Here is a 56,159-nt window from a genome sequence, read left to right as displayed (position 1 = left end):
GGTACATCGCCGTCAGGTGGTTTACCGTCTCGTCGTACTCGGACGGGTGCGCCGCAACGTGGTGGGCGAACTGGGTGAAGATCCCGTAGGTGGCTTCGGCGATGACGGGGGCGGGCGCGGCGGGACGCGCGCGGCCCTGGACGGCCAGCCGTTCGATGTACCGGGACGTGCGGTGCATGGGCCGTTCGCGTATCTCGCGCCAGATCGCGTGGATCCCGGGGTCCGCGAGGGCCTGGTGCTCGATCACCGTCATCAGTTCGAGGTTGTCGGTGCAGGCCCGCAGGAAGGCCGCACTGGACTCGCGGGCCAGCTCGTACGGGTCGTCCGCGTTCACGCCGGGGAGCTCGTGGGCCGCGAGGAAGGCGTCCCGGACGCGCAGGGCGACGGCCTCGAACACGTCGGCCTTGGACGCGAAGTAGATGTAGAACGCGGCCCGGGACACCTCCGCCTCTTGGGTGATGTCGGCGATCGTGGTGCGGGCGTAGCCGATCCGGCCGAACACCCGGGCGGCGCAGCCGAGGAGCAGGGAACGGGTCTCGCTCTCCCTGCCTTCGCGGACGGTACGGGCCGCCCAGGGTGTCTTGGCCATATATCGATCCAGGGTATTGCGGGTTCCCGTCAGGGGCGGGCGCCGAACGACGGACGTCCGGTCAGTTCGGGCAGCAGCCGGTACGCGTCGCGGACCCAGTCGCACAGCAGGGCGCGGCTGTCGCGGGGGTCGATGAGGTCCTGGACGCCGAAGCGCTCGGCCGTCCGGAACGGCGAAGTGATCGCGGCGAGCTGCGCGCGGAGCCGTTCGAGCTCCCGCTCCGGATCGTCGGCCTTCTCCAGGTGCGCGCGGAACGCCGCCTCGATCCCGCCCTGCACCGGCAGCGAACCCCAGTCGCCCGACGGCCACGCCCAGCTCCGCCCGGGCCGGTGCCGGTTCACGATCCCGGCCCCGCCCACGCCGTACACCCGCCGCAGGATCAGCTCGGCCTGCGGAACCCTCGCCTGGTACACGGCGGCGATGGCGCGCGCGCCGTGCCGGATCGTCGCGCGCCGTTCGGCGGCCGACCCGATCGTCATCCCGGCCTGGTCGGTGAGGCTGACGATCGGCAGGTGGAACGTCTCGCACAGGTCCACCAGGCGGGTGACGGCCTGCGCGCCCTCGACCGACATCGTCGCGCCCTTGAACGGGTCCGACGCGATCACCCCGACCGGGCGTCCGTCCAGGCGCGCCAGCGCGGTGACCGTCGCGCCCCCGTACTCGGCGTACCGGAACACCGAGCCCGCGTCGAACACGGCGTCCAGGATCGGGTCGATCCGGTACGGCGCGCGCGGGTCGCGCGGGACGGCCGTCAGCAGGTCGTCGGTGCGGCGGTCGGCCGGATCGGTGGCGGGGGAGACGGGCGGAAGCTCGAAGACGCTGCCCGGCAGGTACGACAGGAACCGCCGGACGACGTCGAACGCGGCCTCCTCGGTGGGGACGAAGCGCTCGATCGCGCCGTTGCCCCGGTGGATCCCGGCGCCGCCGAGCTCCTCCTTCGTGAGGTCCTCGCCGGTGCCGCCGCGCACGACGGGCGGCCCGGCCGTGAAGAGCTGCCCGATTCCTTCCACCATGACCGACAGGTGGGACATGACGAGCCGGGCCGCGCCGAGCCCCACGGTCGGCCCGAGGCACGCGGCGACCACCGGGACCAGCGACATGTTGTCCACCACCGCGTCCCACGCCGGATTCACCGGCAGGTACGTGAACCCCGCCTCCGTCGCCATCTTGACGCTGCCGCCGCCGCTCGCGCCGTCCAGCAGCCGGACGACCGGCAGCCGCATCTCCCGCGCGTACTCCTCGGAATACACCTGTTTGGCGTGGATCGCCGCATCCCCGGACCCGCCCCGGACCGTGAAGTCGTCCGCCCCCAGCACGACCTTGCGGCCGTCGATCCGGGCCGTCCCGGCCACGAAGTTCGCGGGCAGCAGCGAGGCGAGCCGCCCGTCCGCGCCGTGCTCGGCGAACCCGGTCAGCGCCCCGATCTCGGCGAAGCTCCCGGGGTCGGCGAGCAGGCCGATGCGCTCCCGCACGGTCAGCCGGCCCGACGCGTGCTGCCGCGCCACCTTCTCCGGCCCGCCCATCCGGTGCGCGAGCTCCCGGCGGCGGTGGATCTCCTCCACCTCGGCCGCCCAGCCGTCGTCCGCGGGCGCGTGCTCCTCCGCCGCGCCCGCCACGTCCGCCGGCTCGACGAAGAACAGCGGTGCGCCCTCGTCGACCAGCTCCCCGGCCACCGCGACGACCTTCCGGACGATCCCGCCCGAACCCGCCCGGACGACATGCTCCATCTTCATGGCCTCCAGGACCATGAGCCGGGCGCCCGGCGCCACCCGATCGCCCTCGCCGACCTCCAGGCCGACGACCGTGCCCTGCATGGGCGCGACGATCGCGTCCGTCCCGTCCGGAACCGCCATGGACGGTTCCACGGCCTTTTCGCCGTCGGTCCGTTCGCCGTTGTCGAAGTAAAGGCGCCGGTGGTCGCCCTCAAGAAGCTCGGCCAGATGGTCGGCCACGAACGTCGTGGTCCAGTTCCCCTCTGCGACGTCCGGATGCCGCAGCAGGCTCTGCAGTAGCGGGATGCTGGTCGAGACCCCGTCCACATAGAACTCGCCCAACGCCCCGTAAGCCCGAGCCAGAGCGTCCCCGAACGTGCTCCCACGCGTGATGACCTTCGCGATGAGCGAGTCGTACCGCGGGCTCGTCCGGTAGCCGGGGTAGCCGTACGTGTCGACCCGCACCCCCGGCCCCGTCGGCGGGACGAACGCGCGCAGCGTCCCCGCACTCGGACGCGGCGACCCGTCGGCGTCGAGCGTCTCCAGGTTGACGCGGAGCTGCACGGCGAAGCCGTCCGGCTCGGGCGTCCGGTCGAGGCCGGCGTCCCGCAGGGACGCGCCGTCCGCGAGCCTGATCTGCGCCCGCACCAGATCGACGCCCGTGACCTCCTCCGTCACCGTGTGCTCCACCTGAAGGCGCGGGTTCGCCTCGATGAACCAGAACCCGTCCCCCTGCACGAGGAACTCGAACGTGCCGAGCCCCTCGTAGCGGACGTGCTCCGCCATGCGGACGGCCGCGTCGAGCAGCCGTTCCCGCAGGTCCGCGTCCAGCCCGGGGCTCGGGGCGACCTCCACGAGCTTCTGGTGCCGGCGCTGCACACTGCAGTCCCGGTCCCACAGATGCCGGACCGCCCCGGAGCCGTCCCCCGCCACCTGCACCTCGACGTGCCGCGCCGCCGCGAGCAGCCGCTCCACGTACAGGTCGCCGCTTCCGAACGCCTGCCGCGCCTCCGAACGGCACCGCTCGTACGACTCGTCCAGTTCGTCCGGGCGCATGACCGCCCGCATCCCGCGACCGCCGCCGCCCGCGAGGGCCTTGAGCATCACGGGACCGTGCTCCGCCGCGAACGCCCGCGCCTCCGCGAGCGTCGTCGCGGCTTCCGTCCCCGGAACCACCGGCACGCCGAGCTCCACCGCGAGCGCCCGCGCCCGCGCCTTGTCGCCGAACAGCTCCAGCAGCTCCGGGCGCGGGCCGATGAACGTCAGCCCGTCCTCCGCGCACCGGCGGGCGAACCCCGCGTTCTCGCTCAGGAACCCGTAGCCCGGATGGACGGCGTCGCACCCGGTCGCGCGCGCCGCCTCGACGAGCCGTTCGGCGTCCAGGTAGGCGGCGACGCCCTCACCGGGAAGCTCGTGCGCCGCATCGGCGATCCGCGTGTGCAGGGATCCCGCGTCGTCCCGCGCGTGCACGGCCACGGCCCGCACCCCGAGCCGCGCGGCGGCGCGGGCGATCCGGACGGCGATCTCTCCCCGGTTGGCCACCAAGATGCCCTGCATACCGCCCTCACCTGCACGTTGACACTGACGTCAACGCCATCATCCGACCCCCGCCTCGCATTTGGCAAGTGTGCACCGACACACGATGAAGCCCCCACCGCTATACAAACCACCCACTCGGCGCCTCCGACCTGCACCCCGACGACGGGATCCGAACGGCCGACGCCCCGAACGCGGTCAGCACTCGCCCCCGCCCGGGAAATGCCTTCCACGCCAAGACCCACCCGCATCACACGGGGCGGCAAGCAGGCATCTGAACGCCCCGCCCCCCGGGGCCCGGCGTGCGGCGACCGCAAAGTCGCACGAGCATGGGCGGCGCTCGTCGCCGGGGGCGGGACGGGTGCGCCGCGGAAGGCGGGCGCGACCGTGTCGCTGGCGCTGGGGCTGGTCAGGCGGCGGTTGCGCGGAGGTGGGCGAGGACGGCGAGGACGCGGCGGTTCGTGTCCTCGGTGAGGGGCAGGTCGAGCTTGCCGAGGATGCTGCCGACGTGCTTGCCGATGGTCACCTCCGCCACGACGAGGCGGCGGGCGATCGCCGCGTTCGAGTGCCCCTCGGCCATGAGCGCGAGGACCTCCCGTTCGCGTGCCGACAACCGGGCGAGGGGGTCCTCGCTGCGGCGCAGCAGTTGCCGGACGACCGACGGGTCGACGACCGTGCCGCCGTCCACGACACGCCGCAGCGCGGCCGCGAAGTCCTGGACGTCCACCACGCGGTCCTTCAGCAGGTAGCCGGTCCGGGCGCCGTCGTGCGAGTCGAGCAGCTCACCGGCGTAGCTCACCTCCACGTACTGGCTGAGCGCGACGACGGCGAGCCGGGGCCGGGACGCGCGCAGCTTCACGGCGGCGCGCAGGCCCTCGTCGCTGAAGCCCGGCGGCATGCGGATGTCGGTGACGACCAGGTCGGGTTCGTGCGCGGCCACCGCGTCGAGCAGGGCGTCGGCGTCGCCGACCGCGGCCACGACCTCGAAGCCGAACTTGGCCAGTAGCCCCGCGAGGCCCTCCCTCAGCAGGACGCCGTCCTCGGCGAGGACCACCCGGATAATCGGCTGCAAGGCATCTCCACGCGCAAGACGGTCGGCCCTCCGGCCGGACTGGACAGCAGCATTCTCCCGTCGACGACCGCCACCCGGTCGGCCAGACCGGTGAGGCCGGTCCCGAGGGCGGGGTCGGCGCCGCCGCACCCGTCGTCCTCGACCTCCAGGACGAGCATGCCGTCCCGCGACCGGACGCTCACCGAGGCGCGCGTCGCGCGGCTGTGCTTGGCCACGTTGGCCAGCGCCTCGGCGGCCACGAAGTAGGCGGTGCCCTCCTCGTGCGGCGCGAGCCGTCCGGGCAGGTCGGCCCGGACCGTCACCGGCACCGCGGAGCGGTCGGCGAGCTCCCGCAGGGCCGCGGGAAGGCCGCGGTCCGTCAGGACCCGGGGGTGGATGCCGCGGATGAGCTCCCGGAGCTCGTCCATCAGCAGCTTGGCCTGCTCGTGCGCCTCCGCGACGCTCCGCCCGGCGTCGGAGTCGGGCGCGAGGTCGACGCGGGCCAGGCCGAGTTGGAGCGTCAGGCCGAGGAGCCGTTGCTGCGCGCCGTCGTGCAGGTCGCGTTCGATGCGGCGGCGCTCGGACTCGAACGCGTCCACCAGACGGGCGCGCGACCGCGCCACCTCCACGAGCTCGGCCCGCAGCCGCTCGTCGCGGTCGCGCCCGAGCAGCGCGCGCGCCACCGCGCCGTGCGCGCCCGCGAGCATGGCCGCCAGGTACGGGAGGGCCGCGAGGAGGACGGCGCCGAGCAGCGCGTACGGAATCGCGTCGGCGGGCGTGGCGACCTCGGCCACGCCCAGCGCGACCGGCTGCCCGGCCCCGCGGGCCAGCAGCGGGCTGAGCACCAGGCCCGCGACGACCAGGGCGAACACCAGGAACGCCCCGTACAGGACGGGCACCACGGTCACCAGCAGGACCGCGTAGCCCATCTCCCGCCAGACCGCCGCGTCGCCGTACCGGACGGGCGACGGCCACGGCCAGGCGTCCGCGCCCGGCGCGCCCGGCGCACGCGCCGCGCGCGCCGGGACGACGGGACGGGAGTCGACCAGTCGGAGACGGCGGCGCTCCACCTCGGCGAGCGGCAGCGCCACCAGCGGGCCGATCCCCGCGACGAGCAGGATGCCGAACGCGCCCAGCAGCAGCCGGGCGCCCGCGCCGTGCCGCGACGAGAGCGCCTCCGCCAACGGCAGCGCGAACAGCCCGAAGGGCACGGCCGCCGCGAGCACGGGGACCGGCGTCGTGAGCAGGTACCCCGCGCAGCGCCACGGCCATCGCGTGACCAGGAACCGGCGTCTCGTCGCCGACTCCAGCGCGGTACGGGGCTCGGCGGCGGTCATGGCACCCAAGCTAGCCAGCCGCCGCCCGACCTGGAGGTATGGCTATCCATACCTTCAAGTTGGTGGCTGGACATGATCCGGCGTCCGCGCCCCCGGTGGTTCCTTGGATTGCGGAAGCGAGGGGGATGACGATGTCGATCACACCGATGGCCGGGGTCCCGGCGTCCGAACTGCGCGCGGTGGTCCGCGACCACGGAGGCGGCAGCGCGCGAATCCGCGTTCTCGACGGGGTCAGCATGGCGTTCCCCGTCGGCTCCTGGACGGCCGTCATGGGGCCGTCCGGTTCCGGGAAGTCGACGCTGCTGCACTGCGCCGCCGGGCTCGACCGGGTGGACGGCGGGCACGTGTACCTCGCCGGGCAGGACATCACCTGGGCGCCCGACCACGTGCTCACCAACCTGCGCCGCCGCACCATGGGGTTCATCTTCCAGCACTTCAACCTGATCGGGTCGCTGACCGCGGAGCAGAACGTGGCGCTCCCGCTGAAACTCGCGGGCCTCGGGGCCTCCCGGGCGGACGTCCGCGCGGTGCTCGCCTCGGTCGGCCTCGGCGACCGGCTGAGACACCGACCCCGCGAACTGTCCGGCGGCCAGCAGCAGCGGGTGGCGATCGCCCGCGCCATGGTCACCCGGCCCGCCGTCCTGTTCGCCGACGAACCCACCGGCGCGCTCGACTCCGCGTCCGCCCGCACGGTCCTCGCCCTGCTCCGCCGGATGGTCGACCAGGAGGGGCAGTCGATCGCGATGGTCACGCACGACCCGGCGGCCGCCGCGCACGCCGACGCGGTCGTGTTCCTGTCCGACGGGCGGCTCGTCGACCGGCTCGACCGCCCGACCGCCCGCGACGTCGCCGAACGGCTGGCCCTGCTGGAGGCGGCACCATGCTGAGCGTCTCCCTGCACACCTTCCGCGAGCACCGCCGGCTGTTCGCCGGGGCGGTCACCGCCGTCGCGCTCGGGGTGGCGCTCGTCCAGGCGTCCCTCCTCGTGATGATCTCCGTCGACCGCGCGCCGCTCCCGCCCGGCCTCACCGGCCGCGCCCGGGAGGAGCTCCGCGAGGACTACGCCGGAGCCGCCACAGTCCTCGGCATGACCGTCATGCTGGCGACCTTCCTGACGGTCTTCATCGTCAGCTCCACCTTCGCCTTCACCGTGGCGCAGCGCCGGCGCGAACTCGCCCTGCTGCGCCTCCTCGGCGGAGGCCGCGCCGGGCTGGTCGCGCTGCTGCTCGGCGAGGCGCTGCTGCTCGGCGCGGTCGGCACCGCCCTCGGAATCCTCGCCGGCATCCCGGCGATGTGGCTGCAGGCCCTGCTGATGATCCGCCTCGGCTTCCTGCCGGACGGGTTCGCGCCCGGCTGGGACGCCGGCGTCCTCGTCGTGTCGCCCTGCATCGGCATCGGGGTGTCGCTCGCCGGGGTGCTCGCCGCCGCCCGCCGCGCCGCCAAGGTCCGTCCGCTCGACGCCATGCGCGACGTCGGCGCCGCCGCCCGGGTGATGACCCCGGCGCGCTGGCTCTCCGGCGTCTCGTGCCTCGCCTTCACCGTCTGGATGGTGACCCTCGCCCAGTCCGCCGACCTGCTCGGCGCCCTCATCCTCGGCATCGGCATCTGCGTCATGGGCTCGGTGGCGCTCAGCGCGCTCAGCCCCCTCGTGGTGCCGCTCGCCGGCCGCGTCCTCGGCCTCGTCCTGCGCCGCACCGTCCTCGGTGAACTCGCCCAGGCCGAACTCCGCGACGGCGTGCGCCGCAGCGCCTCCACCGCCGCCCCGCTCATCGTGCTCGTCGCCCTCCTCGTCGGACTCACCGGCACCATGGGCTCGCTCGCGCTCATGGCGGGCGAGGAGCAGCGCCGCCTGGTCAACGGCGACCTGGTGGTCACCTCCACGGGAGCCGCCGCCGAACGCATCGCGTCCGTGCCCGGCGTCGCCGTCGCTTCCACCGAACTGTCCGTCGACATCAGCGTCCGGGTCCGCCACAACCTGGAGGGCCGACCGTCCCGCCGCACCCACTACGCCGGGGTCATCGCCGTTGACGCCGCCTCCTACCGCCGCACCCACCACCTGCGGCCCCACGCGGGCTCGCTGCGCCGCCTCCACGGCCGCGCCATCGCCATCGGCCCCGGCCTCGCCGCCGAAGGAATCCGCGTCGGCTCCACCGCCACGGCCGCGATCGACGGCCGCAAGATCCCCGTGAAGGTCGTCGCCGCGCTGGCCCCCACCCTGGAGAACTACTCCGAACGCTTCCTGATCCCCAGAGACCTCATCCCTCCGGAGGCCCGCGCCGCCGCCCCGGCCCGGACGGTCGTCCGGACGGCGCCCGGCATCGCCCCGGCCGCGGTCGCGGGGGCCATCCGCAAGGCGGGCATCGGCAAGGTCGAGACCGTCGCCCAGTGGGCCGACGGCAGAGCCGCGGCCCAGCAGCGCATGAACATCGGCATCCTCGCCGTCCTCATGGGCATGGCGGGCGGCTACGCCGCCGTCGCGGTCGTCAACGCCGTCGTCATCGCCGGAAGCGAGCGCCGCGCCGGGTTCGCCGCGGCCCGCGTCACCGGACTGACCCGCGCCCAGGTCGTCCGCGCCGCCCTGATCGAGTCCTGGGCCGTCACCGCGATCGGTCTCGCCCTCGGCTGCGTGGTGGCGGCGGGAGCACTGTCCGGGATGCTCGCCGCGTCCCTGCGCGCGGTCGACCGCCCCTTGGTCGCCGTCCCCTGGACCCTCCTCGCCGTCATCACTTTCGCGTCCTTCGCCGTCACGAGCCTCGCCTCCGTCTGCGCCACCCGCTCCGCCACCGAACCCCGCCCGATCACCCAACTGGGAGCCCACGAATGAACGCCGAACCGTCAGGCGGACGCCTGCCCCCGCCGGAGCGCACGGGCAGCGCGCTGCGGGCTCGAGCTTCGGTAACCCGCAGCGTCGCGTCAGCGATCCCGTCCGCCCCTACCGGCGCCGGATCATTCGGCGAGCCGACGACGCACCAGCCGTGCCTCGTGGGGGGCCTCCTCGGGCCACGCGGCGGCCACGTTCCGCAGCAGCTCGCGATGCTCCCCGATCAGGTCCTCGTCGGAAAGCCGCTCCGCTCCCGCGACCTGGACCGGCACGGCCTCGCAGCCGACCGCCCGCAGCAGCGCCTCGACCGTCCGGAACCCGGACGCGTCGAACAGCGCCTCGACCGCCTCGACCCGGTCGTCCATCGGCACCGCGGGGTCGAGGAAGGTCCGCTCGACCGCGGCGATGAGCCGCTCGTCCGGCTCGTCCCACTCCCCGAGGCAGGCGGCCACCGCCCGGAACACGCCCGCCCGGACCAGCGGCGGGACGTCCCGCCGTGCGAGCAGGTCGGCCAGCAGCCCCGCGTCCTCGGGATCGGCGATGCGGCCGAGCGCGTCCAGCGCGCTCGCCTGGCAGGCCCCCTTCTCGGTGCCCGGAACCGACGAGGGCGGCTGCGACAGCACATGCCGCGCGAGGGCCCGCACGTCCGCGTGGTAGGGCTCGGTGCTCAGACCGAACCGGGTGAGACCCTCGTCGTGGGAGAAATGGTCGAGCGCGATGCCCACCGCCGCCACCCGCCCGCTGTGCAGCAGAGCCCGGAACGCGGCCCGGTGGGCCCGCTCGCTCTTCGGGCTGCGGATCTCGTCGAGCGCCCGCGCCAACCTCGGGCTCCCCGGGTCCGCCCCGTCCCAGTACGTGCTGTGGGGCCCGGGATCCAGCGCGTACCGAAGGAAACGGGCATCGTCGTCCTCGGCGACGATGCGCTCGATCAGTTCCCGGTGAGCGTAGAACCGCCGCCCGGTCGCCAGCCCGGTCGCCGCGCCCCGCCTCAACCACGGGTCTTCCTCCTCGGTCACGGCACGCACCAGCAGCGGCGTCACCTCGTCCCCGGGCGCCTCGCCCAGCGCCCGGACCGCCTCCCGCCGGTCCCGGACGTCGAGCGAAGAGTCGAACGCCGTCTCGGCGATCAGCGCGGTCAACTCCGGCTCGTCCGAGATCGACAGCACCTCCCCGGCCACCATCAGCGCGTTGGAGAGCAGCGACCCGTCGGGACGGCGGCGCAGGACGGCCAGCACGGCCGCCCCGTCCTCCGGCCGCACATCGTTCTTGAGGGCGAGCAAGGCACTGGCGTGGTCGGCTCCCGCGAAGGCGATGTCGTCCCCCGGCCGGGGCGGCCCCGCGAGCATCTCCCGGGCGACCTCCATGACCTCGTCATGGAAGCACTCGAACGGGCTCTCCTCACCGAACCGGCCGGTGGCATCGGCGCGGTCGTAGAAGTCGAGCGCGACCCCGCGAGCCACCACATCGCCGCTCCGCAGCAGGACCAGGAACGCCCGCCGGAAGTCGTCCGCGCTCTCCGCCGTTCCGAAGGCGTCGAACGCGTCCCGCGAAGCGGCGTCGTCGAAAGCGCAGTCCCAGTACCAGGAGCCGAACTCCTGGAGGAAGGTCTTCATGAACACCGCGCAGATTAGATCAGCGGGCCCCGCACCCGGCCACCCATTTCCCGCCCGGGCGAAGCCTCGTCGAACATCCCCTGCCGGCACGGCGGACCCCGTCTCCGCCCTGTCGGCCCCCCGCAACGACCCCGTCAGCATCGATGCGGCCGTGTTCGGCGTCCTCCCCGAGGGGGTGATCAAAACCTGGAGACCACGCGTTCTAGGCTTCGCTGATGACCAGCGAAGCTCTCCGTCTGACGGTTCTGGGGTCGGCGACGCCGTATCCCAGTGCGGACAACCCTTGCTCCGGCTACCTGGTGTCCGGTGGGGGCGCGCGGGTGTGGGTGGATGCGGGCAGCGGGACGCTGGGCGCGCTGCAGCGGTACGTCCGGCTGGACGAGCTCGACGCGATCTGGATCTCGCACCTGCACGCCGATCACAGCGCGGACCTCCTCACCGCCTATTACGGCCTGCTCTACGCCGACATCCGACTCGCCGCCCCGATCCCCCTGTACGGGCCGCCGGGCATCGCCGACCGGCTGGCGCACTTCCTCACCAACACCGCGACCCGCAGCCCGGTCGAGTCGGCCTTCGCCGTCGAGGAGCTCCACGACGGGCACGAGGCGCGGGTCGGCGCGCTCACGCTGACCAGCCGCGCGGTGGCGCACGGCATGCCGGCCTTCGCCCTGCGCGCCGAGGCCGCGGGCCGGTCCCTGGTGTACTCCGGGGACACCGCTCCCTGCACCGGCCTGACGCGCCTGGCCGAGGGATGCGATGTGCTGCTGTGCGAGGCCGACAGCGCCGAGCCGCCCAGCGCGGGCGAACAGGTCCACCACACGCCGGAGGACGCCGGAGACACCGCGCGTGCCGCTCAGGCCCGACGGCTGGTCATCACGCACGTCGGCCGTTCCCTCACCCCGCGGGAGGCGACGGCCCGCGCCTCGACCCGCTTCGACGGCCCCATCGACCACGCCGCACCCGGCGCCGTCTTCCCGGTCGGCTGAGCCGCCGCATCACGACACCTGCTCGAACTCGGCCACGGCCTCCGGCTCGGCGGGCGCCTACGCTCCTGGAGATGCGACTCGACCTGATCACGATCGTTGTAGACGACTACGACCCGGCCATCGCGTTCTTCACGGACGTCCTCGGGTTCGACCTGGTCGAGGATTCGCCGTCGCGGACCAACGACGGACGTCCGAAACGGTGGGTGGTCGTGCGCCCGCCGGGCGCCCAGACCGGCATCCTGCTCGCCCGCGCGGACGGCGGCCGCCAGGCCGCCGCGGTCGGGAACCAGACCGCCGGACGCGTCGGGTTCTTCCTCCGCGTGGACGACTTCGACGCCGCCTTCCGGCGCATGACCGCCGCAGGAGTCGAGTTCCTCACCGCCCCGCGCAGCGAACCCTACGGGCGGGTCGCGGTGTTCCTCGACATCGCCGGCAACCGGTGGGACCTGCTCGGCCCGGCTCGAAACGCTGCGGCTGAGGGGTAGGGGGCGGCAAGGAGTTCGCGGCTGCGCGTTGTGGGTGGGGTGGGGGATGGGGAGAATCGCCGCATGGGTCTGGGTTTGGCGCCGCACACGATCGTCCTCATGGTCGTCACCGCGCTCGCCGTGGTCGGCGGGCTGGTCTACGCGATGCGGCAGGAGGAGGCCGACCGGCGGGCGTGGCGGCGGGTGTCCGACGAGGTGGGGGAGATGGGGCTGCCGGAGATCCGGCGGCTGGTGCGGCAGGGGCTCGTGGCGCCGAGCCCGCAGTTCTGGCAGGTGCTCGAGGACGGGCTCGTCCGGCTCCGTCCGAGCGACCGGGACGAGGAAGTCCAGCGGCAGCGGTTGCTGCAGGAGGTGCGACTTCGGCTCATGCCCTGAAAGATCGGGCTGTTTGCCGAAGAAAAGAAAGGACCTCCCGGAAGGGAGGTCCTTTGTGATTTCGGAAGTTCATCAGTACGGCAGGAGGCGGCCGGACGGCGTCCTGAGGTCGGGCTGGCTCGGTTGACGTGGAGGCTTGGGGCGTTTGATGAGCTGCTGCCGTGCCATGGTGATCATCTCCCCCCGTAGGGCGGGCTTTAACCCGCCCATCGAGCCGGCGCCGCATTCACCTCGTACGACGCGGGCCGCGCGCGCGAGGTTCGGTGAGTGTATGCGACCACCTCTGCCCGTTCGACCGATTTTCCGGACGCCTTCATTGCGGAGAGTGATCGCGAAATGGCGCAGTGTGAATCGGGTGTGGCCGGACTCGGCCAGTTCAGGAGACGATGTCGCGGTTGCGGAAGCGGCGGAATGCGAGGGCGAACAGGACGGCGGCGTACGACACCGAGAGCGCGGTGCCCTTCGCCATGCCCGTCCATTCGATGTCGGGCTGGAGCGCGTCCATCCACGCGTACATCCAGTGGGTCGGCAGGAAGTCGCGGAGGGAGCCCAGGGCGGTGACGGCGTCCAGGATGTTGCTGACGATGACGAGCCCGACGGCGCCGCCGACCGCGCCGAGCGGGGAGTCGGTGGTCACCGACAGCAGGAACGCCAGGGCCGCCACGACGAGCTGGGCGACCAGGGAGTACGCGACGATGACCGCCATGCGCTGGAGCGCGGTGCCGACCGGGACGCTGCCGCCCGTGGGGAGTTCGACGTCGCCCCAGCCGAACGCGACGGTGCCCGCGACCAGCGACATCAGCGGCAGCGACAGGACGGCGACGACCGCGTACCCGAGCGCGACGATCAGCTTCTGCCGCAGGAGCCGGGCGCGCGGGACGGGCGCGGCGAGCAGGTAGCGCAGCGACGACCAGCCGGCCTCGCTCGCCACGGTGTCGCCGCAGAACAGCGCGACCGCGACGACGAGCAGGAACCCCGTCGAGACGAACAGGGCGAACAGGGCGAAGTTCAGCGCGCTCGCGGTCGCGACGTCCACCAGGCTCGGGACGCCGTCCGGACCGGGATCGCCGCCGATCTTGAACGCGGCCACCAGCACCCAGGGCAGGACGAGCAGGACCGCGAACGCGAACATCGTGCGGCGGCGGCGGAACTGCCGGACGGTCTCGACGCCGAGCGGCAGCGTCCGGTGCACCTGGTACGTCACGTGCTCTCCCCGATCAGCTCGATCCCTCCCCGATCAGCTCGATCCCTCCCCGATCAGCTCGAGGAAGGCGTCCTCGAGGCGGCGGCCCGACCCGGTGATCTCGGCGACGGGGCCCGCGGTGACGCGCCGCCCGCCCGCCATGACGACGGCGTGCGTGCACGTCTGCTCGACCTCGGCGAGCAGGTGGCTGGAGACGATCACCGTGCGGCCGGCTTCGGCGTAGCGGACGAGCACGTCGCGCATCTCGCGGATCTGCGGCGGGTCGAGACCGTTGGTGGGTTCGTCGAGGACGAGCAGGTCGGGGAGGCCGAGCATGGCCTGGGCGATCGCGAGCCGCTGCCGCATGCCCTGCGAGTACGTGCGGACGGCGCGGTCGAGGGCCGGGCCGAGCGCGGCGATCTCGAGCGCCTCGTCCATGTGCGCCTCGGCGCGGGGACGTCCGGTGGCGCGCCAGTACAGGTCGAGGTTGTCGCGGCCGGACAGGTGCGGCAGGAAGCCGGGGCCCTCGACGAACGAGCCGAGCCTGGCGAGGACGGGCGCGCCGGGGGTGACGCGCTGCCCGAAGATGCGGATCTCGCCCGCGTCCGGGTGGATCAGGCCCATCAGCATGCGGAGGGTCGTGGTCTTCCCGGCGCCGTTCGGCCCGAGCAGGCCGAGGACCTGGCCCTTCTCGACGCGGAAGGAGAGGTCGGAGACGGCGAGATGCCCGTTCTTGTACTTCTTCGTCAGCCCGGTGATCTCCAGCGGGACGTCGCCGTCGCCGGTGTCGGCGGGCGTGCGGCGCCGGACGAGGAGGCCCGCGGCGACGGCCAGGGCGGCGAGGGGCAGCGCCCAGACCCAGACGGGCGGCGGGCTGGACGCGGTGGACAGCGCCGGGACGGCCGGGACGGTGAGCGGCGACGCCGCCCGCACCGTGAAGGACGCCGCCTCGGGCGGGGTCGCGAACCCCATGTCCGTGGTCGAGACGACGAGCCGCAGCCGGTGGCCGCGGTCGAACCGGTGGTCCATCGCGGGGAGCGCGACGGTGACGTCCTCGCCGTCCGGGGCGCGGAACGGCGCGGCGAGGCGGCGGGCGGGGGCGGCGCGGCCGTCCGGGGCGACGTCGTAGAGCTTGGCGAACAGCGGGACGTCGTCGCCGCCGCTCACCCGGAGCCGGACGGACGCGGCGCCGGTGAGGTGGACGGGACGGTCCAGCGGTGCGGTGTCGAACGTCGCGGACTGGCCGGGCGGGTCGGTGAGCCCGCCGCCGCCGAGGGCGCCGAGGTCGAGCCCGCCGCCGAGCGAGCCGATGCCGGGCAGGGCGGAGATGCCCGCGGGGACGCCGCCCGCGGGGCGGTGGACGGTCTGCTCGCGGCCTTCGAGGGGGAGGGCGCGGGGCGCGCCCGACAGGCCCGGGTACTCGGGCGCGGCGGCCTCCTCGACCACGACCTCGCCGGTGGAGGAGTCGAGGCCGCCGGAGCGCGTGACCGTGAAGCTGGGGAGGCCGGGGGTGTCGGCGCCCTTGAGGCGGGCGTCGAAGAAGTCGCGGACGAGGCCCCGGACGCGTTCGGTCTCCTCGGGGCCGCCGTCGTGGCCGCCGCGGTACCAGACGACGGAGACGGGCGCGCCGTTGCGGGCGATGGCGCGGGCGTTGGCGTCGGCGTGCGCCAGCGGGAACAGCGAGTCGGACTGCCCCTGGACGAGCAGGGCGGGGACGTCGATGCGGTCGACGACGGCGGACGGGCTGGACCGCCGCAGGGTCGCGAGGGCCTCGTCGGTGGGCCGTCCGGTCTCGGCGACCTCCTCGAACATCGCGCACAGGGACGGGAGGAACCGGCCGCAGGCCGTCCCGTCCGCGCCGTTGGCGAAGAACAACCCGGCCCACAGCTTCTTGTAGACGCCGTTCGCGGGGCCCGCGCCGGACGCGTCGGGGAACAGCGCGTCGTCGAGGCCGTGCCAGGTGATCTGCGGGGCGATGGCGTCGACGCGGTCGTCGTAAGCGGCGGCGAGCAGGGAGATCGCGCCGCCGTAGGACGGTCCGGCGACGCCGAGGCGCGGGTCGCCGGGGCCGTCGAGCCGGACTTCGGGGCGGGCGGCGAGCCAGTCGACGAGCTGCCGCGCGTCCTTGACCTCGTAGTCGGGCGAGTTGAGGGCGATCTCCCCGGTGGACGCGCCGAACCCGCGCGCGGACCAGGTGAGGACGGCGTACCCGTCCTCCGCGAGGGCGCGGGCTTCGCCCGCCATGTCCTGCTTGGTGCCGCCGAAGCCGTGCGCCAGCATGATCGCGGGGACGCGGCCGGTGCGCGCGGGCGCGAAGAACGAGACGTCGAGGGTGACGCGCTGGTCGTCGCGGGGGCCGTCCAGGACGGCGACGCGCCGTTCGAGGACGCGCACGTCCGGCGCGGTGTCGGCGGTGACGCCCCAGAGCGCGCCCGTGCCGGCGAGCGCGACCGCGGCTCCGGCCGCCGTCCAGCGCGCGGCCCGTCCGGTCCCGTTCCAGCGCTCGCGGAGCCGTCCCCCCAGCTTCATGTCGGCAACCCTACGGGCGCGGGGCCGCCGGGCGCTCCGCCCGGCGGCCGATCCGTGCTGCGCCCGCCGCGGTACGCGGCCGTCCGCCCGTCCGACTCGGGGACGATCCCGGCCGGTCAGGGGGCGAGGGCGGCGGTGAACATGGCGGTGAGGCGGTCGGTGAGCTCGTCGGGGTCGGCCTCGCGGAGGTCGTTGAGGCCGAAGAGGCGCCGGACGGGCCCGCCGCCCATCAGGATCGTGGACGCGAGCAGCGCGCGCGCACGCGGGTTGGGGCCGTCCAACTGCTCGACCATCGGCTCGACGATGGCCTCCTCGAGGTAGCGCAGGAGGCTCTGCTTGACCTCGGGGTGCCCGGCGGAGCGGTCGAGCAGCCGGGACACCGACGTGATCGAGCGGTGCTCGACCTGGTGGGAGAAGTACTCGGCGAGCCGCCGGGGGAGGCCCTCGGGCCCGCCCGCGATGACGCCGCGCAGCACCGACTCCCCGGACAGCACTTCGGCGAACAGGTCGGCCTTCGAGCCGAAGTAGCGGTGGACGAGCGCGGTGTTCGCGTCCGCCTCGGCGGCGATCATGCGGATGGTGACGCCGCCGTAGCCGTGCTGGCCGAACAGGTCGCGGGCCGCGGCCAGGATGCGCCGCCGGGTGGCTTCCCGGTCGCGCTTGCGGACGGCCGGACGTGCGTCGCCGCCGACCCCGGCGGGGCCGTCGACCTGTATCGCCTCCATCACATCAGTATCCCTCGAGTTGCAAGTAAACAGGCGTCTACATAGGATACATGCTAAGCACAGATAATTGGGTTCCATGGGGGCAGAGTGGTTCGAGGGAGCGCGGCTACGGCCGAGCCTGAGCAAGAGATCCCGCAGTACACGCACCGTCAGGTCCTGAAGATTTTGTCCGGCCTGATGATGGCGATGCTGACCGCGATGATCTCCACATCGGTCATCAGCACCGCGCTGCCGACGATCGTCGGAGACCTCGGCGGCCAGGACAAGCTCGCCTGGGTGGCCAGCGCCGCGCTGCTGACGATGACCGCCTCGACGCCGCTGTGGGGCAAGCTGTCGGACGTCTTCGGCCGCAAGCTCGTCTTCCAGACGGCGCTGCTCATCTTCGTCCTCGCCTCGGTGGGCGCCGGGATGTCGCAGAACATCGGCCAGCTCATCGTCACCCGCGGCCTCCAGGGCCTCGGCGTCGGCGGCCTGTCCGCGCTGGCGCAGGTCATCCTCGGGGACGTCGTCGAGCCGCGGCAGCGCGGCCGCTACGCCGGATACATGGGGGCGGTGTTCGGCGTCGCGACGGTCGCCGGGCCGCTGCTCGGCGGGTTCATCGTCGACGCGGGCGCCCTCGGCTGGCGCTGGTGCTTCTACGTGTGCGTCCCGCTCGCGGTCGTCGCGTTCATCGTCATCCAGAAGGTCCTCAAGCTGCCGAAGACGCGCAGCGACACGAGCATCGACGTCTTCGGCGGCATCACCATCACCGGCGCCGCCGCCGCGCTGATGTTCCTGCTGTCCATGGGCGGCGACCAGTTCGCGTGGAACTCCACCTGGACGTACGTGCTGATCGGCGTCACGCTCGTCCTGACCGCCCTCGCGGTCGTCGCCGAGCGCCACGCCCGCGACCCGATCCTGCCGCCCCGGCTCTTCCGGGACCGGACGTTCGTGCTGGCGAGCATCGGCCTGCTGTGCATGGCCGTCGCCATGTTCGGCGCGATGATCTACATGCCGCAGTACCTGCAGATCGTCAAGGGGATGAGCCCCACGGCGTCCGGCCTGATGACGCTGCCGCTGGTCGTCGGCATGCTGGTCACCTCGACCGTCTCCGGCCAGCTCGTCACCCGCACCGGCCGCTACAAGATCTACCCGGTGGCCGGGATGGTGTTCGTCGCGGGCGCCCTCTACCTGCTGTCGCGCCTGCACGTCGACTCGTCCAGGACCGAGATCGGCATCGGCCTCGCGCTGCTCGGCGTCGGGCTCGGGCTGACCCTGCAGATCCTGATCCTCGCCGCGCAGAACTCCGCCGCCCGCACCGACCTGGCGTCCACCACGTCCGGCCTGTCGTTCTTCCGCAACCTGGGCGGCGCGATGGGCGTCGCCGCGTTCGGGTCGATCCTCACCAACCGGCTCGCCGACGAGATGGCCGAGGGCGCCCGCGCCGCGGGCATCGCGCTGCCCGCGGGCGGCGACGGCGGGCTCGGCTCGCCCGACCAGATCGCGGCGCTGCCCGAGCCGATCAAGCACATCGTGCTGACCGCGTTCAACAACGCCATCGAGACCGTCTTCCTCATCGGCGTCCCGGTCGCCGTCCTCGGGTTCCTCGTCGTCCTCGGGCTCAAGGAGCTGCCGCTGCGCGGCGGCCCCGCCGCGCCGGCGCAGCCCGCCGCCGGGGGCCCGCAGGGCGGCGCGGCCGCCGCGGACGCCGTCCGTCCGGTGGCCGCGGCGGGACGGCACGAGCGGCCCGCGCCCGTCCCGGCGGACGACCAGGAGCTCGTGGGCGCGGGCGCCGTCCCGTACGGGCACGCGGCGTCGGTCAACGAGATGTCGCACAACGGCTTCGGCACCCCCGGGGGCGACCCCGCGCCGCGCTCCGCGGGCGACTCCGCGAGCGACTCCGCGGGCCCCGGCGCGGCCGAACCGGCCCCGCGGGCGGTGCCGCGGGGCGAACCCGGCGGCGTCCCGGTCCGGGGCGTGGTCCGGACGTCCGACGGCGCGCCCGTCCCGTCCGCCGCGCTCACCCTGATCGGCGTGGACGGCCACCAGCTCGCGCGCGCGCTGACCCTCGCCGACGGACGGTACGCGCTCCCCACGCCCGGACCCGGCACGTACGTGCTGATCGCGGCGACCGGGGAGCACGAGCCGCAGGCCGCGACGCTCGTCGTCGGCGACCGGCCGGTCGAGTTCGACCTCCTCCTGGCGGGCAACGGGGGCCTCGCCGGGACGGTCCGCGGCGCCGACGGGCTCGCCGTGCCGAACGCGATGGTCGTCGTCACCGACGTCCGCGGCGAGGTCGTCGGCACCGGGCGGACCGGCCCCGACGGGCGGTACGCGTTCGCCGACATCGTCTCCGGGACCTACACGCTCGCCGTGAGCGCCGCCGCGCACCGCCCGGTCGCGCTGCCCGTCGAGGTCGGCGGCAGCGGGCAGACCACCCAGGACGTCGAGATGCCGCCCGGGGCCCGGGTGCGGGGGACCGTCCGGAACGAGGCGGGCGAGCCCGTCGCGGACGCCCGTGTCACGATGGTCGACGCGGCCGGCAACGTCGTCGCGATGATGATCACCGGGCCGGACGGGGAGTACGCGTTCGCCGACCTGACCGGCGGGCAGTACACCGTCATCGCGTCCGGCTACCCGCCGGTGGCCACCGCGCTGTCCCTGGCGGGCGGCGGCGGGGGCGAGCACGATCTCACGCTCGGCCACCCGGACGAGTGACCGACACGCCCGGACGAACCGGGACCAACGAGCACGAGGCTGGTCAATGGACGTGAGTCGAGGTCTGCGCGGCACCGTGCGGACGAAGGACGGCTGGGCGGTGCGGCACGCGATCGTCACCGTGACCGACCTGGCCGGGAACCAGGTGGCGCGGGAGCAGACCGGGGAGGACGGCGTGCTCGCCGCCGGCCCGCTGCCCGCCGGCACCTACACGGTGATCGTGACGGCGATGGGCTTCCAGCCCGCCGCCGCCACCCTCATCGTGACCCGGTCGGGCACCGCCGACATCGGCCGGATCGCGCTCGCCCGCGCCGGCGGCACCGAGCTGCCGCCGCCCGGCCCGTGGACGATCGACCCCGCGCACTCGAGCGTCGGCGCCGTCGCGCAGCACCTCGGGCTGTCGAGCGTCCGCGGCCGGTTCGGCGTCTTCGAGGGCCGCGTCGACGTCGCCGAACCCGTCGAGGCGTCCCGCGTGACCGCCCGCATCGACGCGTCGTCCATCGACACCGGCAACAAGCTCCGCGACGACCACCTGCGCTCCGCCGACTTCCTCCACGTCGACGAGCACCCGGTCATCGACTACGCCGGCGAGCGCGTCACCGCCGCGGGCGCCGACCGCTGGACCGTCCACGGGCACCTCACCCTCAACGGGCGCACCCGGCCGGTCGACCTCGACCTCGCCTACCTCGGGACGGGCGCCGACCCGTGGGGCGGCGTCCGCGCCGCGTTCCGCGCGACCGCCGAACTCCGCCGCCGCGACTTCGGCATCCGCTACAACGAGCTGCTGGAGGCCGGCATCGCGATGGTCGGCGAGAGCCTCCGCGTCGAGCTGGAGATCCAGGCCGTCCAGGGCACCGAACTCCCGCAGACCTAGCGGCCCCGCAGGTCCCGCACGAGCCGCACCGCCGACGCGCGGTCCTGCGCGCCCGTCACGATGATGTTGCCGTCGGTGATCTCCATGTCGACCCGCGGCAGGGTGACGATCTCGTCGCGGACCACGAACGCCAGGTCGCGCCCCACCGTCGAGCGCGTGAGGTCGGCGAACGCGTTCCGGTCGGCGGGCCGCAGCGTCAGCGCCACGTCGTACCCGCCCTGCCGCACCCGCGAGCGCTGCACGTGCAGCTCGGCCACCTCGTGGATCGCGAGCCCCTGCTCCAGCCGGTAGCAGGTGGCCCCGCTCGCCGACTGCCCGGTGATGCCGCGCGTCCCGGCCGCGCACTGCCCCGGCGTCGCCTGCGTGACCGGGTAGATGTGCAGCGGATCGGCCAGCGGCACCGGGCGCGTCCGCATCGACGCCGCGATCAGCCCGCCGGTCACGGCCACCGCCGCGATCAGCAGGCCCAGCGTCAGCACCATGACCAGCAGCGCCGACCGGTGCCGGTCGGCCGCCCGCACCTGCGGCGACTCCCGCCGCGCCGGACCGGGCCGCAGCGCCGCCCGGCTCCGCTTCGCGTCCGCCGCCGCCCGCCGCCGCTCCGCCGCGCGCGCCCGCCGCCGCCCGTCCGCGGCCCCCTTCCGGCCCGCCGGGCGCGGCGGCACCGGATGCCGCCACGGCTCCTCCGGCCCCGGCCGCCCCCAGCTCTCCTGCCCGAGCGCCTCCACCGGATCGGTCCACGCGTCCTCGCGCCACCCGCGCCCGCCGCCCACCGCCCCGTCCCCGTGCCGGGACTCTTCTGCGCGCGCGCCAAGCGGTGGGGTGTTGCCGGGGGGCGGGGGCGGGGTGGGGGCGTTGCTTGCGGGGGCGGGACGTTCGGGGGTGGAGGGGGTGTCCTCAGCGCTGGTGTCGGCGGGGGGCGGCACCGGCTGGGTGTTCCCGTCGTGGGGGGCGGGGGACGGGACGTCGCCGGGGCGCGGTGTCTCGGGGTCCTCGTCGAGGGTGTTGCCGAGGACGCGGACGTTGCGCGGCTTGGGGGTGTCCGGTTCGGCGGGGGAAGGGTCGGTGAGGGGCTGGGTGTCCTGATTGTCCGGGGTCGGGGCGTCGTCCTTCTGGCGTCGACGGTCCTTGTTACGGCGCGGCACGACCCGCATCGTCACCTCCCCGGGGACATGATCTCTCCAGTGTTCCAGGATGAGACGCCGTCCCGCACCGTGTCGCGTCCGAACCCGGCCGCTGTTCGCTGATCGCTCACCACGTGGAACGGTGCCCGTTTCGCGACGGTTCCATACGCGAAAAACCCGGCCCCGCAAGGCGTGGGGCCGGGTTCTCCGGGTGTGCGTCAGTCGATGCGCCAGGTGTCGCCGCTGCCGAGGAGGGCGGCGAGGTCACCGGCGCCCTGGGCCTCGACGGCCCCGTCGACCTGCTCGCGCATCAGCTCGTCGTAGGACGGGCGGTCGACGTCGCGGAAGATGCCGATCGGGGTGTGCTCGAACGCGGGCGAGTCGAGGCGGGACAGGGCGAACGCGTGGGACGGGTCCTGGCTGTGGGCGTCGTGGACCACGATCTCGGACGGGGCGACGTCGGCGACGTTCACGACCTCGAAGGAGCCGGTCGGGGTGCGCCGGAGGCCCTTCGAGCGGTCGGCGCCGAAGACGATCGGCTCGCCGTGCTCCAGGCGGACGGTGACGTCGTCGCGGACGTCGGCGTCCTTCAGCGGCTCGAAGGCGCCGTCGTTGAAGATGTTGCAGTTCTGGTAGATCTCCACGAGCGCGGTGCCGCGGTGCTGGGCGGCGGCGCGCAGCACCGACTGCAGGTGCTTGCGGTCGGAGTCGATGGTGCGGGCGACGAACGTGCCCTCGGCGCCGACGGCGAGCGAGATCGGGTTGAACGGCGCGTCCAGGGACCCCATCGGCGTCGACTTGGTGACCTTGCCGAGTTCGGACGTCGGGGAGTACTGGCCCTTGGTCAGCCCGTAGATCCGGTTGTTGAACAGCAGGATCTTCAGGTTGACGTTGCGGCGCAGCGCGTGGATCAGGTGGTTGCCGCCGATCGACAGCGCGTCGCCGTCGCCGGTCACGACCCAGACCGACAGGTCCGGACGCGAGGTGGCGAGGCCCGTCGCGATCGCGGGGGCGCGGCCGTGGATCGAGTGGAACCCGTAGGTGTTCATGTAGTACGGGAACCGGGACGAGCAGCCGATGCCCGACACGAACGTGATGTTCTCCTTGCGCAGCCCGAGTTCGGGCAGGAAGGACTGGACGGCCGCGAGGATCGCGTAGTCACCGCAGCCGGGGCACCACCGGACCTCCTGGTCGGTCTTGAAGTCCTTCAGCGTCTGCTTGCCGTCGGTCTTCGGGACCAGGGAGAGGGGGCTGCGGCCGTTGCCGTTGACTTCACTCACTGTCGATCACATCCTGGATGACGCCCTGCAGCTCTTCGGCCTTGAAGGGCAGGCCGCGGACCTGGTTGTAGCCGATGACGTCCACGAGGTACCGGCCGCGCAGCAGCAGCGCGAGCTGGCCCAGGTTGATCTCCGGCACGATGACCTTGTCGTAGGAGCGCAGGACCTCGGGCAGGTTCGCGGGGAACGGGTTGAGGTGCCGCAGGTGGGCCTGCGCGACGTGCTGCCCGGTGTCGCGGACGCGGCGGACGCCGGCGGAGATCGCGCCGAACGTGCCGCCCCAGCCGAGGACGAGCACGCGGGCCGCACCGGACGGGTCGTCCACCGTGAGCGGGGCGATGTCGTTCGCGATGCCGTCGACCTTGGCCTGGCGGAGCCGGACCATCTTGTCGTGGTTCGACGGGTCGTAGGAGATGTTCCCGGTCCCGTCGGCCTTCTCCAGCCCGCCGATCCGGTGCTCCAGCCCGGCGGTGCCGGGGATCGCCCACGGACGGGCGAGGGTCTCCGGGTCCCGCTTGAACGGCTGGAAGTCGGCGTCGGACGCCGCCGCGAAGTCCGGCTCGATCTTCGGCAGGCCCGCGACGTCCGGCAGCTTCCACGGCTCGGAGCCGTTCGCGAGGTAGCCGTCGGACAGCAGGATGACCGGCGTGCGGTACTTGACGGCGATACGCGCGGCCTCGATGGCGGCGTCGAAGCAGTCGGACGGCGACTGCGGCGCGATGACCGGGACGGGCGCCTCGCCGTTGCGGCCGTGCATGGCCTGGAGGAGGTCGGCCTGCTCGGTCTTGGTGGGCAGCCCGGTGGACGGTCCGGCGCGCTGGACGTCGATGACCAGCAGCGGCAGCTCGGTGGCGACGCCGAGGCCGATCGTCTCGCTCTTCAGCGCGATGCCCGGCCCGGACGTCGTGGTGACGCCGAGGGACCCGCCGAAGGACGCGCCGAGCGCGGCGCCGACGGCCGCGATCTCGTCCTCGGCCTGGAACGTTCTGACACCGAACCGCTTGTGCTTCGACAGTTCGTGCAGGATGTCGGACGCCGGGGTGATCGGGTACGAGCCGAGGTACACCGGCAGCCCGGACTGGACGCCCGCGGCGACGAGCCCGTACGCGAGCGCGACGTTGCCGGTGATGTTGCGGTACAGGCCGGACTCGTGCTCGGCCGGCTTGATCTCGTACTGGACCGAGAACGCCTCGGTGGTCTCGCCGTAGCTCCAGCCCGCCTGGAAGGCCGCGATGTTCGCCTTCATGATCTCGGGCTTCTTGGCGAACTTGCGCTCCAGGAACGCGAGCGTCCCCTCGGTCGGGCGGTGGTACAGCCACGACAGGAGCCCGAGCGCGAACATGTTCTTCGCGCGTTCGGCGTCCTTCTTGGAGATGTCGAAGTCGGCGAGGGCGGTCACCGTCATCGACGTGAGCGGCAGGGCGTGCACCCGGTACTCGGCGAGCGAGTCGTCCTCGACCGGGTTGGCCGCGTAGCCGACCTTGGCGAGGTTGCGCTTGGTGAACTCGTCGGTGTTGACCAGGACGTCCGCCCCGCGGGGGAGGTCCCCGAGGTTGGCCTTGAGGGCGGCCGGGTTCATGGCGACCAGGACGTCGGGCGCGTCGCCCGGCGTGAGGATGTCGTGGTCGGCGAAGTGCAACTGGAAGCTGGACACGCCGGGGAGGGTCCCGGCGGGGGCGCGGATCTCGGCCGGGAAGTTCGGCAACGTGGAAAGGTCGTTGCCGAACGCGGCCGTCTCCTGGGTGAAGCGGTCGCCGGTCAACTGCATGCCGTCACCGGAGTCCCCGGCGAAGCGGATGATGACGCGGTCGAGCTGCTGGACCTGTTTGGTCACAGAGGAAGACCTCCTCGACGCGCAGCACCCGACCTGGGGGAGGCACCCAGAATCGTGATGCTACTTAGGCTTGCCTTCATGGTATGTCCGGGAGGCGATGCTGGGATCGGGGGACTGCTGAGTCACCGGACACCGCGGGTACGAACTGGTCGAATCCCCCTGGTCACCGCTGACACAGGCAGCTGTGCTGGCGGCAGAGGTCGACGTGCAGCCGCCGGACGAGCCGTTTGCGGTTCGCCGAGGAGCCGTCATCTCCCATGGGCACGGAGTTCACGCCCCGAAGTGTAGACAGAGCGAAATCCGTTCGAACCCACCGGCCCCCACGCGACCCCGGCCGCGGCCGACTCCGGCCGCCCGAGGCGCCGGGCGCTCACGGTGTCCGCGACGTGACGGCCTGCGGGGCGTCCGGCGCCGGCGTGCCGGGCGAGGCGGACGATCCGGGCCGCGGCGCCGCGGCCTGCACCAGCTCCCGGCGCTCGGCGTCGATCTCGGCGAGCAGCTCCCGGACGTCGTCCGCGGCGAGCGCCTCGCCGATCACGCGGGCGCTCGCCTGGTACGGGTACGAGCCCGGGTTGTTCAGCGCGGCCTGCATCCACGTCCGCCACTGCTTGCCCGCGACCGTGCAGCTCAGCGTGACCGTCCGGGCATCCGTCACGGGCGCCGACCCGCGGCAGGTGCCGAGCGGCCGCCCTCGCGAGTCGAGCGACGCCCGCAGCGACGCGCGCGCGTCCCGCGAGACCGTCCCCTCCCAGGTCGACAGCGTCGCCGGGACCTGGACGGTGCAGCCGTTCACGTTCTGGTCGCAGTTCTTGAACGTCAGCTTGCCGGGCGTGAAGTGGAGCGTGGGGTCGGGTGCGCCGCCGAGCCGCTTCACGCGCGCGCGCAGCTCCTTGAACAGGGGCGCGGGGTCGGTGAGGGGCTGCGCCTTGAGCGCGAGCGAGGTCCGGCCGGACGTGCGCACGCCCAGCAGGCGGTGCGGTGCGGCGGCCGCGACGAGGTATTCGGCGTCCGCGGCCCGCACCACGTAGGCGGGGACGCCGCCGACCTCCTCCCGCTTCGGGTTCGCGGACGCCTCGGCGAGCATCCGCGCCACCGACTCCGGCGACAGCACCTTCGCGACGTCCACGCCGGGCAGCGTCAGCGGCGCCTTCGCCCAGGCGCCCGCGTAGTACTCGGGATGCTCGGTGCCCGCCGCGTACGCGCGCCAGAAGTCGAGCTCCGCCTTGATGTAGGTGACGCCGTCGACCGTGGCGAGCAGCGCGGTGCGGGCCCCGGCGGTGAGGGTCCCGCTGGCCGACCCCTCCGGGCTGATCTGCAGCCGCAGCTGCGCGGGGCCGCCCGCGACGGTGAGCGTGCCCGCGTAGCGGAGGCCGAGCCCGTCGGTGAGCCGCCGGCCCGCCGCGAGCGACCACGCGGGCGGCGGCGTCACGGACGGCTTCGCGATCGGGCCGGACGGTGCGTCGTCCGCGGCCGTCGCCATCGTGACGGCGCCCGCGGCCGTCGCCGCCATCGCGACCCCGGCCGCGAGCAGCAGCATCCGGTTCCGCTTCGCCATCCCGCGCTGCCGCCCCGGCACGGCCCCGGGCGCCACCGGCCCCCGGCCGTCCGGCGGCACCCGCCCGGGCCGGCCCGGCCCATCGGGCCGGCCGGCGTCGCCGAACCCGGCCGGGGCGGCGTTCGGCCATGCGGGGTCGTCCGCGAACGCGTCCGGGTGCCGCTCGTGCGCGGCCCGTCCGGCGACCGGCACGTCGCGCGGCACGCCGGCGCGGCGGCCGCGCCGCGGGGCGGCGGGCTCGTGCGGGCGCCCGGGAGGCGTGCGGGGCGCGGCGGGATCGGTGGGCTCGGAGGAAGGGACGTCCACGATGACAAGAATGCCCGACGACGCGGGTCCCCGGAGCGGGGACGGACGCGTCGCCGGGCATCCGGGCGCGGCCCGGTGCGGCGCGCGGGGCACCGCGGATGCGGTGCCCGGGCGCCCCTCACCGGCGGTGGCCTGCGCCTACTCGCTCTCGAGGCCGCTCTGCATCGCCTGGACCTCGCTCGCCGTGGCGCCGATCACCTTGTAGTCGGCGTGCTTGTAGAACGTGCCGCCGGTCTTCTCGGCCCAGCTCGTCCACGCGGAGCTCTTGACCCGGCAGCTCGCCCAGACCGGGCTCTCCGTCTTGATCGTGATCGTGGTGGTGCACTCGCCGAGGCTCTTGCCCGTCAGGCTCCCGGCCGTCAGCGAGAACTGGATCTCGATGCTGACGGGCGTCCCGGCCCCGTACGGCGGCCGGATCTGCGCCTGCACGGTGCAGCCCGAGTCGTCCTGGCAGTTGCCCTTCTTCCACTCGGCGATCGTCGGGCGCGCCGCCGCGTTGAACGAGTCCTTCAGCTCGCCCATGCTCGTGCGCATGTTGGAGACGATCGTCTCGCTCTGCGAGGAGCTCTTCGGGCTGACGTCCAGCGCCACGCGCGGGGACGTCGCCTCGTAGTGCAGCAGCTCGGGGTCGTCGGAGTCGCTGATGTAGAGCGTCGAGGAGAACGTGCTGAACTTGAGGGCCTTCGTGCCCTTCCAGCTCGTCTCGACCGGGTCGACCGTTCCGCTCGCGGCCGCGTCCAGCTTGGACGCCAGCGCCGTCGGCGACAGCTCCTCCTTGAACTTCAGGTCGAGCTCGTCGGCGTTCATCCGCCCCCACTGCTCGCCGTCCTTCAGGTAGTACGGCGTCTCGGAGCCGGAGATCTGCTGCTTCCAGAAGGCGGTGCCGGCCTTGGCGAACAGCATCCCGTCGGCCGCCAGCACGGTGACCTTGCTGTTGTTCCAGGTCACCTCGCCGTAGGCGCGGCCGCCCTTGGTGACCGACAGTTCACCGCGGACCGCGTTCGCGCCGCCGCCGAAGTCGCCCTCCAGCCCGACGGAGGTGTCGGCGCCGATGTCGTCCGCCGCGGCGCGCAGCTTCTCCTCGGGGGTCATGCCGCCGCTCGTGGCGATCACGACCGCGACCACGGCGACGATGAGCACCACCACCAGGCCGCCGCCGACCAGCAGAGCGATCAGCGGGCCGTTGCCGCGCTTCGGCGACGGCGGGGGCATCCCCGGCCCCATCGGCGCACCCGGCGGCGGGGGGAAGAAGGGGGGAGGGGTGCCCGGTCCGCCCGCCCCGCCGGGGACACCGGGACCCGGCCCGCCCGGGACGCCGGGACCGCCCGGACCCGCGGGCGGCGGCGGAGGCGGCCAGGACGAACCGCCCGGGGTTTCCCAGCCGCCCGGTGGCGGAGGAGGAGGGTTGCTCATCTGGTCACGTCCTTCCAGGTCAACTGACCCCAATGCATCACTAGTGTGCAGTAAAAGGATGACACTGCGATCCTCCAGGGGGGAGTTGGGCCGTCACACTCCCCGGGGGCCGTCCTCAGGGATACTTGGTGAGACGCAGGCCGGGAGGAACTCGTGCATAACTATTTCGACTCATATGCGCTTGTCCTGGCGCTGCTCCTGGTAGGAGGCGCCGTCGTCGGGGGCGGGCTCGCCGCCAACCGCATGCTGCGCCCGCATCGTCCCACGTCCGAGAAGCTCATGACGTACGAGTGCGGTGTCGACCCGGTCGGCGAGGGCTGGGCCCACTCGTACGTCCGGTACTACGTGTTCGCCTACCTGTACGTCGTGTTCGCCGTGGACGCCGTCTTCCTGTTCCCGTGGGCGACCGTCTTCGACGCCCCCGGCTACGGCTTCACCACCCTGGGGGAGATGTTCGTCTTCCTGGGGTTCCTCGCCACCGGCCTCGCCTACGCCGCGAAGAAGGGCGTCCTGTCCTGGGTGTGACCGCCCGCCGCGGCCTTCCGCGGGCCTGAACGGGGCGCGCCCCGGCTGTCACAATGAGGGCGTGGGCACTGTCGATCTACCGCCGCCGGGCGTGGGGCCGCTGTCGCGGGTCGCCCCGAAGCCGATCAAGTTCGTGCTCAACTGGGGGCGCCGGTACTCCCTGTGGGTGTTCAACTTCGGTCTCGCCTGCTGCGCGATCGAGTTCATCGCCACCTCGATGAGCCGGCACGACTTCATGCGCCTCGGCGTCATCCCCTTCGCGCCGGGGCCCCGGCAGGCCGACCTCATGGTCGTGTCCGGCACGGTCACCGACAAGATGGCCCCGGCCGTCCGGCGCCTGTACGAGCAGATGCCCGAGCCGAAGTACGTCATCTCGTTCGGCGCGTGCTCCAACTGCGGCGGCCCCTACTGGGACTCCTACAGCGTCACCAAGGGCGTCGACCAGATCATCCCCGTGGACGTGTACGTACCGGGGTGCCCGCCGCGTCCCGAGGCGCTGCTGCACGGCATCGTCCGCCTGCAGGAGCGGATCGCGGGGGAGACGCTGCGGGACCGGTACGACGGCGACCCGGTGACGCCCCCGCCGCCGCCGCGCCCGCTGTCCCCGACCGTCCTGCGCCGCCCCCTCCAGCCCCCGCCCGAGCCCGAGCCCGAGCCGCCCGCGCCGCCGGACGACGACGCGGCGCGCGACGCCCCCGAGTACGACGAACGGCCGCTCGGACCGTCCGACGTCGAGGCCGTGCAGGCGGCCGACGTCCTGACGCAGCCCGTCCCGTCCCTCGACGGCGCCCCGCCGGTGCCGGGACCCGCGGACGAGACGATCCCCGTGGCCCCCGTCGACGACCCGGCACCCCCGCCCCGCCCCACCGGACGGACGCCGGACGGGGACGAGACGGTCCCCGTCCTGCCCGTCGGGAACCCCGACGGGGACGAGACGCTCCCGGTGCAGGCGGTCGCGGACGACCCGCCGCGGTTCGGCCTCCCCGGGCGCCGCGCCCGCGACCTGCGCGACCACGACCCGACGATCATCCCCGGGCTGTCCGACGGCGGACCCGACGACGAGATCCCGCACGGCGACGAGATCCCGCACGGCGACGAGGTCGGGCACGACGACGAGATCGGGCGCGACCGGTGACCCCGGACGGGCCCGCCGGGCTCGAGTCCGCGTGGCGCGAGCGGTTCGGCGACGAGGTCAGCACCGAGGAGACGCACGGCGGCCTCGCCGTCGGCGTCCCGCCCGAGCTGTGGACGGACGCGCTGGTGTTCGCCCGCGACGACCTGGCCTGCGGCTTCTTCGACTGGCTGACCGGCGTCGACGAGCTGGAGGACGGCTTCGCCGTCGTCGTGCACGTGTACTCGCTCGAACGCCGCCACCACCTGCTCGTCCGCACGCGGGTCCCCCGGGACGCGCCGGTGCTGCCGACCGCGACGGCCGTGTACCGGGGCGCGGCGTGGCACGAGCGCGAGACGTTCGAGATGTTCGGCATCGCGTTCGAGGGGCACCCGCACCTCGTGCCGCTTCTCCTGCCGGACGGCTTCGAGGGGCATCCGCTGCGCAAGGACTTCGTCCTCGCGGCGCGGGTCGCGAAACCGTGGCCGGGCGCGAAGGAACCGGGCGAATCGGGGCACGGGGCGCCGAGCCGCCGCCGCGTCCGTCCGCCCGGGATCCCCGACGCGGGCCCGTGGGCGGAGGCGGCCGAACGCGCCGCCCGTCCCGCCGCACCCCCGCCGGAAAGGGACGCGGATGCTTGAGGCCGTCGTCAAGCTCGCGCTCGTCGCGGCCGCGTTCGCGGTCCTGCCGCTGCTGGTGGGGCAGGCCGAGCACAAGGTCATGGCCCACATGCAGAGCCGCCTCGGCCCCATGTACGCGGGCCGCTTCCACGGGTGGGCGCAGCTCGTCGCGGACGGCGTGAAGTTCGCGCAGAAGGAGGACGTGGTCCCGCGGGCGGCGGACGGGTGGGTGTTCAGGCTCGCGCCGGGCGTCGCGCTCGTCCCGTACCTGCTGGTCCTGCTCGTCATCCCGGTCGGGCCGGGCGGTCAGGTCGCGCTCGACCTCGGCGTCGGGGTGTTCTTCGCGCTGGCGGTGATGGGCGTCGGCGTCATCGGCGCGATCATGGCGGGCTGGGCGTCGGCGAACAAGTACGCGCTGCTCGGCGGGATGCGCGTCGCGGCGCAGCTCATGTCGTACGAGCTGCCGATGGTGTTCGCGGCGGCGTCGGTGGCGATGGCGGCGGGGACGCTGTCGCTGCAGGGCGTCGTCGAGGAGTGGCGCTGGTGGTGGCTGCCGTGGCAGGCGGTCGGCGCGGTCGTGTTCTTCGTCGCGGGCCTCGCCGAGCTGCGCCGCCCCCCGTTCGACATGCCGGTCGCCGACTCGGAGATCATCTTCGGCCCGTACACCGAGTACGGCGGCCTCCGGTTCGCGCTGTTCATCCTCGCCGAGTACGCCGGGATCGTCGTGCTCTGCGCGCTCACGGCCGTCCTGTTCCTCGGCGGGTGGAAGGGCCCGTTCCTGAACACCGAGCTGGGCTGGCTGTGGACGGCGCTGAAGGTCGCGGCGCTCGTGTTCTGCGTCATCTGGCTGCGCGTCGCCAACCCCCGGATGCGCGAGGACCAGCTGCAGAAGCTCGCCTGGGCGTGGCTCGTGCCGCTGTCCCTCGCGCAACTCGCGCTCACCGGCGTCCTGAAGGTCGCGCTCTAGGGGTACCCGCTAGAGGTACTCGTCCTCGCCGTTTTCGAGGTCGTTGAGCCCGAGGTGCAACGGGTCGAGCGGCCCGTCGCCCCACGGTTCGAGGTACGTCTCGGGGTGCCTTTCGGCTCCGTCCGCCCAGCGGACGCCCAGCCACTTCGTGGCGAGCACCGGCTCCCGCAGCGGCGGCAGGGCCGCGGCGACGGCCTCCCAGTCGAGGGCGAGTCTGTCGACCGTTACGCCGCCGAAGGACTCGGGCGCCTTCCCGGCGTCGGCGTCCGCGAGGATGCGGTCGAGTTCGGCGCGGGCGGCGGCGTCGCCGTCCAGGCTCCGCTCGTGCAGGTCGAACGCGTGCGCCAGCAGCGGCAGCGACCGCTCCGGCGAGAAGTCGTACGGCTCCAAGATCCGCGCGACGATGCCGCCGGTCTCGTCGCCCTCGGTCTCCTCGGTCTCTTCGGTCTCCTCCTCGTCGTCCTCATCGTCCTCGTCCTCGTCGTCCTCATCGTCCTCGTCCTCGTCGTCGTAGTCGTCGAGGTCGTCGGCCGACAGGGCGAGCACCCGGGCGAGCGCGGCGTCGCAGCGCTCGTCGCCCGTCCGCAGGAAGGGATGCAGGTCGACGCCCTGGACGATCTCGCCCTCCTGGACGACCCACGCGTGCAGGACGGCGCCGTACAGCATCACCAGGTAGCCGTCCGCCCCGTGGGCCCGGCGCTCGAAACTCTCGCGGAGCAGGTCGAGCGTCGGCGCGACGTGCACGTCCCCCTGCCGGGCGCCGCCGGGCGACACCGAGAACTCCAGCAGGTAGCAGCTGTGCGGCAGGCCCTCTTCTTCGTCGTACGGTTCGATGATCGGCGCGTCGGGCACGTGTCGGCCTCCGGGGAGCGGGAGCGGGTTCGGAGACCGGTTCTACCGGACGGGTCGGACGTTACGGCAGGAAGATCGTGAAGTCGGCGAGCTGGGGGAGGACGTCGGGGGGCAGGTCGGCGTCCACGACCATCTCCTCGACGGAGATGAAGGGGCCCGTCTCCGCGCGCCGCCGCACGACCCGTTCGGCCAGCTCGGGCGTCATGCCGGGCAGCGCCGCGATGATGTTGGGCGGCGCGTGGTTGACGTCGACGAGGCCGCCGTCGTCGTAGGTGCGCGGCTCGTCCGGACGTCCGATGCGCAGCTCGCGCGCGAGCGCGGGGTCGCGCGCGGCGAGCTCCCGGGCCTCCTCCCGCAGCGTCCGCCGGAACTTGGCGACCTCGACGGCGTGCTCGTTCGCGAGGTTGCGCGGCGGCTCCTTCGGGAACACCTTCGACCGCGCCGCGAACGCGTGCCCGGTGCCGCCGATCCACAGCAGCATCATCAGGAACGAGCCGATCGCGCTGAGCAGCAGGCTGTCGAACCCGAACGACGCCATCGACACCATCAGGCCGGCGCCGTAGCCGGTGGCGGCGGCGCCCATCCCCCACGAGCCCCGCTTGATCGCGGCGTACATGAACGAGAACGGCGTCCCGTACCCGAAGGTGAGCAGCGGGACGAGCGCCCAGCCGACCCCGCTCGACACGGCGGGGGCCACGACCGGGACGGGCGGCGGTGGCGGCAGCGGCGCCGCCGGCGGGTGCGGCGCCCGCCACGGCGGCGACCCGTACGGGCGGGGCGGACCGCCGTGCGGGACGCGCGGCGCCTGCGGCGGCCGGGGCGGGTGGGGCGGTCGCGGGGCGCGCGGCGGCACGTGCGGTGCGTCCCCGGGCCGGCCGGGTCCTGCTTTCTCGGGGCCGTTCGCGTGGCTCACCTGACCTCCTCGCCGCAGGCCGATCGCGGTACGGACCGGCGGTCCCACGTCTCGTACGACGAACGCGGCCGCCGTCGCGTTCCCCCGCGCCCCTCAGTGCGCAATCATGGGGCGGTGGGACGGCTACCAGGAGGCGGGCTGGCCAAGGGGCTGGCCGTCACGTTGCGGACGATGACGCGGCGTTCCATCACGCGCCAGTATCCGGAAGTGCAGCCCGATCTGCCACCGCGCAGCCGGGGTGTCATCGCACTGTTCGAGGAGAACTGCACGGTCTGCATGCTGTGCGCCCGTGAATGCCCGGACTGGTGCATCTACATCGACTCCCACAAGGAGACCCTCCCGGCCGAGGGCGGCGGGCGCGCGCGCACACGGAACGTCCTCGACCGGTTCGCCATCGACTTCGCGCTGTGCATGTACTGCGGCATCTGCGTCGAGGTGTGCCCATTCGACGCGCTGTTCTGGTCGCCGGAGTTCGAGTACGCCGAGTACGACATCGCCGAGCTGACGCACGAGAAGGAGCGGCTGCGGGAGTGGATGTGGACGGTCCCGCCGCCGCAGGCCCCCGACCCGGGCGCCGAGGACCCGAAGGAGCTGGCCGCGGCGGAGAAGGCCGCCGCCCGCGCCGCCCGCGCCTCCGGCGGGCCCCCCGGGGACGCGCGGTGACCGGCCAGGAGGTCGTCTTCGCGCTGCTCGGCGTGGTCGCCGTGGGCTCCGCGCTGCTCGTGGTGACGACGCGCCGGCTCGTCCACGCGGCGCTGTGGCTGGTCGTGTCGTTCGGCGCGCTCGCGGGCGGCTACCTGGTGCTGACGGCGGAGTTCGTCGCGTGGGTGCAGGTGCTGATCTACGCCGGCGCGATCGTCGTGCTGCTGCTGTTCGGGATCATGCTGACCCGCGCGCCGATCGGCGAGTCCGCCGACCTCGACTCCCCGAACCGGTGGGGCGCCGCCGCCGTCGCCGCCGCGACCGCCGCCGTCCTGGTCACCGTCCTCGTGATGGGCTTCGGCGACGAGCGGATGCCGCTGCGCGCGGGCGGCGGCTCGGCCGAGGAACTCGGCTCGGCGGTGTTCCGCACGTGGGTGCTGCCGTTCGAGGTGCTGTCGGTGCTGCTGCTCGCGTCGCTCGTCGGCGCGATCGTCCTGTCGCGCACGGACATCCGCCCGAAGCCCGACCGCCCGGCGAAGCCCGACCCGAAGCCCGACCCGGACGGCGCCCCGGACGGCGGGCCGGAGACCGGCCGGGAGGGGGAGCGCTGATGCACCTCGCCTACCCCACGGTCGTCGCGGCCCTCCTGTTCTCGATCGGCGTGTACGGGGTGCTGGCGCGGCGGAACGCGATCCTCGTCCTGATGTCGGTCGAGCTGATGCTGAACGCCGTGAACCTGAACCTCGTCACGTTCGACATCTGGCTCCGGGACCGGCTGCACGGCGGCCAGGTCCTCACCCTGTTCACGATCGTGATCGCGGCGGCGGAGATCGGCATCGGGCTCGCGATCGTCCTGCTCGTCTACCGGAACCGCCGCATGATCGACGTCGACCGCCTCCGCGACCTCGCCGAGGACCGGACGGACGAACGCCCGGGCCGTCCCGCGCGGGAGGACGGCGCCGTCCGGGACGGGGAGGCCGCACGGTGATCGTCCTCGCGTCCCTGACCGTCCTCCTCCCGTTCGCCGCCGCCCTCGCCGGGTTCCTGCTCGGCCCCCGCCTCACCCGCGCGCTGCGCGGCGGCACGCCCCCGCGCTCGCCCCTCCGCAACGGCCCCGCGCTGATCGCGTGCGTCCCGGCGGCGGCGTCGCTCGTCCTCGCGGCGATCGTCGCGGGCACCGTCTGGCGCGACCCCGGGCCCCGGACGGGCGGGCTCACCGTCGTCGACACCGGCACCGTTCCGATCCGGGTCGCGCTGCAGGTCGACGGGCTGTCGGCCGTCGTCGCGCTGATGGTGTGCTGCGTCGCCCTCGCCGTCCAGGTGTACTCGGTCGTCTACCTCGACGGCGACCGCCGCTACTCCTCGTACGCCGCCTTCGTGTCGCTGTTCACGTCGGCGATGCTGCTCGTCGTCCTCGCCGCCGACCTGATCGTCCTGTACGTCGGGTGGGAGGTCATGGGCGTCTGCTCGTACTTCCTGATCGGCCACCACTGGGAGGAGCGGGAGTACTCGCGGGCGGCCGTGAAGGCGTTCCTGACGACCCGGCTCGGCGACGCGGGGTTCCTCGTCGGCATCATCGTCCTGGGCGTCGGCGCCGGGTCGTTCGCGACGGCCGACGTCCTGCGGCACGCCGCCGCGCTCCCGGACACGACCGCCACCGCCGCCGCGCTGCTGCTGCTCGCGGGCGTCGTCGGCAAGAGCGCCCAGTTCCCGCTGCACACCTGGCTGCCCGACGCCATGGCGGGTCCGACGCCGGTCAGCGCGCTGATCCACGCCGCGACGATGGTCGCGGCGGGCGTCTACGTCGTCGCGCGGCTGTTCGGCGTGTTCGCGGCGGCCCCGGCGGCTTTGGCCGTCCTCGGCGTCCTCGCCGTCGTGTCGATGGTCGGCGCGGCGCTCGCGGCCCTCGCGCAGGACGACCTCAAGCGCGTCCTCGCGTACTCCACGATCAGCCAGCTCGGCGTGATGGCGGCGGGCCTCGCCGTCGGCGCGCCGACCCCCGCGGTCTTCCACCTGCTGTCGCACGGCGCGTTCAAGGCGCTGCTGTTCCTCGCCGCCGGGTGCGTCATCGTCACGACCGGCACGAACATGCTCGCCCGCTACGGCGGCCTCCGGCACGGCATGCCGATCACGTTCTGGTCGATGACGGTCGGGTTCGCCGCGCTCGCGGGCGTCCCGCCCCTGTCCGGCTGGTTCAGCAAGGACTCGGTCATCGAGGCCGCCCAGCACTCCGCCCTCCACGGCGGCGAGCTGTACAACGGCGCACGGAACGCCGATGCCCTCCGGGACGGCGGCCTGCTCCCTCTGGACCCCGGCGTCACGGGCATCCTCGTAACCGGAGGCGTCCCGGTCCCCGTCCAGACCATCCCCACCGGCGTCGCCTGGGTCGTCTACCTGGGCCTTCTCCTCACCGCCGTCCTGACCGCCGCCTACGCGACCCGGGCCTGGCTGATGACGTTCTTCGGGGAGCCGCGCGGGACGCACGACGCCCGCGAGCCCTCGACGATCATGTCGTGGACGGTCGCGGCGCTCGCCGTCCCGGCCGCGGCCCTCGGGTTCTTCGGGCTCGGCGCGGCGGAACTGCGGCCGCACCTCGGCTCCGCGCTGCTCGGGACCGTCCTGACGGCGCTCGGCGCGGGGGCCGCGTTCCTCGTCTGGAACCGCGACCCCGCACTCGATCCCGCGCGCGCGCTCGGTCGCGTCCGTCCGGTCTTCGCGCGCGCCTTCTACGTGGACGAACTGTACGCGGCGGCGATCGTGCGTCCCGTCCGCGCGCTCGCCCGCGCCGTCGTCACGGCGGACGCCCGCGGCGTCGACGCCGCCGTCGTCGCGACCGGACGGTCCGCGCGCCGGATCGCCGGGCCCCTGCGCGTCCCGCAGAACGGCAACCCGCAGACGTACCTGACGGGCCTGCTCGCGGGCGTCGTCGTCATCGCGGCCGTGGTGGTGATCTTCCAGTGATCTTCGTCGTGATGATGGCGATCCCGCTCGCCGGGGCGCTCGCGCTGCTCCTCCCGCGCGACCGGTTCCTGTCCACGGGCCTCGCCGTCCGCCGGTTCGGGGCGTTCGCGTCCGGCGCGACGCTCCTCGTCGCCGTCGCCGCGCTCAACGCGTTCGACTACGCGGACCCGTCCGCCGTCCAGCTCGGCGTCGACCGGGAATGGGCCCCCGCGATCGGCCTCCGCTTCCACCTGGGCGTCGACGGGATCTCCCTCCCGCTCGTCGCCCTCACCGCCCTGCTCACCTTCCTGTGCTTCCTGCACCTCCTCCGGCACGTCCCGGACGGCGGCGACGTGCGGCTGCTGACCGCGCTGCTGCTCGTCCTGGAGGTCGGGCTCCTCGGCACCTTCACCTCCCTCGACCTCGTCCTGTTCTTCGTGTTCTTCGAGGTCGTGCTGATCCCGATGTACGCGGTGATCATGCTGTGGGGCGGGCCCGGACGCCGCGCCGCCGCGTACAAGTTCGTCCTCTACACCCTCCTCGGCTCCGGGCTGCTCCTCGCCGGGATGCTGCTGGTCGCCGTCGACGCCGGGACGCTCGACATGACCGAGCTCGCCGCCCGGCACGGCGCCGGCCTCACCCACGGCATGCAGGTGACCGCGTTCGCGCTGATGGGCCTCGGGTTCGCCGTGAAGGCGCCGATGTGGCCGCTGCACACCTGGCTGCCCGACGCGCACACCGAGGCCCCCACCGTCGGGTCCGTCCTGCTCGCCGGGGTGCTGCTGAAGATGGGCACCTACGGGCTCGTCCGCGTCGCCGTCCCGCTCGCCCCGGACGGCGCCGCGTTCTGGGCGCCGTGGCTCGCGCTCCTCGCCGTGATCGGCATCGTCTACGGCGCCCTCGCCTGCCTCGGCCAGCGCGACCTCAAACGGATGATCGCGTACTCGTCGGTCGGGCACATGGGCTTCGTGCTGCTCGGCATCGCGACGCTGACGCCCGTCGGCGTGAACGCGGCGCTGTTCGGCAACATCGCGCACGGCCTCGTCACCGGCCTGCTGTTCTTCCTCGCCGGCGCCGTCAAGGAGCGCTGGGGGACCTACGACCTGGACGCCCTGGGCGGCGGGATGCTCGCGACCGCCCCGCGGCTCGCGTCCGTCCTGACCTTCGCGTCCGTCGCGTCCCTCGGCCTGCCCGGGCTCGCCGGGTTCTGGGGCGAGCTGATGGCCCTCATCGGCGCCTACCGGCCCGCCCCCGACCTGCCCCGCACCGCGTTCCTGATCTTCCTGGCGGTCGCCGCGCTCGGCGCCGTCCTCACCGCCGCCTACTTCCTGCGCATGCTCTCCACGATCACCCACGGCCGCCCGGACCCCGCCGCGCCGCCGCGCGCCCCCGCCGTCACCGTCCAGGAGTACGCCGCCTGGATCCCGCTGGTCGCGCTGACGCTGCTCATCGGGCTGTGGCCGAAGACCCTGCTGGACGTGACGACCGCCCCCGTGCGGGCCCTGCTCGGAGGCGGCTGATGATCCAGAGCATCGACTACGCGGCCGTCGCCCCGCCGCTGATCGTCGCGGTCGCCGCCGTCGGCCTGCTGCTCGGCGACGCGTTCGGCCTGCCCCGGCGCGCCCTCGGGGCGCTGTCCGGCGGGGCGCTCGCCGCCGCGTTCGCCGCCGTCCTCGCGCTCGGCCCCGGCGACCGCCGCGCCACCTTCTGCCTGCCGGACGGCCTCCGCGGCGACGGGCCCGCGTCCTGCTCGTACGTCGCCGACGACTTCACGCTCGCCTTCCAGGGGATCGTCCTCCTCGGCGCACTGGTCGTCGTCCTGCTGTCCGTGCAGCAGATCGCCGACGCGAAGGTCCCGGCGGGGGAGTACCACTTCCTCCTCCTCGCGGCCGTCGTCGGCTCCCTCGCCCTCGTCGCCGCCCGCGACCTGATCCTGCTGGTCGTCGCGCTCGAGACCCTCTCGCTGCCGGTGTTCGCGCTCGTCGGGCTGCGCCGCTACGACGGCACCGCCTCCGAGGCCGCCCTCAAGCTCTTCCTCGTCTCCGTCGTCTCCGCCGCGATCATGCTGTTCGGGGTCAGCCTCCTGTACGGCGCGACCGGCGCCATGCACCTCGACCGCATCGCCCCCGCCCTCGCCGGACTCCCCGCCGAACTCGACGCGGTCGCCGCCGCCGGCATCGTGCTCCTCCTCGCCGGCTTCGGGTTCAAGGTCGCGGCCGTCCCGTTCCACTTCTGGGCCCCGGACGTCTACCAGGGCGCGCCCCTCCCCGTCGCCGCGTTCCTGTCCGTCGTGTCGAAGGCCGCCGGGTTCGCCGGGCTCGCGATCGTCCTGTCCCTCGGCCTCCCCGCCTACGCGCACGTGTGGGGGCCCCTCGTCGCCGTCCTCGCCGCCGCCACCATGACGCTCGGCAACCTGGTCGCGCTCCGCCAGCGCACCGCCGTCCGGCTGCTGGCCTGGTCGTCGGTCGCGCAGTCCGGGTACATGCTGGCGCCGCTCGCCGTCGGCACCGACCACCTGCCCGAGGCCGTCGCCGCGACCACCGCCTACGTCGCGTTCTACGCCGTCATGAACCTCGGCGCGTTCGCCGTCGTCACCGGCTTCCGCCGCCGCACCGACGAACGCGCCCAGCCGATCGACACCCTGGACGACTTCCGCGGGCTCGCCCGCCGCGCCCCCGCCACCGCCGCCGCCCTCGCCTTCTTCCTCATCTGCCTCGCCGGGCTCCCCCCGGGCGTCATGGGACTGTTCGCGAAGGTCGTCGTGTTCCGCGGCGTCGTCGCCGGCGACGTCGTCTGGCTCGCCGTCGTCATGGCGGTCAACACCGTCGTCGGGCTCTACTATTACCTGCTCTGGGCCGCCCGCCTGTTCGCCGCGCCCACCGGCCCGGCCGCCGAAACCGCCCCCGGCCTGCCCGTTCGCTTCGCCGTCGCCGCGACCGCCGCGGGCGCGATCGTCCTGTCCGTCGCGCCGCAGGTCATCCTGCAGACGGTGGCCGCGGCGAGCTGACGGGAACGTTCAGCCAGGTCACCCCGTTCTCGGTGTTGGGTGGAGCAAACGGGGAGGCTTCGGAAAAGTGCAGTTCAACGGCATCAAAACCGCGGCACTCATCGCTGCGCTGTCGGCCTTGATGCTCGCCGTCGGGTGGACGATCGGCGGAGGCGCCGGCCTCGCGATCGCCCTCGTCATCGCGCTCGGCACCAACGGCGTCGCCTACTTCTTCAGCGACCGGATCGCGCTGCGGTCCATGCGCGCCCACCCCGTCGGCGAGGTCGAGGCGCCCGTCCTGTACCGGCTCGTCCGGGAACTCGCCACCTCGCAGCGGCAGCCCATGCCGCGCCTGTACATCTCCGAGACCATGCAGCCCAACGCGTTCGCCACCGGCCGCAACCCCCGCAACGCCGCCGTCTGCTGCACCCGCGGCATCCTCCGCATGCTGGACGAACGCGAACTCCGCGCCGTCCTCGGGCACGAACTCTCGCACGTCTACAACCGCGACATCCTGATCTCCTCGGTCGCCGCCGCCATCGCGACCGTGATCACCTACCTGTCGCACCTCGCGATCTTCCTGCCGCTCGGCCGCTCCGAGGACGACGACGGCCCCGGCATCCTCGGGGCCCTCCTCATGCTCGTCCTCGGGCCCGTCGCCGCCGCCGTCGTCCAGATGGCGATCAGCCGGACCCGCGAGTACGCCGCCGACGCCGCCGGGGCCCGCATCACCGGCGACCCCCTCGCCCTCGCCTCGGCCCTCCGCAAGATCGAGGCCGGCACCCGCGCGATGCCGCTGCCCCAGGACCCCGAACTCGCGACCACCAGCTCCCTCATGATCGCGAACCCGTTCCAGGGCATGGGCATCGGCAAGCTCTTCTCCACCCACCCCCCGACCGCCGACCGCATCGCCCGCCTCGAACGCATGGCCCGCTAACTCGCGCGAACAACCCCGGGGTCCGCGGCGTCATAGAAAACGAGAGCGCGCCGGCCGTCTCTGCGGGGGAGACGGGCGGCGCGCTCTCGCACGTCAGCGGTAGTTCACGAACTGCAGGGCGACATCGAGGTCCTTGCCCTTCAGCAGGGAGATGATCTGCTGCAGGTCGTCCTTCTTCTTCGAGCTGACCCGCAGCTCGTCCCCCTGGATCTGCGCCTTCACGCCCTTCGGGCCCTCATCCCGGATGATCTTGCCGATCTTCTTGGCGTCCTCCTGGGAGATGCCCTCCTTGAGCCCCACGCCGATCTTGTACACCTTCCCCGAAGGCTTCGGCTCGCCCGGATCGATCGCCTTCAGCGAGATCCCCCGCTTCACGAGCTTGTCCTTCAGCACGTCCAGCACGGCGTTCGCGCGCTCCTCGGTGTTCGCCTGGATCTCGATGGTCTCCCCGGACCACTTGACCCCCGCGTCCACGTTCCGGAAGTCGAACCTGTTGGCCACCTCCTTCGCGGCCTGGTTCAGCGCGTTGTCGACCTCCTGGCGGTCCAGCTTCGAGACCACGTCGAAACTACTGTCGGCCATCAGACGTCCCCTCACCAGCGACTAACACGTCGACGAAGCGTATCGACCTTCCGCTCAGTCCTCGGTCCACCCGTGCTTCTGCGCCACCGCCAGCAGGCTCTCGCGGATCTTCACGATCTGCCCGCCCGTCAGCTCCGGGACCTTCGCCAGCAGCACGTCCGTGATTTCGTGCCCCAGCTCCCGCGACGACAGGACGTCGCACAGCACATCGTCGTCGAACGACTCGGCCGCCCTCCTCACCGGCGGCCGCTCGGGCGCCGCGGGCTCGTCGAGCGCCCGCACGGCGAACGCCTTCGGCCCCCGCTCCCCCTGCGCGACCTCGAACTCCACCGCCGTCCCGGGCGTGAACAGGCTCTTGTCGTCCAGCAGGTCGTTGGCGTGCACGAACACGTCCTCGCCACCCCCGTCCGGCACGATGAACCCGTACCCCCGCACATTGTCGAAACTGAAGATCGTTCCTGAACGCACCACAAACCTCACCACGTCAACACAGCTTGAGCGCAGGGTAGCGGCTGCCCCCCGCGCGCCTCCCCCGCCACCGATGTCACGTCCACTCGCCCCGTCCGCTATTCTTTCCAGTGCCGTCGCCGAGCGCGACACACCACGGCGGGTTGCCCGAGTGGCCAATGGGAGCGGACTGTAAATCCGTCGGCTTAGCCTACCCAGGTTCGAATCCTGGACCCGCCACCACCAGCCTAAACGGCCCCTGACCAGCAACAACGGTCAGGGGCCGTCGGCGTCTATCGTTCGTCCAGCGGCCGGACGTGCATGCGTTCGGCCGAGCGGCTGTCGCATCGTCGTCCGGGGCGCTGCCAGAATCGGGCTGTGGCTGGAGACCCCGCTCGTTACGCCGACGGCCGGAACATGGGATGGCGGCTCGTCTGGTTCGACGACGGCGATGAGCGGCTCATCGGTACCTTTCCCGTCAGCCGGGAGCAGATCATGAGGGTCCATGACCTCCGGATCTTCGACAACGGTGACGACGAGTGGTTCGCGGCGGGGTCGTACGAGGTCGCGGCCGAACACTGGCCGCGGCTCATCGAGGTGCTGGCCTGCCCGCCTCCCGAGGTCGGCCGGTCGTACTTCATCGAGGGGCACGCCACGGACTTGTAGGCGTGCCGGTCCGACCCGCCCGCTGCCGCTCAGGGGCCCGGCTCTGGGGCGGGCGCCGCCTCGGTGTGGCGGTGCCACTCGCCGTCGGGGCCGGTGGTCCTCCAGGAGCCGTCACCGAGGGGGACGATGTCCGTGCGCGCGAAGAACTCCGGGCCGAGGGGGCGGAGCACCCGTCCGACGTGGATATCGACAAGATAGTTCTCCTGGAAGTCCTCGAGATCCTCGGGATCGCCGAACTCGTCGAGCGCGGTGACGCGCTCACCGTGAACGGAGACGATCGCGGTTCGGGCGTCAAGGAAGCCGACGATCCACCCGATGAAAAAGGTCTCGTGTCTGTCTTCGTCGTAGCCGAAGGAATCGGCCTGGACGGCGATCTCTTCCTGCCCGTCGGGGAAGGTGCGTACGCGCAGTTGCTGGAGGAGGGTGCCCGGCACGTCTTCGACTGTGAGCATGCGCCTGCCGTCGGGTGAAAGGTCGAACAGGCCGTCCCATGCGTACTCGGTGACCGAGATTCCTCCGCCCTCCAGGTGGCCGCGGTAAACCCGGGAGCCCTCCTGCCCTTCACCGACGTCGAGCAACATGTGCTCGCCGTCCGGGTGGGCGAAATGGAACGCGCCGTGACCTCCGCTGCCGAGGTCGGCCTGCCCCAACACGGCGCTGGTGGCCGCGTCGAGGGCGAACCACTGGTCGGTGTGGCCGGCTCCCCTAAGGGCCATGTCCGGCCGGTATAGCCACACCACTTCGCCGTTCTGGGAGAACGCGCAGGAAGCGCGGCCGCTCATGTAAGGCGTGGGTGCCGCCCCGAAGTCCATTCGCCACCTGGGTGTGCCGTCACGTCCGATGCAGACGAGTTCTTTGTCGGTCGTATAAACGGCATGCTCCAGGTCGGGTGAGGCCGCATGGCCGATCGGTGGTTCTTCGGTGGGAAATACCCCCGCCTCGTCGAAGCGGCCACCGTTGGGGGGCGGTATGGAAAGGTCGTAAGCGACTACGCTTCTGGCGGTACTTCTGGTTCTGATTTTCCGATTCGCGGCCATGTCGCCACAGCGTAGTGGAGCGCCTCCTTCTAAGGGCAGGAATGTCTTTCGGTGGTCTGCGGCGGACCGAACTCGATCGGGCACTGTTCGTCACGCGCAGGGGAGTGAGGGCTCACTCATTGACGGAGTGAGCCCTCACTCTGTACTGTCGCGGCCATGACGGCATCCAAGGAGAACCGGCCCGCTCGGCGGCGGGCGCCGGCCATGTCGCCGGAGCGGCGGCGCGAGATGATCATCCAGACCGCGATCCCGCTGATCACCGAGTACGGGGCGGCGGTGACGACGGCGAAGATCGCCCGTGCGGCGGGCATCGGGGAGGGCACGATCTTCCGGGTCTTCGCCGACAAGGACGAGCTGCTGCAAGCCTGCGTCGCGGAGGTGCTCTCCCCGGAGCACGCGATCCGGGAGCTGGAGGCGATCGACATGTCGCTGCCGCCGGACGAGCGGCTCGCGGAGGCGGCCGAGGCGCTGCAGGCGCACATGGACCGGCTGGGCGCGGTGTTCGGCTCGCTCGGCCACGGCGGCGGCAAGCACCCGGGGACGGTGCGCGGTGCGGGACGCGAGGAGTCGATGTCCCGTCTCCGTGCGGCGCTCGCGGAGCTGCTGGAGCCCGAGAGGGAGGCGCTCCGGCGGCCGCCGGAGCAGGTCGCGGCGCTGTTCCTCGGGCTGCTCTTCACCCAGCCGCGGACGGACGACAAGCCCGACCTGGCCCCGGGCGAGCTGGTGGACGTCTTCCTGCACGGGGCGTTCACTGGAAGTGCCGAGTGAACGTGCGGAGGAGGCGCCCGGGTGTCGTGGCCCTGGCCGTCCTGGCGCCCGTCCTGGTGTGGCTGGTCGCGGATCCGCTGCTCGGGCAGCAGTTGCGGATAGCCGACGGCGAGGAGACGCTCGACATCGGCGTCGCGCCCGTGGCAGTTGTCGCGCTGCTCGCGTCGCTCGCGGGCTGGGGGCTGCTCGCCGTCCTGGAGCGGTTCGGAGTGCGGCGGGCACGCGCCGTCTGGGTCGGAGTGGCCGGCGCCGTGCTGGTGGTGTCCTTCCTGCCGTTCGCCGGTGAAGGCATGGACGGCGGCACTCGGGTCTCGCTCGGTCTGATGCACCTGGTGGTGGCGGCGGTGCTGATTCCTGGGCTGGGCTCGCTCCGAGCCGGTGCAGCCAAGGCGGAAACGGCCGAGAGTCACTGAAAGCGTTCCGCACGCGCACGCCAACCGGAGTCGGGAGCACTTGTTCGACACCCTGCAGGAGGAAAGCGCTCGGGGTTGACCTCGAGCTTGCTTGAGGTTCTAGCGTCGGTCCCGGTCGCCCGGTCACCGGATCGGGCGCGAGGGGATGGGAGACGCCATGGACGGCGCATCGATCGGTGTGACGGTGATCGGGCTCGGCGAGATGGGGGCGGCGCTCGCGGACGCCTTTCTCGAGCGGGGCCACCCGGTCACCGTGTGGAACCGGACGCCCGGTAAGGCGGACGCCCTGGTGGCGAAGGGCGCACGGCACGTGGGGACGGTTCGGGACGCGGTTCTCGCCGGAGAGCTCGTCGTCGTGTGCGTGAAGGGCAACGGGACCGTCCTCGGGTTGCTGGACGACGCGGGCGACGCGCTCGGGGGCCGCACGCTGCTGAACGTGACGGACGGGACGTCCGCCGAGGCGACGGCGGTGGCCGAGCGGGTTCGGGGCGAAGGTGCGGAGCACCTGCACGGGCAGATCATGACGATCGCGCCCGGCGTGGGCCACGAGGACGCGGTGGTGTTCTACGGCGGGGACGAGCGGGTTCACGAGCGGCTTCGGCCGGTGCTGCGGGCTCTCGGCGGGCGCGGGACCTGGGTGTCCGCCGATCCGGGCGCGGCCGTCCTGTACGGGATGGCCGTGCACGACACGATGTGGGGCCTGCTGAACGGGTTCCTCCACGCCGCCGCTCTCCTGTCCGATGCGGGCATCGAGGCCAAGCGGTTCCTGGAGTACGCGCGCCCGTCGATGTCCGCGCTGACGTCCTTCCTGCCGTCGATCGCGGACGAGGTCGACGCGGGGGCGCACGCGGTGCCGTTCGGGGCGCTGCGCCACCACCTGCCGTCGGTCGACGATGTGGTCCGGGAGAGCCGCGCGCGCGGCATCGACGGCGAGCTGCCGGAGTACACCCGGACGCTCGTCGCGCATGCCCTCGAGCAAGGCCACGCGGACGACAGCTACTCGCGGCTGGTCGAGCACTTCAGGGGGTGAAGGGCACCCGGGGCGCGGCGCGATTCCGTGAGCGGCACGCGCGGCACGCGCGGCGGCCCATGGCGGTCACCGGGAGGCTGGGGGCATGGCGGTTACGTTGCTGCTGGCGCGGGTCGCGCCCGCGGTGCTCGGCGAGTGCGGGCGGTCGGTCGCGGCGCTGGACCGGCTCTGCTCGTTCGAGGCGATGGCGGCCTCGGAGTACCTCGATCTCGACTGGGCGGGCGGCGGCATCGTCCATGTGTGCGAGGTCCTCGGTGCCGGCGCGGTGCGGGGGCTGCTGGACGGCGGCGAGGAGGTCAACCTCGCCTACCGGGACCGCCCCGACGGCGTGGTGGAGCCGCCGAGGGCGGTGGCGGCCGAGGACGTGGCGCGCTGCGCCGCCCAGCTCGAAGGCATCGGTCCAGAGGGCCTCCCCGCGGCGCTGCCGTCCGATCCGGACGCCGCCGGGACGCTGCTCGGCGAGCCCTACGCGTCCATGGAGGGGCACCCGCTCGATTACATGGCGGCGCATTTCACGGCGCTCCGCCGCTTCTGCCGGGTCGCCGCGGAACGGCGTCTGGCTGTCGTTACCTGGTGGGACTGAGGCGGCGCGAAGCGGCTTCGGCAGACGTTGGGGGCGGTTTGTCGTCGCTTGGGGTGGGCGTGCGTAGGGTCGGGGGATGAGACGTGGGGTGATCCTCTGCGGGCCCGCGGCGGTGGGGAAGTCGACGGTCGCGGACGAGCTGTTCCGCAGGGACGAGCGGTTCGTGTGGCTGCCGGAGCGGGCGGCGGGCGGGTTCGCGCCGGGGGAGCTCGACGCGCTGCGGGCGTCCGGGCGGGTCGTGGTCGAGCTGCGCGGGGAGGCCGTGGTCGACCGGCGGGACATGGACGCGGTCGCCGATGCGGGGGACGTCCCGGTGGCGCGGCTGGTCGAGGTCGTGGACCTGCAGCGGTTGAAGTTCGCGGTGCCGTTCTTCGGGTGGACGAGCGTGCTGCTGTGGGCGCCGCGGGAGGTGTGCGGGCTGCGGGCGCAGCGGCGCGGCGACGCCGACGCGCGGGTCGTCCTCGGGGTGTGGGACGAGACGCGGCGGGAGCTGCTGGGGCTCGAGGATCCGGTGTTCAACCTCGTGGTCCACACGGACCGGGTGGATCCGGGGGAGGCGGCGCGGCGGGTGGCGGAGGCGGTCGAGGCGGGGCCGGCGCAGCCGGTGTCGGTGGTCGGCGACGTGGGTTGACCTTGACGCGACGTCAACGTTTTCAATGACCGTATGCGAATAGGAGAGATCGCGGCGCTGGTGGGGGTGTCGACCCGCACGGTGCGGCATTACCACGCGCAGGGGCTGCTGCCGGAGCCGGAGCGGCTGGCGAACGGGTACCGCGAGTACCGCATGCGGGACGCGGTGCTGCTCGCGCGGGTGCGGCGGCTGGTGGAGCTGGGGATGTCGCTGGACGAGGTCCGGGACGTGCTCGCGGACGACCGGGGCCGCGACCTGCGGGAGGTGCTGCGGGAGCTCGACGACGACCTGGCGCGGCAGGAGGCGGCGGTCCGGGCGCGGCGGGCGCGGCTGGCGCTGCTGCTGGAGGACGGGGAGCTGAACCCCGACTCGGCGGTGTCGCCCGAGGTGGCGGGCGTCCTGCGGGACGTCACGGGCGGGGGCTCGAAGTTCGCGGAGCTCGACCGGGGGATGCTCGCGCTCGTCGACACGGCGGCGGACGCGGAGGGGCGCGAGTGGCTGCTGGAGACGCTGCGTCCGCTGGCGGAGCCGGAGGCGGCGGCGCGGGTGCGGGAGCTGTACGCGCGGATGGACGAGCTGGCGGACGCCGACGTGGACGATCCGCGCATCCCGGAGGTCGCGGCCGACCTGGCGGCGTTCCTGCCGGCGGAACTGCTGCAAGCCTTCGCGGAGCATGACGACGGCCCGTACCTGGACGGGATGACGCCCGCGCAGGCGGAGGTGTTCCGGTGGGTGCGGCGATGCTGAGGGCCGCGAGGGGCGTGCTGTTCGCGATGGTCCCGCTGGAGCTCGTCCTGCTGGTGCTGGTGGTGTCGGGGGTGGCGCTGCCGCACGGGGTGACGGTGGCGGGCGAGGCGGTGGTGCTCGCGGCGCTGGTGCTGGAGGGGACGGTCGCGTTCCGCCTGTACCGGGGCGCGCGCCGGGACGGTGCGGGACGTGCGGCGGCGGCGCGGTACGCGTACCGGACGATCGTGCCCGAGCAGGTGCGGCGGATCATGGCGTTCGACAAGGACGGGCTGGTCAGCCTGGTCATGTTCGCGGCGCGGCGCCGCCACGGGGTGCCCGCGGGCGCGGTGGGCGTCTCCTACGCGAAGGGGCAGACGGCGATCCAGCTCGCGTTCCTGACGGCGATGGTGATCGAGCTGGTCGGGGTGGAGCTGCTGCTGCGGGCGGTGGACGCGCCCGAGGCCCTGCGGCTGGTCGTCCTGGTCGTGGACCTGTACTCGATCCTGATCGTGCTGGCGGTCATCGCGGCGTGCGTCACGCGGCCGCACGTGGTGACGGACGGCGAGGTGCGCGTGCGGTACGGCGCGTTCTTCGACCTGCGGATCCCCCGGGAGAAGATCGTCTCGGTGCGGACGGTCCGGAACTACAACGAGGCCGGGCTGGTGCGGGTGTCGGAGGGGCGGCTGGCGGTGGCGGTGGCGTCCCAGACGAACGTGCTGGTGGAGCTGGCGGAGCCGATCGTCGCGGTGCGTCCGCTCGGGAAGCGGGTCGAGGTCCGGAGCGTCCGGTTCTACGCGGACGATCCGGACCTCGTGGGGACGCGCGCGGTCCCGTCCCCGGCGTGACGGGTCAGCCCGCGACGGCGGCCTTCCGCGGCTCGTCCTCCGCGCGGGCGTGGTCGCGGGGGATGACGAGCGCGGCGGCGAGGCTGATCGCGGCGATCACCGTGAGGTAGCCGGTGATCGCCATGGAGGTGCCGGTGGAGGCGAACAGGGACTCGGCGACGAGCGGGGTGATGCCGCCGCCGAGCAGGGACGCGAGCTGGTAGGCGACCGACGTGCCGGAGTACCGGATGGCGACGGGGAAGAAGCTCGCGGTGAGGGTGCCCTGCGGGGCGTGGCTCATCGACAGGACGGCGCCCATCGCCACCATGAACACCGCGATCAGCACGAGGTTGCCCGTGTTGATCACCGGGAGGATCGCGGCGGCGCCGGCCAGGAGGACCACCGAGCCGCCGGTGAACACGGCCCGCATGCCGAACCGGTCGGTCCAGTGCGCCCAGAGCGGGGCGGTGAGCAGCCAGAGGGCGGAGCCGCCGATGACGCACATGAGCAGGTAGTCGCGGTCGAGGGCGACGTTGTCCTCGCCGTAGGACAGGGCGTAGACCATGAAGATGTACGCGACGGCGCTGTTGCCGATGATGACGCAGATGGTGTGGACGACCGAGCGCCAGTGGTCGCGCAGGACGAGCGCGACGGGCAGCTTCGCGGGCTTGCGGCGCTCGACGAGCCCCTCGTAGTCGGGGCTCTCCTCGATGCGGAGCCGCAGGTAGAGGCCGACGCCGACGAGGACGAGGCTGAGCAGGAACGGCACCCGCCAGCCCCACGACTGGAACGCGGCGTCGCCGAGCAGGGCCGAGGTGCCGAGGAAGACGGCGTTCGCGCACATCATCCCGGCGGGCGTCCCCATCATCGGGAACGCGCCGAACAGGCCGCGCCGTCCCTTGGGGGCGTGCTCCATGGTGAGGACGACGGCGCCGCCGAGTTCGCCGCCGAGGCCGATGCCCTGGGCGATGCGGAGGACGACGAGGAGGACGGCGGCCCAGATGCCGAGGGTGTCGTAGGTCGGGAGCAGGCCGATGAGCGCGGTCCCGATGCCCATGATCAGCAGCGAGACGACGAGCGTGTTGCGCCGTCCGATGCGGTCGCCGAAATGGCCGAAAATGACGCCGCCGAGGGGGCGGGCGAGGAATCCGACGGTCATCGTGCCGAAGGAGGCGATGGAGCCGGCGACGGGGTCCATCGTGGGGAAGAACTGCTTGCTGAAGACGAGCGCGGCGGCCGTTCCGTAGAGGAAGAAGTCGTACCACTCGATGGTGGTGCCGATGAAGGCCGCCCATGAGACGCGGCGTGCCGCTTGCCGGCGGTCGTTGTCCATCACCTGGGCCTTCCGGTCGAGTACACCTGACGAGGATGCACGTGAGCGATATCACCGGCTAATACCTAAATGCGGGTCCCGTATGTTCGCCTCGTCATATGGCCGGACGGTTATAGGGTCGCTTGCAAACGGTATAAGGCCGATTGGGATTCCTCCGGTAAAGTGGCTGCATTTCGTGCGCGAAAGCTTCCGGGAGGACGGTCCGAAAGTGCGGGACACCGGCACGGCCGCGGGCACCCGGATGCTCCCAGGAGGTAAGGGTTCGGTGGCCGCCGGGTCCCGGACGGGCGGCCGTGCGGGTAGATCTGGACCCGTGCAGGTGACCTATGCGAGCGAGGCGACGCCGGGCCGGGAGAACGAGGACTTCGTCGCGGCCGGACCCGGGTGGGTGGTGCTGCTGGACGGCGCGACGGCGCCGCCGGGCGTGGACGGCGGCTGCCGGCACGACCCGGCGTGGCTGGTGCGGCGGATCGGCGGGCGGATCGCGGCGGGCCTGGCGGCCGAGGCCGGGGAGCCGCTGCCCGACCTGGTCGCCGAGGCGATCAAGGTGACGGGGGAGGCGCACGCCGGGACGTGCGACCTCGGCGACCCCGACAGCCCGTCCGCGACGGTGTCGGTGCTGCGCCGCGGCGCGGACGCCGTCGACTGGCTCGTCCTCGCCGACTCCCCGATCGTGTTCGAGACGCCCGCCGGGACGGTCGTCTGCCGGGACGACCGGATCGACCGGCTGCCGAGCTACACCCGCGCGGCGGTGCGGGCGGCGCGCAACAGCCCCGGCGGGTTCTGGGTCGCGAGCACGAAACCGGAAGCGGCGTACGAGGCCCGCACCGGGCGGGTGCCGCTGCGGGGGCTGCGCCGGGCCGCGGTGCTGAGCGACGGCGCGTCCCGCCTGGTGGAGCGGTTCGGGCGGCTGACCTGGGCGGAGCTGCTCCGGCTCCTGGACGAGGAGGGGCCCGCCGAGCTGGTACGGCGGACGCGCGCGGTCGAGGCGGCGCGGCCCGCGGACGCCGGCGGGCGGGGCAAGCGGCACGACGACGCGACGGCGGTGCTCGTCCGCTTCTAGACGCCATCCTAGAAAAGGATTCTAGAATGGGAGGCATGGAGCCACAGGATTTCGACGACGTGCTGCAGGCCGTCCGCCGCTTCGTCCGCGACGAGGTGGTCCCCCGCGAGGAGGAGATCGAGGAGACCGACGCGATCCCCGAGTCGGTGCGGCGCACGTCCCGCGACATGGGCCTGTTCGGGTACGCGCTGCCGGAGCAGTACGGCGGGCTCGGCCTGTCGATGAGCGAGGAGGTCCGGCTCGTCTTCGAGATCGGCTACGCCAGCCCGGCGTTCCGCTCGATGTTCGGGACGAGCAACGGCATCGCCGGCCAGGTCCTCGTCCACGCCGGGACGGACGCGCAGAAGGACCGCTGGCTGCCCCGCCTCGCGTCCGGCGAGACCGTCGGCGCGTTCGCGCTCACCGAGGCCGAGGCCGGGTCCGACCCGAGCACGCTGACGACGACGGCGCGCCGCGACGGCGACGACTACGTCATCGACGGCGCCAAGCGGTTCATCACCAACGCCCCGGAAGCGGACGTCTTCATGGTGTTCGCCCGGACCGGCGGCGAGGGCTCCCGCGGCATCTCCACCTTCCTCGTCGAGAAGGGCGCGGACGGGCTGAAGGTCGGGCCGTCCGACGCGAAGATGGGGCAGCGCGGGGCGCACACCGCCGAGGTGCTCCTCGACGGCGTCCGCGTCCCCGCCGCCGCGATGGTCGGCCCGGAGGGCACCGGGTTCCGCACCGCGATGGCGTCCCTCGCGCACGGCCGGCTGAGCATCTCCGCAGTCTGCGTGGGCCTCGCCCAGCGGATCCAGGACGAGGCCGTCGCGTACGCGAAGGAGCGCGCCCAGGGCGGGCGGAAGATCGGCGAGTACCAGCTCGTCCAGGGCCTCATCGCCGACTCGCAGGCCGAGCTGTACGCGGGCCGGTCGATGGTGCTGGAGGCCGCGCGGGCTTACGACGCCGGCGAGGACACCAAGCTCGGGCCGTCCTGCGCGAAGTACTTCTGCTCGGAGATGGTCGGGCGGGTCGCCGACCGGGCCGTGCAGGTCTACGGCGGGATGGGCTACATGCGCGGCGTCGCCGTCGAGCGGTTCTACCGGGACGTCCGGCTGTTCCGCATCTACGAGGGCACCAGCCAGATCCAGCAGCTCGTCATCGGCCGGCATCTCCTGCGCTGACCTGGGGAAACGCCGCCGCGAGGAGACGGGGCGGGCGTGCGGGGCTTTCCAGTTCGCAAGTGGTGCCCGGGCCGTGTATGGTTTTCACTGCGCGAACGACGCAAGCCCCTTTAGCTCAGTCGGCAGAGCGTCTCCATGGTAAGGAGAAGGTCTACGGTTCGATTCCGTAAAGGGGCTCAACGACACCGCGGCCGCCGTCCGGACGATCGGAGGGCGGCCTTCGTCGTTCCCGGGGGTGCTCCGGGCCCGGACGTCCGGATTCGCCTCGCGGCAGGCCCTGTGGTAGCGTCCCACCGGTTCCATCGGGACGATTCGCAGGTCACCCGGCCCACCGGGTAACCTGGGTGCGGCCCTCCGGGGCCACCCGAACGCACTTCCCCGACCTCCGGTCCGGGAAATGCTGTTCCGAGGGTGCGGTGGGCATCCGGTATCCTTGCAAACCGGTCCACACCGACCATCACGGCGGGGTAGCTCAGTCAGGCAGAGCAAGCGGCTCATAATCGCTGTGTCGCCGGTTCAAGTCCGGCCCTCGCTACTACCCAGGTCTCTCACCCCCTCCGGGGGGTGAGCAGGCTGGGTCCGTACCGCCGGCCGCCCGCAGGGGCGGTCCCGGTCCGTAGTTCCTTGTCCCTAGCTCAGAAAGGCACTCCAACGTGGCTGCCACCGACGTACGGCCGAAGATCACGCTGGCCTGCCAGGAGTGCAAGCACCGCAACTACATCACGCGGAAGAACCGGCGCAACGACCCGGACCGCCTCGAGATCAAGAAGTACTGCCCGAACTGCCGGACGCACCGTCCGCACCGGGAGACCCGCTAGCCCGACGCCGGGGGAGCCGCACGGCCTCCGGGCGCCGAGCGCCCTCCGGCCGCGCGCGGAACGAGCCCCGGCTCACCGAGCTCCCACCCCGGAGCCCAAGCCCCCGAGGCACCGCCCGGCGGCCGCAAGGACCGACCCGGCCCGCAACCCGGGGATCGTGCGGACGCCCCAAGGGCCGAGCGCGGCTCTCGGAGGTTGAGTGGTCGGCGGACACGCCGAAGCGAAACGGCCGCCGGACGTGTGTCGGTCGGGTCGGTTCGCGTGGGGTGGATCGTGGCGGTGGGCGCGCGGGGTTCCGGGTGGTTCCTTCGCGGCTTGCGCACCTGTTCAGCATGATGTTCAGCCCGTCCTCATGGGTGAGACCCATGGGGGCGGGCTGAACGTCGTTCTGTTACCGTCCGTCGGGACGCAGAGGGAACGGTGCTCACGGCGCGGGCACCCGGGCGCGACGCCCCGTTCGACCTGGAAGGACGGACTGCATGGCACTGAACCGTGATTTCATCGGGCGGAGCTTCCCGCCCAGCGAGCCCTACGAGGTCAGCCGCGTCAAGATCCGCGAGTTCGCGGACGCGATCGGCGACCACAACCCCGTCTACCGCGACGCGGAGGCGGCGAAGGCGGCCGGGCACCCCGACGTCATCGCGCCGCCCACGTTCCCGATCGTGGTGTCGCTCGGCAACCCCGGCCTCGCCGACCCCGAGCTCGGCCTCAACTACGCGATGGTCGTGCACGGCGAGCAGCGGTTCGAGTACACCCGCCCGATCACGGCCGGGGACGTCGTGACCTGCACGTCGACGATCACCGAGATCAAGTCGATCGGCAACAACGAGAAGATGGTCGTGGAGACCGACGTGAAGACGGTCGAGGGCGAACTGGTCTGCAAGACCTACAACACGATCGTGGAGCGGGGGGCCTAGGGATGACCGCGAAGGTGAAGTACGACGACGTCGAGGTCGGCACCGAGATCCCGGCGCAGACGTACAAGGTCGACCGCGCGAACCTCGTCATGTACGCGGGCGCGTCCGGCGACTTCAACCCGATCCACTGGCGCGAGTCGTTCGCGAAGGCCGTCGGGCTCCCGGACGTCATCGCGCACGGCATGTTCACGATGGCGCAGGGCGGCCGGTTCGTCACCGACTGGGCGGGCGACCCGGGTGCGGTCGTCGACTACGGGGTACGGTTCTCCTCGCCCGTGGTCGTCCCCGACGAGGGCGGCGCGTCGCTGGAGATCAGCGGCACGGTGGAGGAGAAGCTGGACGACGGCAAGGTCGTCGTGGCGCTCACCGCCAAGTCGAACGACCAGAAGGTCCTCACGCGCGCCAAGGCGGTCGTCCGTCTCGCCTGAACGGGCGCGCGCCCGTCCGCACCGGCCGGGGACGACCGGCCGGTGCGGACGCGAACATGCGACGGAGGGATGACGACGTGGCGGTGATCGCCGAAGAGGTGAACCTGGCCGGATACACCACGCTGCGGCTGGGCGGCCCCGCCCGGCGGTTCGTCGAGGCGACCACCGAGGAGGAGGTCGTCGCGGCGGTCCGGGAGGCCGACGAGTCGGGCGAGCCGCTGCTGGTGCTCGGCGGCGGCAGCAACGTGGTGGTGTCCGACGACGGGTTCCCCGGGACGGTCGTGCACGTCGGGACGCGGGGGACCGAGCGCGTCGCCGCCGAAGGCGACCGGGTGCACCTCCGCGTGCAGGCCGGCGAGGACTGGGACCCGTTCGTCGCGCGCTGCGTGTCCGACGGCCTCGCCGGCGTCGAATGCCTCGCGGGGATCCCCGGGCGGGTCGGCGCGACGCCCATCCAGAACGTCGGCGCCTACGGGCAGGACGTCAGCCAGACGATCGTGCGGGTCCGCGCCTACGACCGGCGCGACCGCGCGTGGGTGACGCTCGGACCGGACGAGTGCCGCTTCACCTACCGCAACAGCGTGTTCAAAGGCGACGACCGGTACGTCGTCCTGGACGTGACGTACGCGCTGCGCGAGTCGGAGGAGTCGCAGCCGATCGCGTACGCCGAGCTGGCGCGCAGGCTGGACGTCCGGCCCGGCGAGCGGGTCGCGCTGAAGGAGGCGCGCGACGCCGTCCTGGAGCTGCGGCGCGGCAAAGGCATGGTCCTCGACCCGGCCGACCCCGACACCCGCAGCGCCGGATCGTTCTTCACCAACCCGATCCTGGAGCCCGCGCAGCTCGCCGAGCTGGAGCGGCGCGTCGCCGCGCGCCTCGGCCCCGACGCGGCGTTCCCCCGCTACCCCGAGCCGGACGGGCGCACCAAGACGTCCGCGGCGTGGCTCATCGACCGCGCCGGGTTCGTGAAGGGCCACGGGACGGGCCCGGCCCGCATCTCCGGCAAGCACGCCCTCGCGCTCACCAACCCGGGCGGCGCCCGGACCGCCGACCTCCTCGACCTGGCCCGCGAGGTGCGCGCCGGGGTGCGGGACGCGTTCGGCGTGGAGCTCGTGAACGAACCGGTCCTCGTCGGCGTCGCCCTCTGAGCCGGGCGGCGGCCGCGAGCCGGGCGGGCTTCGGCTCCGCGGGCATCAGGGCGCGGCTTCGCGGGCATGAACAGGACGGGCCCTTTGACGTCCGCGGGGCCCGGCCGCGGCGGGGCCCGTTGGGGAGTGCACCGTGGCCGTCCCCCTGCCCCGGCACACGCCCGGCGCGCCGCCGGGCCCTCGCCCGCCGCCGACTCCCGGTTCGGCCGGGATGCGCCTGCAGCTCGCCGACGAGGTCGCCGCGCGGATCCGCGAACTGATCGTCGACGGGCGGGTCCGGCCCGGGGAGCACCTGCGCCTCGAACGGCTCGCCGCCGAGTTCCGGATCAGCGTCACGCCCGTCCGGGAGGCGCTGAAGTCGCTGCGCGCCGAAGGCTTCGTCGTCCTGGAGCCGCGCCGCGGGTTCGTCGTCGCGCCGCTGTCGAAGCAGGACGTCACCGACCTGTTCTGGGTGCAGGCGGGCATCGCCGCCGAGCTGGCCGCCCGCGCCGCCGCCGCGCTGGACGACGCCGCGCTGGGCGACCTCGACGCGTTCCACCACGCGCTCGAACAGGCCCGGACCGTCCACCGCCCGGACCTGATGGAGCAGCACAACCGCGACTTCCACCGGCGCATCAACGTCGCCGCCGCGTCCCCGAAGCTCGCCTGGTCGATGGGGACGGCCGCCCGGTACGTCCCGCGCGGGATGTTCGGCGACGTCCCCGACTGGCCGCGCCTCGCCGTCCGCGACCACCGCCGCGTCCTGGACGCGCTGCGCGCGGGCGACGGGCCGGGCGCGGGCGCCGAGATGCGCGCGCACGTCCTGCGCGCCGGCGAGCTGCTGGTGGCGCACCTGGAGCGGCGCGGGCGGTGGCGCCCGGACGGGCCCGGCCGGTGAGCGCCCGCAGCCCCGGTCAGTTCGCGTCCGCGAGCCAGGCGTCGATGCCCGCGAGGAGCCGCGCCCGGACGTCGTCCGGTGCGGCCGACCCCCGGATCGACTGCCGCGCCAGCTCCGCGAGCTCCGCGTCGCTGAACCCGTGCTCGGACCGGACGAGCTCGTACTGCCGCGCGAGCCGCGACCCGAACAG

At 73.1% G+C, this 56,159-nt stretch carries 53 protein-coding genes and 3 tRNA genes (2 of these 56 cut by a window edge); 36 read left to right on the top strand and 20 right to left on the bottom strand.

Going from position 1 to position 56,159, the window contains the following annotated elements; translation table 11 throughout:
- The 4 genes from H505_RS0125685 to H505_RS51965 all read right to left on the bottom strand — a co-directional run.
- Positions 1–589: the 5' portion of a TetR/AcrR family transcriptional regulator gene (locus H505_RS0125685; RefSeq protein WP_026404279.1), read on the bottom strand. Its footprint begins 38 nt before the window's first position; only the first 589 of its 627 coding nucleotides appear in the window; it begins with the start codon at positions 587–589; the stop codon falls past the left edge of the window.
- A gap of 29 nt (positions 590–618) precedes the next feature.
- Complete coding sequence (locus tag H505_RS0125680; protein ID WP_026404278.1) at positions 619–3,858, bottom strand: carboxyl transferase domain-containing protein; 3,240 nt, start codon at positions 3,856–3,858, stop codon at positions 619–621.
- Between the two features lie 388 nt (positions 3,859–4,246).
- Entirely contained in the window at positions 4,247–4,900 is a 654-nt protein-coding gene (locus tag H505_RS51970; RefSeq protein WP_245592629.1) for a response regulator, read from the bottom strand.
- The gene (locus tag H505_RS51965) at positions 4,861–6,225 is read right to left on the bottom strand and encodes a sensor histidine kinase (protein ID WP_034519783.1); all 1,365 of its coding nucleotides are present in this window, start codon (positions 6,223–6,225) and stop codon (positions 4,861–4,863) included. Before H505_RS51965 ends, H505_RS51970 begins: the two co-directional genes overlap by 40 nt.
- Positions 6,226–6,356: 131 nt before the next feature.
- Between H505_RS51965 and H505_RS0125665 the strand changes: the two genes are divergently transcribed.
- Both H505_RS0125665 and H505_RS0125660 read left to right on the top strand, forming a co-directional pair.
- Positions 6,357–7,112, top strand: coding sequence for an ABC transporter ATP-binding protein (locus H505_RS0125665; protein ID WP_034519822.1), 756 nt, complete (start codon positions 6,357–6,359; stop codon positions 7,110–7,112).
- Positions 7,106–9,049 carry an FtsX-like permease family protein gene (locus H505_RS0125660; RefSeq protein WP_026404275.1) on the top strand — a complete coding sequence of 648 codons (1,944 nt, stop codon included), beginning with the start codon at positions 7,106–7,108 and terminating at the stop codon, positions 9,047–9,049. Before H505_RS0125665 ends, H505_RS0125660 begins: the two co-directional genes overlap by 7 nt.
- 122 nt (positions 9,050–9,171) lie before the next feature.
- Here the strand turns inward: H505_RS0125660 and H505_RS0125655 are convergent, their stop codons facing one another.
- Positions 9,172–10,665 carry a hypothetical protein gene (locus tag H505_RS0125655; protein WP_026404274.1) on the bottom strand — a complete coding sequence of 498 codons (1,494 nt, stop codon included), beginning with the start codon at positions 10,663–10,665 and terminating at the stop codon, positions 9,172–9,174.
- Between the two features lie 209 nt (positions 10,666–10,874).
- On the opposite strand from H505_RS0125655, the gene H505_RS0125650 reads away from it, so the two are divergent.
- The 3 genes from H505_RS0125650 (at position 10,875) to H505_RS0125640 (ending at position 12,505) form a co-directional block, all read left to right on the top strand.
- Entirely contained in the window at positions 10,875–11,645 is a 771-nt protein-coding gene (locus H505_RS0125650) for an MBL fold metallo-hydrolase (protein ID WP_026404273.1), read from the top strand.
- 71 nt (positions 11,646–11,716) lie between these two features.
- On the top strand, positions 11,717–12,130 hold the full coding sequence (locus tag H505_RS0125645; protein WP_026404272.1) for a VOC family protein: 414 nt from the start codon (positions 11,717–11,719) through the stop codon (positions 12,128–12,130).
- 63 nt (positions 12,131–12,193) lie between these two features.
- Positions 12,194–12,505, top strand: a complete 312-nt coding sequence (locus H505_RS0125640; RefSeq protein ID WP_157433124.1) for a hypothetical protein — start codon at positions 12,194–12,196, stop codon at positions 12,503–12,505.
- Between the two features lie 376 nt (positions 12,506–12,881).
- Here the strand turns inward: H505_RS0125640 and H505_RS0125635 are convergent, their stop codons facing one another.
- The 3 genes from H505_RS0125635 to H505_RS0125625 form a co-directional block, all read right to left on the bottom strand.
- Positions 12,882–13,709, bottom strand: coding sequence for an ABC transporter permease (locus H505_RS0125635; RefSeq protein WP_026404270.1), 828 nt, complete (start codon positions 13,707–13,709; stop codon positions 12,882–12,884).
- Between the two features lie 33 nt (positions 13,710–13,742).
- Positions 13,743–16,217 carry an alpha/beta fold hydrolase gene (locus H505_RS44310; RefSeq protein ID WP_051301155.1) on the bottom strand — a complete coding sequence of 825 codons (2,475 nt, stop codon included), beginning with the start codon at positions 16,215–16,217 and terminating at the stop codon, positions 13,743–13,745.
- Between the two features lie 116 nt (positions 16,218–16,333).
- Positions 16,334–16,942: a TetR/AcrR family transcriptional regulator gene (locus H505_RS0125625; RefSeq protein WP_034519780.1), complete on the bottom strand. Its 609-nt coding sequence runs from the start codon at positions 16,940–16,942 to the stop codon at positions 16,334–16,336.
- 87 nt (positions 16,943–17,029) lie between these two features.
- Here H505_RS0125625 and H505_RS52635 point away from each other — a divergent pair, with 87 nt between their 5' ends.
- Together H505_RS52635 and H505_RS0125615 are read left to right on the top strand one after the other, a co-directional pair.
- On the top strand, positions 17,030–19,639 hold the full coding sequence (locus tag H505_RS52635) for an MFS transporter (protein WP_211238558.1): 2,610 nt from the start codon (positions 17,030–17,032) through the stop codon (positions 19,637–19,639).
- A 46-nt stretch (positions 19,640–19,685) separates the two neighbouring features.
- Entirely contained in the window at positions 19,686–20,513 is an 828-nt protein-coding gene (locus H505_RS0125615) for a YceI family protein (RefSeq protein WP_026404267.1), read from the top strand.
- On the opposite strand, the gene H505_RS44305 is transcribed toward H505_RS0125615, so the two are convergent.
- From H505_RS44305 to H505_RS0125590, 5 genes are all read right to left on the bottom strand, one after another.
- Positions 20,510–21,667, bottom strand: coding sequence for a SecDF P1 head subdomain-containing protein (locus tag H505_RS44305; protein ID WP_157433123.1), 1,158 nt, complete (start codon positions 21,665–21,667; stop codon positions 20,510–20,512). The genes H505_RS0125615 and H505_RS44305 overlap by 4 nt on opposite strands.
- Before the next feature lie 188 nt (positions 21,668–21,855).
- Positions 21,856–22,917, bottom strand: coding sequence for a 2-oxoacid:ferredoxin oxidoreductase subunit beta (locus tag H505_RS0125605; protein ID WP_026404266.1), 1,062 nt, complete (start codon positions 22,915–22,917; stop codon positions 21,856–21,858).
- Complete coding sequence (locus tag H505_RS0125600; RefSeq protein ID WP_026404265.1) at positions 22,910–24,751, bottom strand: 2-oxoacid:acceptor oxidoreductase subunit alpha; 1,842 nt, start codon at positions 24,749–24,751, stop codon at positions 22,910–22,912. Before H505_RS0125600 ends, H505_RS0125605 begins: the two co-directional genes overlap by 8 nt.
- A 370-nt stretch (positions 24,752–25,121) precedes the next feature.
- Complete coding sequence (locus H505_RS0125595; RefSeq protein ID WP_026404264.1) at positions 25,122–26,612, bottom strand: hypothetical protein; 1,491 nt, start codon at positions 26,610–26,612, stop codon at positions 25,122–25,124.
- Between the two features lie 138 nt (positions 26,613–26,750).
- On the bottom strand, positions 26,751–27,824 hold the full coding sequence (locus tag H505_RS0125590; protein WP_233618011.1) for a hypothetical protein: 1,074 nt from the start codon (positions 27,822–27,824) through the stop codon (positions 26,751–26,753).
- Between the two features lie 354 nt (positions 27,825–28,178).
- On the opposite strand from H505_RS0125590, the gene H505_RS0125585 reads away from it, so the two are divergent.
- The 4 genes from H505_RS0125585 (at position 28,179) to H505_RS0125570 (ending at position 31,248) form a co-directional block, all read left to right on the top strand.
- A complete protein-coding gene (locus H505_RS0125585; RefSeq protein ID WP_026404262.1) occupies positions 28,179–28,550 on the top strand; it encodes an NADH-quinone oxidoreductase subunit A in 372 nt (123 codons plus the stop codon).
- A gap of 61 nt (positions 28,551–28,611) precedes the next feature.
- Complete coding sequence (locus H505_RS52915; protein ID WP_051301152.1) at positions 28,612–29,685, top strand: NADH-quinone oxidoreductase subunit NuoB; 1,074 nt, start codon at positions 28,612–28,614, stop codon at positions 29,683–29,685.
- Positions 29,682–30,302, top strand: a complete 621-nt coding sequence (locus tag H505_RS44295; RefSeq protein WP_084550799.1) for an NADH-quinone oxidoreductase subunit C — start codon at positions 29,682–29,684, stop codon at positions 30,300–30,302. The genes H505_RS52915 and H505_RS44295 overlap by 4 nt, the downstream gene beginning before the upstream one ends.
- Entirely contained in the window at positions 30,295–31,248 is a 954-nt protein-coding gene (locus tag H505_RS0125570; protein WP_026404261.1) for a complex I subunit 1/NuoH family protein, read from the top strand. The genes H505_RS44295 and H505_RS0125570 overlap by 8 nt, the downstream gene beginning before the upstream one ends.
- 9 nt (positions 31,249–31,257) lie before the next feature.
- Here H505_RS0125570 and H505_RS0125565 read toward each other — a convergent pair whose 3' ends face one another.
- Together H505_RS0125565 and H505_RS0125560 are read right to left on the bottom strand one after the other, a co-directional pair.
- Positions 31,258–32,100: a hypothetical protein gene (locus H505_RS0125565; RefSeq protein WP_026404260.1), complete on the bottom strand. Its 843-nt coding sequence runs from the start codon at positions 32,098–32,100 to the stop codon at positions 31,258–31,260.
- 61 nt (positions 32,101–32,161) lie between these two features.
- On the bottom strand, positions 32,162–33,013 hold the full coding sequence (locus tag H505_RS0125560; RefSeq protein ID WP_157433122.1) for a ComEA family DNA-binding protein: 852 nt from the start codon (positions 33,011–33,013) through the stop codon (positions 32,162–32,164).
- Positions 33,014–33,220: 207 nt separating this feature from the next.
- On the opposite strand from H505_RS0125560, the gene H505_RS0125555 reads away from it, so the two are divergent.
- From H505_RS0125555 to htpX, 7 genes are all read left to right on the top strand, one after another.
- Positions 33,221–33,676 (top strand): 4Fe-4S binding protein, encoded by a 456-nt coding sequence (locus H505_RS0125555; RefSeq protein WP_233617380.1) that lies wholly within the window; start codon positions 33,221–33,223, stop codon positions 33,674–33,676.
- The gene (locus H505_RS44290; RefSeq protein ID WP_051301150.1) at positions 33,673–34,266 is read left to right on the top strand and encodes an NADH-quinone oxidoreductase subunit J family protein; all 594 of its coding nucleotides are present in this window, start codon (positions 33,673–33,675) and stop codon (positions 34,264–34,266) included. The genes H505_RS0125555 and H505_RS44290 overlap by 4 nt, the downstream gene beginning before the upstream one ends.
- Complete coding sequence (gene nuoK, locus H505_RS0125545) at positions 34,266–34,643, top strand: NADH-quinone oxidoreductase subunit NuoK (RefSeq protein ID WP_026404257.1); 378 nt, start codon at positions 34,266–34,268, stop codon at positions 34,641–34,643. Before H505_RS44290 ends, nuoK begins: the two co-directional genes overlap by 1 nt.
- Positions 34,640–36,616 (top strand): NADH-quinone oxidoreductase subunit 5 family protein, encoded by a 1,977-nt coding sequence (locus H505_RS0125540; protein ID WP_026404256.1) that lies wholly within the window; start codon positions 34,640–34,642, stop codon positions 36,614–36,616. The genes nuoK and H505_RS0125540 overlap by 4 nt, the downstream gene beginning before the upstream one ends.
- Positions 36,613–38,115 carry an NADH-quinone oxidoreductase subunit M gene (locus H505_RS0125535; protein ID WP_026404255.1) on the top strand — a complete coding sequence of 501 codons (1,503 nt, stop codon included), beginning with the start codon at positions 36,613–36,615 and terminating at the stop codon, positions 38,113–38,115. Before H505_RS0125540 ends, H505_RS0125535 begins: the two co-directional genes overlap by 4 nt.
- Positions 38,115–39,602: an NADH-quinone oxidoreductase subunit N gene (locus H505_RS0125530; RefSeq protein WP_026404254.1), complete on the top strand. Its 1,488-nt coding sequence runs from the start codon at positions 38,115–38,117 to the stop codon at positions 39,600–39,602. The genes H505_RS0125535 and H505_RS0125530 overlap by 1 nt, the downstream gene beginning before the upstream one ends.
- A 67-nt stretch (positions 39,603–39,669) precedes the next feature.
- Positions 39,670–40,518: a zinc metalloprotease HtpX gene (gene htpX, locus H505_RS0125525; protein ID WP_026404253.1), complete on the top strand. Its 849-nt coding sequence runs from the start codon at positions 39,670–39,672 to the stop codon at positions 40,516–40,518.
- A 93-nt stretch (positions 40,519–40,611) separates the two neighbouring features.
- Here the strand turns inward: htpX and H505_RS0125520 are convergent, their stop codons facing one another.
- Positions 40,612–41,100: a YajQ family cyclic di-GMP-binding protein gene (locus H505_RS0125520; RefSeq protein ID WP_026404252.1), complete on the bottom strand. Its 489-nt coding sequence runs from the start codon at positions 41,098–41,100 to the stop codon at positions 40,612–40,614.
- A gap of 54 nt (positions 41,101–41,154) precedes the next feature.
- Positions 41,155–41,571: a cold-shock protein gene (locus H505_RS0125515; protein WP_245592626.1), complete on the bottom strand. Its 417-nt coding sequence runs from the start codon at positions 41,569–41,571 to the stop codon at positions 41,155–41,157.
- A 134-nt stretch (positions 41,572–41,705) separates the two neighbouring features.
- Between H505_RS0125515 and H505_RS0125510 the strand changes: the two genes are divergently transcribed.
- Positions 41,706–41,790, top strand: a tRNA-Tyr gene (locus tag H505_RS0125510).
- Positions 41,791–42,042: 252 nt separating this feature from the next.
- Positions 42,043–42,213: a hypothetical protein gene (locus H505_RS51185; protein ID WP_211238557.1), complete on the top strand. Its 171-nt coding sequence runs from the start codon at positions 42,043–42,045 to the stop codon at positions 42,211–42,213.
- Positions 42,214–42,242: 29 nt separating this feature from the next.
- Here H505_RS51185 and H505_RS48070 read toward each other — a convergent pair whose 3' ends face one another.
- Complete coding sequence (locus H505_RS48070; protein WP_157433120.1) at positions 42,243–43,250, bottom strand: hypothetical protein; 1,008 nt, start codon at positions 43,248–43,250, stop codon at positions 42,243–42,245.
- Positions 43,251–43,406: 156 nt separating this feature from the next.
- Here H505_RS48070 and H505_RS0125495 point away from each other — a divergent pair, with 156 nt between their 5' ends.
- The 7 genes from H505_RS0125495 (at position 43,407) to H505_RS44275 (ending at position 48,246) form a co-directional block, all read left to right on the top strand.
- A complete protein-coding gene (locus H505_RS0125495; RefSeq protein WP_026404248.1) occupies positions 43,407–44,018 on the top strand; it encodes a TetR/AcrR family transcriptional regulator in 612 nt (203 codons plus the stop codon).
- Positions 44,015–44,431 carry a DUF6069 family protein gene (locus H505_RS44280; protein ID WP_034519775.1) on the top strand — a complete coding sequence of 139 codons (417 nt, stop codon included), beginning with the start codon at positions 44,015–44,017 and terminating at the stop codon, positions 44,429–44,431. The genes H505_RS0125495 and H505_RS44280 overlap by 4 nt, the downstream gene beginning before the upstream one ends.
- Positions 44,432–44,588: 157 nt before the next feature.
- Positions 44,589–45,461 (top strand): NAD(P)-dependent oxidoreductase, encoded by an 873-nt coding sequence (locus tag H505_RS0125485; RefSeq protein WP_158642244.1) that lies wholly within the window; start codon positions 44,589–44,591, stop codon positions 45,459–45,461.
- 85 nt (positions 45,462–45,546) lie between these two features.
- Positions 45,547–46,044 (top strand): hypothetical protein, encoded by a 498-nt coding sequence (locus tag H505_RS0125480; RefSeq protein ID WP_157433119.1) that lies wholly within the window; start codon positions 45,547–45,549, stop codon positions 46,042–46,044.
- 76 nt (positions 46,045–46,120) lie between these two features.
- Complete coding sequence (locus H505_RS0125475) at positions 46,121–46,675, top strand: hypothetical protein (RefSeq protein ID WP_026404245.1); 555 nt, start codon at positions 46,121–46,123, stop codon at positions 46,673–46,675.
- Between the two features lie 33 nt (positions 46,676–46,708).
- Positions 46,709–47,422, top strand: a complete 714-nt coding sequence (locus H505_RS0125470) for a MerR family transcriptional regulator (protein ID WP_026404244.1) — start codon at positions 46,709–46,711, stop codon at positions 47,420–47,422.
- Positions 47,416–48,246 carry a hypothetical protein gene (locus H505_RS44275; protein ID WP_034519800.1) on the top strand — a complete coding sequence of 277 codons (831 nt, stop codon included), beginning with the start codon at positions 47,416–47,418 and terminating at the stop codon, positions 48,244–48,246. The genes H505_RS0125470 and H505_RS44275 overlap by 7 nt, the downstream gene beginning before the upstream one ends.
- A 4-nt stretch (positions 48,247–48,250) precedes the next feature.
- On the opposite strand, the gene H505_RS44270 is transcribed toward H505_RS44275, so the two are convergent.
- Positions 48,251–49,558, bottom strand: coding sequence for an MFS transporter (locus H505_RS44270; RefSeq protein ID WP_034519774.1), 1,308 nt, complete (start codon positions 49,556–49,558; stop codon positions 48,251–48,253).
- Between the two features lie 313 nt (positions 49,559–49,871).
- On the opposite strand from H505_RS44270, the gene H505_RS0125455 reads away from it, so the two are divergent.
- The 9 genes from H505_RS0125455 to H505_RS0125415 all read left to right on the top strand — a co-directional run bounded on the left by H505_RS0125455 (position 49,872) and on the right by H505_RS0125415 (position 55,969).
- Positions 49,872–50,621 carry a protein phosphatase 2C domain-containing protein gene (locus H505_RS0125455; protein WP_026404243.1) on the top strand — a complete coding sequence of 250 codons (750 nt, stop codon included), beginning with the start codon at positions 49,872–49,874 and terminating at the stop codon, positions 50,619–50,621.
- 35 nt (positions 50,622–50,656) lie between these two features.
- Positions 50,657–51,784 carry an acyl-CoA dehydrogenase family protein gene (locus H505_RS0125450; RefSeq protein WP_026404242.1) on the top strand — a complete coding sequence of 376 codons (1,128 nt, stop codon included), beginning with the start codon at positions 50,657–50,659 and terminating at the stop codon, positions 51,782–51,784.
- A 104-nt stretch (positions 51,785–51,888) separates the two neighbouring features.
- A tRNA-Thr gene (locus tag H505_RS0125445) sits at positions 51,889–51,961 on the top strand.
- Positions 51,962–52,245: 284 nt separating this feature from the next.
- Positions 52,246–52,319 (top strand) — tRNA-Met (locus H505_RS0125440).
- A 118-nt stretch (positions 52,320–52,437) separates the two neighbouring features.
- The gene (gene rpmG, locus H505_RS0125435; protein WP_026404241.1) at positions 52,438–52,602 is read left to right on the top strand and encodes a 50S ribosomal protein L33; all 165 of its coding nucleotides are present in this window, start codon (positions 52,438–52,440) and stop codon (positions 52,600–52,602) included.
- 479 nt (positions 52,603–53,081) lie between these two features.
- A complete protein-coding gene (locus H505_RS0125430; RefSeq protein ID WP_026404240.1) occupies positions 53,082–53,519 on the top strand; it encodes a MaoC family dehydratase N-terminal domain-containing protein in 438 nt (145 codons plus the stop codon).
- A 2-nt stretch (positions 53,520–53,521) separates the two neighbouring features.
- On the top strand, positions 53,522–53,947 hold the full coding sequence (locus tag H505_RS0125425) for a MaoC family dehydratase (protein WP_026404239.1): 426 nt from the start codon (positions 53,522–53,524) through the stop codon (positions 53,945–53,947).
- Between the two features lie 56 nt (positions 53,948–54,003).
- Positions 54,004–55,092, top strand: a complete 1,089-nt coding sequence (locus H505_RS0125420; protein ID WP_051301148.1) for a UDP-N-acetylmuramate dehydrogenase — start codon at positions 54,004–54,006, stop codon at positions 55,090–55,092.
- Positions 55,093–55,225: 133 nt separating this feature from the next.
- Positions 55,226–55,969: a GntR family transcriptional regulator gene (locus H505_RS0125415; RefSeq protein ID WP_199747596.1), complete on the top strand. Its 744-nt coding sequence runs from the start codon at positions 55,226–55,228 to the stop codon at positions 55,967–55,969.
- A gap of 16 nt (positions 55,970–55,985) precedes the next feature.
- On the opposite strand, the gene H505_RS0125410 is transcribed toward H505_RS0125415, so the two are convergent.
- Positions 55,986–56,159 carry the end of an adenosine deaminase gene (locus H505_RS0125410; RefSeq protein ID WP_051301161.1) on the bottom strand. 786 nt of this gene lie beyond the right edge of the window, so the window shows 174 of its 960 coding nt (coding positions 787–960); its start codon lies beyond the right edge, outside the window; its stop codon occupies positions 55,986–55,988.

This window comes from Actinomadura rifamycini DSM 43936 (genome assembly GCF_000425065.1).
GTDB lineage: Bacteria > Actinomycetota > Actinomycetes > Streptosporangiales > Streptosporangiaceae > Spirillospora > Spirillospora rifamycini.
Note: the sequence above shows the minus strand (reverse complement) of the source record. Positions and strands in the feature narration are given on the sequence as shown.

What these genes read in the sequence shown, in the direction of transcription:
- H505_RS0125615 (WP_026404267.1), top strand. Translation starts at nt 19,686, where the DNA reads ATGGACGTGAGTCGAGGTCTGCGCGGCACCGTGCGGACGAAGGACGGC.
- H505_RS44275 (WP_034519800.1), top strand. Translation starts at nt 47,416, where the DNA reads ATGCTGAGGGCCGCGAGGGGCGTGCTGTTCGCGATGGTCCCGCTGGAG.
- H505_RS0125590 (WP_233618011.1), bottom strand. Translation starts at nt 27,824, where the DNA reads ATGCCCCCGCCGTCGCCGAAGCGCGGCAACGGCCCGCTGATCGCTCTG.
- H505_RS44310 (WP_051301155.1), bottom strand. Translation starts at nt 16,217, where the DNA reads ATGAAGCTGGGGGGACGGCTCCGCGAGCGCTGGAACGGGACCGGACGG.
- H505_RS0125420 (WP_051301148.1), top strand. Translation starts at nt 54,004, where the DNA reads ATGCGACGGAGGGATGACGACGTGGCGGTGATCGCCGAAGAGGTGAAC.
- H505_RS0125530 (WP_026404254.1), top strand. Translation starts at nt 38,115, where the DNA reads ATGATCCAGAGCATCGACTACGCGGCCGTCGCCCCGCCGCTGATCGTC.
- H505_RS51185 (WP_211238557.1), top strand. Translation starts at nt 42,043, where the DNA reads ATGAGGGTCCATGACCTCCGGATCTTCGACAACGGTGACGACGAGTGG.
- H505_RS0125485 (WP_158642244.1), top strand. Translation starts at nt 44,589, where the DNA reads ATGGACGGCGCATCGATCGGTGTGACGGTGATCGGGCTCGGCGAGATG.
- H505_RS0125425 (WP_026404239.1), top strand. Translation starts at nt 53,522, where the DNA reads ATGACCGCGAAGGTGAAGTACGACGACGTCGAGGTCGGCACCGAGATC.
- H505_RS0125625 (WP_034519780.1), bottom strand. Translation starts at nt 16,942, where the DNA reads ATGGAGGCGATACAGGTCGACGGCCCCGCCGGGGTCGGCGGCGACGCA.
- H505_RS0125650 (WP_026404273.1), top strand. Translation starts at nt 10,875, where the DNA reads ATGACCAGCGAAGCTCTCCGTCTGACGGTTCTGGGGTCGGCGACGCCG.
- H505_RS0125495 (WP_026404248.1), top strand. Translation starts at nt 43,407, where the DNA reads ATGACGGCATCCAAGGAGAACCGGCCCGCTCGGCGGCGGGCGCCGGCC.
- H505_RS0125640 (WP_157433124.1), top strand. Translation starts at nt 12,194, where the DNA reads ATGGGTCTGGGTTTGGCGCCGCACACGATCGTCCTCATGGTCGTCACC.
- H505_RS0125450 (WP_026404242.1), top strand. Translation starts at nt 50,657, where the DNA reads ATGGAGCCACAGGATTTCGACGACGTGCTGCAGGCCGTCCGCCGCTTC.
- H505_RS0125430 (WP_026404240.1), top strand. Translation starts at nt 53,082, where the DNA reads ATGGCACTGAACCGTGATTTCATCGGGCGGAGCTTCCCGCCCAGCGAG.
- H505_RS0125645 (WP_026404272.1), top strand. Translation starts at nt 11,717, where the DNA reads ATGCGACTCGACCTGATCACGATCGTTGTAGACGACTACGACCCGGCC.
- H505_RS0125660 (WP_026404275.1), top strand. Translation starts at nt 7,106, where the DNA reads ATGCTGAGCGTCTCCCTGCACACCTTCCGCGAGCACCGCCGGCTGTTC.
- H505_RS48070 (WP_157433120.1), bottom strand. Translation starts at nt 43,250, where the DNA reads ATGGCCGCGAATCGGAAAATCAGAACCAGAAGTACCGCCAGAAGCGTA.
- H505_RS44270 (WP_034519774.1), bottom strand. Translation starts at nt 49,558, where the DNA reads ATGGACAACGACCGCCGGCAAGCGGCACGCCGCGTCTCATGGGCGGCC.
- H505_RS0125520 (WP_026404252.1), bottom strand. Translation starts at nt 41,100, where the DNA reads ATGGCCGACAGTAGTTTCGACGTGGTCTCGAAGCTGGACCGCCAGGAG.
- H505_RS44305 (WP_157433123.1), bottom strand. Translation starts at nt 21,667, where the DNA reads ATGCGGGTCGTGCCGCGCCGTAACAAGGACCGTCGACGCCAGAAGGAC.
- H505_RS51965 (WP_034519783.1), bottom strand. Translation starts at nt 6,225, where the DNA reads ATGACCGCCGCCGAGCCCCGTACCGCGCTGGAGTCGGCGACGAGACGC.
- H505_RS0125680 (WP_026404278.1), bottom strand. Translation starts at nt 3,858, where the DNA reads ATGCAGGGCATCTTGGTGGCCAACCGGGGAGAGATCGCCGTCCGGATC.
- H505_RS0125570 (WP_026404261.1), top strand. Translation starts at nt 30,295, where the DNA reads ATGCTTGAGGCCGTCGTCAAGCTCGCGCTCGTCGCGGCCGCGTTCGCG.
- H505_RS0125665 (WP_034519822.1), top strand. Translation starts at nt 6,357, where the DNA reads ATGTCGATCACACCGATGGCCGGGGTCCCGGCGTCCGAACTGCGCGCG.
- nuoK (WP_026404257.1), top strand. Translation starts at nt 34,266, where the DNA reads ATGCACCTCGCCTACCCCACGGTCGTCGCGGCCCTCCTGTTCTCGATC.
- H505_RS0125470 (WP_026404244.1), top strand. Translation starts at nt 46,709, where the DNA reads ATGCGAATAGGAGAGATCGCGGCGCTGGTGGGGGTGTCGACCCGCACG.
- H505_RS0125475 (WP_026404245.1), top strand. Translation starts at nt 46,121, where the DNA reads ATGAGACGTGGGGTGATCCTCTGCGGGCCCGCGGCGGTGGGGAAGTCG.
- H505_RS0125480 (WP_157433119.1), top strand. Translation starts at nt 45,547, where the DNA reads ATGGCGGTTACGTTGCTGCTGGCGCGGGTCGCGCCCGCGGTGCTCGGC.